Annotated in this window: 37 protein-coding genes and 1 pseudogene (1 of these 38 running past the window's edge); 16 read left to right on the top strand and 22 right to left on the bottom strand. The window is 62.3% G+C overall.

Annotation, left to right across the window (positions count from 1 at the left end; translation table 11 throughout):
• From ABDX79_RS09855 to ABDX79_RS09830, 6 genes and pseudogenes are all read right to left on the bottom strand, one after another.
• Window positions 1-153 (bottom strand): annotated as a pseudogene (locus ABDX79_RS09855) (5-aminolevulinate synthase); the annotation flags it as partial.
• Window positions 154-221: 68 nt separating this feature from the next.
• Window positions 222-1,463 (bottom strand): geranylgeranyl diphosphate reductase, encoded by a 1,242-nt coding sequence (locus tag ABDX79_RS09850; RefSeq protein ID WP_346220108.1) that lies wholly within the window; start codon window positions 1,461-1,463, stop codon window positions 222-224.
• A complete protein-coding gene (locus ABDX79_RS09845; RefSeq protein ID WP_346220107.1) occupies window positions 1,460-2,845 on the bottom strand; it encodes a BCD family MFS transporter in 1,386 nt (461 codons plus the stop codon). The genes ABDX79_RS09850 and ABDX79_RS09845 overlap by 4 nt, the downstream gene beginning before the upstream one ends.
• Window positions 2,845-3,762 (bottom strand): chlorophyll synthase ChlG, encoded by a 918-nt coding sequence (chlG, locus tag ABDX79_RS09840; RefSeq protein WP_346220106.1) that lies wholly within the window; start codon window positions 3,760-3,762, stop codon window positions 2,845-2,847. Before chlG ends, ABDX79_RS09845 begins: the two co-directional genes overlap by 1 nt.
• Before the next feature lie 108 nt (window positions 3,763-3,870).
• On the bottom strand, window positions 3,871-5,295 hold the full coding sequence (ppsR, locus tag ABDX79_RS09835) for a transcriptional regulator PpsR (RefSeq protein WP_346220105.1): 1,425 nt from the start codon (window positions 5,293-5,295) through the stop codon (window positions 3,871-3,873).
• A gap of 43 nt (window positions 5,296-5,338) precedes the next feature.
• Complete coding sequence (locus ABDX79_RS09830; RefSeq protein WP_346220104.1) at window positions 5,339-6,292, bottom strand: cobalamin B12-binding domain-containing protein; 954 nt, start codon at window positions 6,290-6,292, stop codon at window positions 5,339-5,341.
• Window positions 6,293-6,636: 344 nt separating this feature from the next.
• On the opposite strand from ABDX79_RS09830, the gene bchF reads away from it, so the two are divergent.
• The 13 genes from bchF (at window position 6,637) to puhE (ending at window position 22,287) form a co-directional block, all read left to right on the top strand.
• A complete protein-coding gene (gene bchF / locus ABDX79_RS09825; RefSeq protein WP_346220103.1) occupies window positions 6,637-7,200 on the top strand; it encodes a 2-vinyl bacteriochlorophyllide hydratase in 564 nt (187 codons plus the stop codon).
• A complete protein-coding gene (locus tag ABDX79_RS09820; protein WP_346220102.1) occupies window positions 7,197-8,507 on the top strand; it encodes a ferredoxin:protochlorophyllide reductase (ATP-dependent) subunit N in 1,311 nt (436 codons plus the stop codon). The genes bchF and ABDX79_RS09820 overlap by 4 nt, the downstream gene beginning before the upstream one ends.
• Window positions 8,508-8,521: 14 nt before the next feature.
• Window positions 8,522-10,093, top strand: coding sequence for a ferredoxin:protochlorophyllide reductase (ATP-dependent) subunit B (bchB, locus tag ABDX79_RS09815; RefSeq protein WP_346220101.1), 1,572 nt, complete (start codon window positions 8,522-8,524; stop codon window positions 10,091-10,093).
• On the top strand, window positions 10,065-13,835 hold the full coding sequence (locus ABDX79_RS09810) for a magnesium chelatase subunit H (protein ID WP_346220100.1): 3,771 nt from the start codon (window positions 10,065-10,067) through the stop codon (window positions 13,833-13,835). The genes bchB and ABDX79_RS09810 overlap by 29 nt, the downstream gene beginning before the upstream one ends.
• Window positions 13,835-14,746 carry a ferredoxin:protochlorophyllide reductase (ATP-dependent) iron-sulfur ATP-binding protein gene (bchL, locus tag ABDX79_RS09805; RefSeq protein WP_346220099.1) on the top strand — a complete coding sequence of 304 codons (912 nt, stop codon included), beginning with the start codon at window positions 13,835-13,837 and terminating at the stop codon, window positions 14,744-14,746. The genes ABDX79_RS09810 and bchL overlap by 1 nt, the downstream gene beginning before the upstream one ends.
• 7 nt (window positions 14,747-14,753) lie before the next feature.
• The gene (bchM, locus tag ABDX79_RS09800) at window positions 14,754-15,458 is read left to right on the top strand and encodes a magnesium protoporphyrin IX methyltransferase (protein ID WP_346220098.1); all 705 of its coding nucleotides are present in this window, start codon (window positions 14,754-14,756) and stop codon (window positions 15,456-15,458) included.
• Window positions 15,455-16,921, top strand: coding sequence for a BCD family MFS transporter (locus ABDX79_RS09795; protein ID WP_346220097.1), 1,467 nt, complete (start codon window positions 15,455-15,457; stop codon window positions 16,919-16,921). Before bchM ends, ABDX79_RS09795 begins: the two co-directional genes overlap by 4 nt.
• 18 nt (window positions 16,922-16,939) lie before the next feature.
• Window positions 16,940-17,713 carry a photosynthetic reaction center subunit H gene (gene puhA, locus ABDX79_RS09790; RefSeq protein ID WP_346220096.1) on the top strand — a complete coding sequence of 258 codons (774 nt, stop codon included), beginning with the start codon at window positions 16,940-16,942 and terminating at the stop codon, window positions 17,711-17,713.
• The gene (gene puhB, locus ABDX79_RS09785; RefSeq protein WP_346220095.1) at window positions 17,710-18,372 is read left to right on the top strand and encodes a photosynthetic complex putative assembly protein PuhB; all 663 of its coding nucleotides are present in this window, start codon (window positions 17,710-17,712) and stop codon (window positions 18,370-18,372) included. Before puhA ends, puhB begins: the two co-directional genes overlap by 4 nt.
• Window positions 18,369-18,866, top strand: a complete 498-nt coding sequence (puhC, locus tag ABDX79_RS09780) for a photosynthetic complex assembly protein PuhC (RefSeq protein ID WP_346220094.1) — start codon at window positions 18,369-18,371, stop codon at window positions 18,864-18,866. The genes puhB and puhC overlap by 4 nt, the downstream gene beginning before the upstream one ends.
• A complete protein-coding gene (locus ABDX79_RS09775; protein WP_346220093.1) occupies window positions 18,866-19,168 on the top strand; it encodes a hypothetical protein in 303 nt (100 codons plus the stop codon). The genes puhC and ABDX79_RS09775 overlap by 1 nt, the downstream gene beginning before the upstream one ends.
• Window positions 19,165-20,253: a magnesium-protoporphyrin IX monomethyl ester (oxidative) cyclase gene (acsF, locus tag ABDX79_RS09770; RefSeq protein ID WP_346220092.1), complete on the top strand. Its 1,089-nt coding sequence runs from the start codon at window positions 19,165-19,167 to the stop codon at window positions 20,251-20,253. Before ABDX79_RS09775 ends, acsF begins: the two co-directional genes overlap by 4 nt.
• A 159-nt stretch (window positions 20,254-20,412) precedes the next feature.
• Window positions 20,413-22,287 (top strand): putative photosynthetic complex assembly protein PuhE, encoded by a 1,875-nt coding sequence (puhE, locus tag ABDX79_RS09765; RefSeq protein WP_346220091.1) that lies wholly within the window; start codon window positions 20,413-20,415, stop codon window positions 22,285-22,287.
• 549 nt (window positions 22,288-22,836) lie between these two features.
• Here the strand turns inward: puhE and ABDX79_RS09760 are convergent.
• The 12 genes from ABDX79_RS09760 to ABDX79_RS09705 all read right to left on the bottom strand — a co-directional run bounded on the left by ABDX79_RS09760 (window position 22,837) and on the right by ABDX79_RS09705 (window position 35,418).
• On the bottom strand, window positions 22,837-24,225 hold the full coding sequence (locus tag ABDX79_RS09760; protein WP_346220090.1) for a TrkH family potassium uptake protein: 1,389 nt from the start codon (window positions 24,223-24,225) through the stop codon (window positions 22,837-22,839).
• Window positions 24,226-24,735: 510 nt separating this feature from the next.
• Window positions 24,736-26,496, bottom strand: coding sequence for a photosynthetic reaction center cytochrome PufC (pufC, locus tag ABDX79_RS09755; RefSeq protein ID WP_346220089.1), 1,761 nt, complete (start codon window positions 26,494-26,496; stop codon window positions 24,736-24,738).
• On the bottom strand, window positions 26,493-27,476 hold the full coding sequence (pufM, locus tag ABDX79_RS09750; protein WP_346220088.1) for a photosynthetic reaction center subunit M: 984 nt from the start codon (window positions 27,474-27,476) through the stop codon (window positions 26,493-26,495). The genes pufC and pufM overlap by 4 nt, the downstream gene beginning before the upstream one ends.
• Before the next feature lie 11 nt (window positions 27,477-27,487).
• A complete protein-coding gene (gene pufL, locus ABDX79_RS09745) occupies window positions 27,488-28,327 on the bottom strand; it encodes a photosynthetic reaction center subunit L (protein ID WP_346220087.1) in 840 nt (279 codons plus the stop codon).
• Window positions 28,328-28,420: 93 nt separating this feature from the next.
• Window positions 28,421-28,612: a light-harvesting antenna LH1, alpha subunit gene (gene pufA / locus ABDX79_RS09740; protein WP_346220086.1), complete on the bottom strand. Its 192-nt coding sequence runs from the start codon at window positions 28,610-28,612 to the stop codon at window positions 28,421-28,423.
• 14 nt (window positions 28,613-28,626) lie between these two features.
• Window positions 28,627-28,851, bottom strand: coding sequence for a light-harvesting antenna LH1, beta subunit (gene pufB / locus ABDX79_RS09735; RefSeq protein WP_346220085.1), 225 nt, complete (start codon window positions 28,849-28,851; stop codon window positions 28,627-28,629).
• 80 nt (window positions 28,852-28,931) lie between these two features.
• Window positions 28,932-29,159, bottom strand: a complete 228-nt coding sequence (locus ABDX79_RS09730; RefSeq protein ID WP_346220084.1) for a hypothetical protein — start codon at window positions 29,157-29,159, stop codon at window positions 28,932-28,934.
• A gap of 52 nt (window positions 29,160-29,211) precedes the next feature.
• Window positions 29,212-30,657 carry a chlorophyllide a reductase subunit Z gene (gene bchZ, locus ABDX79_RS09725; RefSeq protein ID WP_346220083.1) on the bottom strand — a complete coding sequence of 482 codons (1,446 nt, stop codon included), beginning with the start codon at window positions 30,655-30,657 and terminating at the stop codon, window positions 29,212-29,214.
• Window positions 30,657-32,255: a chlorophyllide a reductase subunit Y gene (gene bchY / locus ABDX79_RS09720; protein WP_346220082.1), complete on the bottom strand. Its 1,599-nt coding sequence runs from the start codon at window positions 32,253-32,255 to the stop codon at window positions 30,657-30,659. The genes bchZ and bchY overlap by 1 nt, the downstream gene beginning before the upstream one ends.
• A gap of 7 nt (window positions 32,256-32,262) precedes the next feature.
• Window positions 32,263-33,279, bottom strand: coding sequence for a chlorophyllide a reductase iron protein subunit X (locus ABDX79_RS09715; protein ID WP_463671144.1), 1,017 nt, complete (start codon window positions 33,277-33,279; stop codon window positions 32,263-32,265).
• Window positions 33,276-34,214, bottom strand: a complete 939-nt coding sequence (bchC, locus tag ABDX79_RS09710) for a chlorophyll synthesis pathway protein BchC (RefSeq protein WP_346220081.1) — start codon at window positions 34,212-34,214, stop codon at window positions 33,276-33,278. Before bchC ends, ABDX79_RS09715 begins: the two co-directional genes overlap by 4 nt.
• Before the next feature lie 82 nt (window positions 34,215-34,296).
• The gene (locus ABDX79_RS09705) at window positions 34,297-35,418 is read right to left on the bottom strand and encodes a methyltransferase (RefSeq protein WP_346220080.1); all 1,122 of its coding nucleotides are present in this window, start codon (window positions 35,416-35,418) and stop codon (window positions 34,297-34,299) included.
• Between the two features lie 122 nt (window positions 35,419-35,540).
• Between ABDX79_RS09705 and crtD the strand changes: the two genes are divergently transcribed.
• The 3 genes from crtD to ABDX79_RS09690 all read left to right on the top strand — a co-directional run bounded on the left by crtD (window position 35,541) and on the right by ABDX79_RS09690 (window position 40,809).
• Complete coding sequence (gene crtD / locus ABDX79_RS09700) at window positions 35,541-37,103, top strand: 1-hydroxycarotenoid 3,4-desaturase CrtD (protein WP_346220079.1); 1,563 nt, start codon at window positions 35,541-35,543, stop codon at window positions 37,101-37,103.
• Window positions 37,076-37,936, top strand: a complete 861-nt coding sequence (locus tag ABDX79_RS09695; RefSeq protein ID WP_346220122.1) for a carotenoid 1,2-hydratase — start codon at window positions 37,076-37,078, stop codon at window positions 37,934-37,936. The genes crtD and ABDX79_RS09695 overlap by 28 nt, the downstream gene beginning before the upstream one ends.
• A 473-nt stretch (window positions 37,937-38,409) precedes the next feature.
• On the top strand, window positions 38,410-40,809 hold the full coding sequence (locus ABDX79_RS09690; RefSeq protein ID WP_346220078.1) for a bifunctional diguanylate cyclase/phosphodiesterase: 2,400 nt from the start codon (window positions 38,410-38,412) through the stop codon (window positions 40,807-40,809).
• A 58-nt stretch (window positions 40,810-40,867) separates the two neighbouring features.
• Here ABDX79_RS09690 and ABDX79_RS09685 read toward each other — a convergent pair whose 3' ends face one another.
• From ABDX79_RS09685 to bchI, 4 genes are all read right to left on the bottom strand, one after another.
• Window positions 40,868-41,377 carry a lysozyme inhibitor LprI family protein gene (locus ABDX79_RS09685; RefSeq protein ID WP_346220077.1) on the bottom strand — a complete coding sequence of 170 codons (510 nt, stop codon included), beginning with the start codon at window positions 41,375-41,377 and terminating at the stop codon, window positions 40,868-40,870.
• A gap of 149 nt (window positions 41,378-41,526) precedes the next feature.
• Complete coding sequence (gene bchO, locus ABDX79_RS09680; RefSeq protein ID WP_346220076.1) at window positions 41,527-42,399, bottom strand: alpha/beta fold hydrolase BchO; 873 nt, start codon at window positions 42,397-42,399, stop codon at window positions 41,527-41,529.
• Complete coding sequence (locus ABDX79_RS09675) at window positions 42,396-44,159, bottom strand: VWA domain-containing protein (RefSeq protein ID WP_346220075.1); 1,764 nt, start codon at window positions 44,157-44,159, stop codon at window positions 42,396-42,398. The genes bchO and ABDX79_RS09675 overlap by 4 nt, the downstream gene beginning before the upstream one ends.
• Window positions 44,159-44,907 carry the 3' portion of a magnesium chelatase ATPase subunit I gene (bchI, locus tag ABDX79_RS09670; RefSeq protein ID WP_346220074.1) on the bottom strand. Its footprint extends 277 nt past the window's final position, so 749 of the gene's 1,026 nt are visible here — the last part of the coding sequence; its start codon lies off the right edge, out of view; its stop codon occupies window positions 44,159-44,161. The genes ABDX79_RS09675 and bchI overlap by 1 nt, the downstream gene beginning before the upstream one ends.

The following is a 44,907-nucleotide window of genomic DNA, read 5'->3' as shown; positions in this document are numbered from 1 at the left end:
ACCCTCGTTACGCCAGATCGCCTGCGGAAAGCGGCCCGCGATCCGTTCCAGATCGGCAAACACCCGGTAGCGCTTTTCGGCGTGAAGGGCCTCGATCGCTTGCGAAAAATGGCGAGCGTAATCAACCGGAAGGGCGACGGGCTCGTAGCCCATCGGGCAATTCGTCTTTGCGGCGTTCGAGGTCTTGCCGTGGAGAGCGGCTTCCTTGGTCCAGTCGTACATTATGCCGTTCTCCATCCGAGATAGTGTCCTAGATTTTGCCAGAGGATCCGCGCATGCGCCGTCGGGCTCGCCTTCGACATCTTCTTGTGCATGTACGACTCCCATGTCAGTCGCTGAACGTCCGGGTCGCGGCAGATCGAAACGAACCTTTCCCGCAGCCAGTCGGACCGATACCACACAGTCTGGAGCAATTCCAAAACAAGAAAAATCTTGCCGTGATCGCCCATGAACTGCTTGCGTGCCTTGGCGAGCTCGAGAGCGTCGCCCGTGGTCAGAAACGCGATGCCGGCATCCGCGACCATGCGGGCGCTCTCCATCGCGTAATAGATGCCCTCGCCAGAAGCCGGAGCGACGACGCCCGCGGCATCGCCCGCAACGATGACGTTGTGACCATCATCCCAGCGTTTCATGGGCTTGAGAGGGATCGGAGCGCCTTCGCGGCGAACGGTCGCGGCGCCGCCGTAGCCTGACGCTTCCCTGAGATCACCGACCGCCTTGCGCAAGCCGTAGCCCTTTTTCGCCGTGCCGGTGCCGATGCTGACGGTCTCGCCATGGGGGAAGACCCAGCCATAGAAGTCCGGCGAAATCGCGCCCTGATAGAAGACGTCGCAGCGATCGGCGCGACCTGCGGCCGATTCCGATGAGCATCCCTTCGCTTCGACGATTTCGTGATAGGCAAAGACCGACTTCGGCTGTTTCTGGTCTGGAAGCGCTTGCTTGGCGACCGAAGAGCGCGCTCCGTCGGCTCCGATCACGAGCCGGGCGGCGAGCGTCCGCGTCTCGCCGGACTTTGCCTTGATCCGGATCTGGCGATCGTCGCCTGAAGCGGGTTCGAGCTGGTCGAACATGGCGGTGATCCGGACGACGCCTTTCATGGCGGCACGTTCGCGCAGCCATTCGTCGAATTCTTCGCGGTCGACCATGCCGACATAACCGCCATCGATGGGCATATCGACGGTCTTGCCCGATGGAGCGATCATGCGGGCCGAGGAGATCGCAGCCTTCAGGAGATGCTGCGGGATCGCGAAATCCTGAATGAGGCGAGGGGGGATCGCGCCGCCACAGGGCTTGATCCGGCCGCCCCGTTCGATGAGCGCGGTCAGATAGCCCGCCTCCGCGAGGCGCAGCGCGGCGGTGGAGCCTGCCGGTCCGCCGCCGATGACGATGGCATCAAACCGCTGCGGGGTGCCGGCTTCATCCGTCGCCGACGGCGTCGCAGCGATTTCGGCGTTTGCGGTCATGCCGTCACTCCCGAGAAACTGTTGGAAACAGGTCGTTGATGGTCGCCGAAGCCCGAGCGGTCCCCGACGCAGCGCCAGGCGAGAAGGGCCGAGACGACGAAGCCCACTCCTTCGACGAGAAAGACGCTGCCATAGGCATGTGCGTTGGACCCGGTGAAATGGAGGGTCAGATCGACGAGGGCCGTGCCTGCAAACCCGCCGAGCGCGAAGGCGATCGCCTGGGCGGCGCCCCAAAGCCCCATACGGATGCCATGGCGCGGGCTCTCGTCAGAGCCGCTCCCGTCAGAGCCGCTCCCCGAAGCGAGCCCCATCATTGAGCCGATGGCGGCAACGGCGAAGAGCCCGTTGAAGAAGCCGAGCGTTGCGACCGTCGCAACCAGCGGAAAATCGCCGCCAGCGCGCGACGCCGTGAAAAGCGCCGCAAAGGCGAGGGCGGAGCCGAGGCAACCCGTCACGCACAGAACCCGAAGGAGGCCGGGATGCTTCCTGGCGAAAAGAACGCCTGCGACCGCGACTGCGATCATGCCGATGAAAGTGCCGCCATGCTGCATGCCGGCAAGCTGGGTCGTCTCACCCGGCGACATCGAGAAGATGAGACCTGCGAACGGCTCCAGCACGAGATCCTGGGCGCTATAGGCCAGCATTGAAATGAAGACGAAGAGCGTGAAACGCCGCGTCGCGCTTTCCTGCCAGACATCCTTGAGGGTCGCCGAAAACGCGCCTCCAGCGGATTTAGCCGTCTCGGATGGCGATGGCGCCTGCATGGTCCGTTCGATGCCAAGCGTTGCCAGACTTCCGATGGTGAGCGCCAGGCCCGCGACGATGGTGGTGACCAGGACAAGGCGACCGGCGGAGAACGGATCGAGAAAGCTTCCGGCAATCCCGGCGGTCAGTGCGAAACCGGCGATCATCAGCGTCCACATCAAGGTGGCGGCAGGACCGCGCCGATGGGGCGCGACACCGGCTGCGACAAGCGCCAGAAGGTTTGTGCCGGAGGCACCAACCCCCATGCCGATGAGGAGAAAGGCGAAGGTCGCAAGCGAAAGACCCGTCAGTCGGTCGGAGCCCGCGAGCCCGGTGGCGATCGACGCGAGAACCGTCCCGAGAGCGAGAACGGCGAGACCGCCGACGATCCATAAGGTGCGGCTTTTGCCGCGATCGGCGCCGTGACCGAAGCGGGGGCGCAGCATCTGCACGGCGTAATGAAGGGCGACAAGGGCGCCCGGGATCATAGCGGCAAGGCCAAGCTCGACGACCATGATGCGGTTCATGGTCGAGGTCGTCAGAACCACCATCGCGCCGATGGCGGTCTGGACCAGTGCCAGCCGAATGATCTGCGGCCAGGTGAAGCCGGCCATCTGATGGGAGGTCCGGGCGCGCATCACGACACACCGAGTGCAACAGCGGCGACCATCATGCCGAGTACGTAGAGCCCCGTGCCGGTCGCGTTGTAGCGGATGGCCTCGGCTTGCGGATCGGAGAGGAACCGGCGCATCAGCGCGAACTGGCCGAGGAGAAGCGCGGAAACGAGAACCGCCGCAACTGTGTAACCCCAGACGGCGAGGCATCCAATGACCGCGATCTGTGCGCCGGCCATGACGACACATGCGATCCAGCTGGCGGCGGTGACGCCGTAGCGGGCGGGCAGCGTGCGGATGCCGAAGCGCAGATCCCCCTCAATCGACTTGAAGTCGTTGAGAGTCATGATGCCGTGAGCGCCGAGGGAATAGAGAAGAGCAAGAACGAGCGTCTCGGTGGACGGCATGCCTTGCGCGACGAGCGCAGCGCCGGTCACCCAGGCGAGCCCCTCATAGGAGATCGCGACGCTCGCATTGCCATACCAGCCGTTCTTTTTGAGGCGCAGCGGCGGTGCGCTGTAGGCCCAGGAAAATGCGCAGCCGACCGCTGCCGCGATGAAGACGATCGGGCCAAGGAAGGAGGCCAGCAGAAGTGAGGCGGCCGTCCAGAGGATCGCGATGGCAAGGCCGGATCGGCCGGGCAGACGGCCTGAGGGAATGGGGCGATGGGGCTCGTTGATCGCATCGACATGACGATCGAACCAGTCGTTGACCGCCTGGCTCGCGCCGCACAGCATCGGGCCGGCGAGAACGAGGCCGAGAAGCACGTCGCGAATGACAAGGAGATGGTTGCTGTCGGGTCCAAGGGTCCCGATGGCGGAAATGCCGCCGCAGGCAAAGGCCCAGACAGGAGCGAACCAGGTGACCGGCTTCAGGACCGCGAGAAGGGCCGATGCCTGAATGCGAGGTTCTGGAGTGAGTGGGGCGACCGTTCGGCTCATGTCGACGATGCTAGGTCGATTCAAGCCTGTGTGTCAACTAAACTTGACACGTTCTAAACTCAAAATGCGTTCGCCCGCACAAAACCTGCCCGGTCGGGCGCTTCACGGCTAGCCCGCTTCGCTGATGATCCCGAACCGGCGCAGTTTCGTATAAAGTGCTTGACGGCTGATCCCGAGAAGCTCGGCAGCCGAGGCGCGGTTGTTGCCGGTCAATTCGAGTGCGGCTTCGATGCAGAGCCGCTCGATGATGTCCGTCGTGTCCCTCACGATATCGCGAAGTGGCATCTGGCCGACGAGGCCGATCATATCGTTAGCCGGGCGCATTTCAGTTTTGCCGGAATGCGGGAGGGACGTGACGCCGCGCTCGCTACGGCGGATGGCGAGCCCGTAGAACCGGTCGCCGTCGACCTCGATCGCCGTTCCGCCGATTTCCACGGGGATCGTCGAACCATAGGTCTGGGTTACGGATGTCGTGAGCGTGCGGACCATACCCTGATTGTCGATCGCGTTCTTCAGGACACGCAATTCGACACCGCGCTGGCCGATCCGGTCAAACTGGTGCTGGCCCTTGAGCTGGGAATGTTCGGCGACCTGGACGAGGTCGAGATAGCTCTGATTGGCCGACACCACGCGCATCTCGTCATCAAGGATGACGAGGGCATCGGGTGTCGCTGCGCCAAGGCCTGCGAACAATCGGGTGGCAAGATCGTCCGAATGAGAATTGGTGTTGGCCGTCTCCGGCTGAATCTGAACCGAGAGGCGGGAATGCCCCAGATGGCGGAAGAAGTGTAAAGCGACCGAGACAGGGGAGCGGTCCTCGTCGCGGCGACGAAGCGTCCCGTGTTCGCTTTTCCCGGATGAAAAGGCCTGGCCGATCAGGCGGTCGAGCTCGATAAGCGTATCGGGTGCGAAGTGATCTTCGAGATTTGTGCCGACGGGATCATTGTCACACAGCTTTTTGCGCGCATTGCCATTCGCTTCGATGATGATCCGATTGCGAGGATCGACGATCAGGTGAAGCTGTATGCTGGTCTCGAAGAGCGCACGGTAATGGGCCTCGACGTTCCGGACCTGCTCGAACTCGTGATCGTAGGCAAGCTGGGCGGAGATCAGCCGCTGTTGGAGATCCGCAGCTGCCCGGAGGTCTCGGCCAAGCGCGATCTGTCCGCTTCCGGAGCTCAGCTGCAACATGATGTAGCTGACCGGCAGATCGCGAGAATTCGGTATCGGATGATTGATCTCGCGCCGCGTTTCCGATTGACCCGCGCCGTCGGCCAGCAACCGCTTCGCCTTGATCTGGCATTCACTTGTGACTGTCTCGACGAAGGGGCGACCGATCCATTTGCTGTAGACTTCCGGCGGGCAGACGTCCTGTCGCATCGCGACGTCGACCACCGTTCCCGTCTCGTCGATCAGCAGCGCGAGATCCGCAGTTGCCGTGACGAGCGACGCAATAAGCCCCGGGTCCAGATCTGCGAATGTGCGACCCGGATTGGAGAATGCCCGGCCGCCGTCAGCGAAATTTACTCCCATGGCATACCGGTCCGGTTGCGTGGTTCAGCGAAAGCGTAGGCTCTCAATTTTCGGGCTCGAATCGGCCAACAATTGCGTCAATTGCACTGTGACTGTTAGTCACGACCAAATCGGCGCCAAAGGTACTTAGCGATTCGTCGCCTTCATGCAAGGCCCATCCGCCAATCATTATTCTAATCGACCGATTGCGACTCGCATTCCGAATCTCCGCGATCAGACCTTTCAAGCTTGGCAAGGTTCTGTCGCTGTTACAGGAAAGTCCGACGGCGGCATAGTCATGGGTCCGGACCTGATCGCACAACGCGCGCGATGTTGCGTCCAGCAGCGCCTCTGCTTGATAGCCTTCCGCGACCAGCAGGCTGGAGAGAACAGCAGCGCCGAAAACATGCTGTTCCCCAGGGGTTGGCGCAACGAGAAAGCGCGGCGCATTGTGCCGTAGGTTGGCGGCAAGTGTCTTGGCGGTGAAATTCGAGACGGCGGTCTGCATCAGGCCGATCTTGAGGGTCACCTCCGCAAAGCTCATGCGGTCGTCTGCCCAGGCTGCGCCGATTTCGTTGGCCACTGGAACGACGACATCCTCGATCAGGGCGCGTATGGGAACCGCTTTTTCGTGAAGATCGTTCAGAAAGGCTTCCTGGGCCGATGGTTGGCCGGACAGCACGAGCCGCAAGAGCTGATTGACCGCGCCATGGGCGACGATGGCCCGCGTGCGGTCCCCGGCGGGCGCGCGATCAGGTGCCTCGGCACGTTTCCCCAGGCGCTGGGCATAAAGCCGCGGTATGACCGCCTGCCGGACGGCATCCTCAAGGCTTCCGCTCGAACCGTTTCGATCGTGGTTTTCAGCACGAAGGCCGGCGAAATGAAGTGATTGTCGCGAGCAATCCTGTTCGGCCTTAACGCCGGCTTCACTCGTGTCAATGTGGGCTGACACGTCCGATTGCTCGTGCTCTTCTCTGTCTGGCTGGGAAAACTGAGCACCATTGGCTAGGTATGCCATAGCGTTCCTCCCGCTTTGAAGATGACGACGAACTATCTGACATATGCGCGATCCAGCATGTCAGATAGTGAACCTGCTCGCGTCGTATTGCCGGCCAAGGCCCTATGGCGCAAAATCAATCTGGGCTGGTGTCCCTTGCCTGAGATGTTCTCCAACCCTTAGCAGCCCAGCTTCCTCCGATGCCAATGACCACTCGCATGATCCTTGCCCATTCTTAGAATTCTTTCAACCTGGCGACAGCATTTTTCCTTTCGGTGCAAACAGTCGGGCGTGTCTGGCGTCGCGCTTTCATGAGTGTAAAGTTCACTTGACAGTTCCCGTTACCCGGGTTCACACTGTTTGTCATGTCGAGCTTAAACACCAACGCATTGCGTGCAGACGGCGACGCCCAGGACCACGGGGCGCGGCGGAGCGGAGTTCATGCCGGGCTTTACACGCCTGAGGAGCGTGTGCGCCGTGATGCGACACGCTGGACGCTCGTTCAGGGGCTTCTGGCGCCCTTCCAGTTTATTGTCTTCCTGGTCTCGCTGGGTCTCGTTCTTAGAGCGATGATCACGGGGGAGGGGCATGGCATCGCCATGGCTTCCGTCGTTCTTAAGACTGTCGTTCTCTACACGATCATGATTACCGGCTCGATCTGGGAAAAGGTCGTGTTCGGAAAATGGTTGTTCGCGCCCGCCTTCTTCTGGGAGGACGTGGTGTCGATGGGCGTCATCGCGCTGCACACGGCCTATGTCGTGATGGCTCTTGCGGGTCTCGGATCTCCGGTCCAGCAGCTGAGTATCGCGCTCGTCGCCTACGCGGCCTACGTGATCAACGCAGCGCAATTCCTGATCAAGCTCAGGGCGGCGCGGCTGCAGGCCGAGCGTGCCGATGATCTTGCCGCAGTCGGCGGGGTGCCGGCATGACGGGTTCGGTGTCTCTTCTTCCCGAGCGAAAAGCCGCAACGCCTACGCTTCCCTCGTCCGGTTGCTCTGAGCCGCGCGTCCTGCGTGAGCGCGGGCAGCACGAGGTGTTTTGCGGGCTCACCGGCATCGTCTGGATGCACCGCAAGATCCAGGACGCATTCTTCCTGGTCGTCGGGTCGCGCACCTGCGCCCATCTCATGCAGTCGGCTGCGGGCGTGATGATCTTCGCCGAGCCTCGCTTCGGCACGGCTGTTATGGAAGAGCGTGATCTTGCCGGCATGGCGGATGCGAACGAGGAACTGGACAAGGTGGTCGCCCGGCTCCTCGATCGTCGGCCGGACATCAAGATGCTGTTCCTCGTCGGTTCCTGCCCTTCCGAGGTCATCAAGCTCGATCTCTCCAAGGCCGCCTCGCGCCTGTCGAAGACCTATTCGCCGGATGTGCGGGTTCTGAACTACACCGGATCCGGTATCGAGACGACGTTCACCGAGGGTGAAGATCGCTGCCTCGCGGCGCTGGTCCCGGAGCTGCCTCAGTCGACAAGCGGGGAAGCGGAGCTTCTCGTCGTTGGCGCGCTGGCCGATGTGGTGGAAGATCAGTTCACCCGCATGTTCAAGGCGATGGGGCTGGAGCGTGTCAGCTTCCTGCCGCCGCGCAAGTCGAGTGAACTGCCGGCGGTCGGTCCGAACACGAAGATGTTGCTCGCCCAACCCTTCCTCACGGAAACGGCACGCGAGCTTGCAGAGCGCGGCGCAGTGCATATTCCAGCGCCGTTCCCGCTCGGCGCGGAGGGCACCACCGCCTGGTTGAAGGCGGCGGCGGATGTCTTCGGCATCGATCCGATGGTGTTTCGCTCTGCGACGGCGGCTGCCGAGGCGCGGGCATCGCACGCGTTGAAGCCGTTCCGTGACGCGCTTCAGGGTAAGCGCATTTTCTTCATGCCGGATTCCCAGCTGGAAATTCCGTTGGCGCGCATGTTGTCGCGCGAGCTCGGCATGGAGCCGATCGAGGTCGGTACGCCCTTCATCCACAAGGCGCATCTTGCCGGTGAGCTGCCGCTTCTCCCAGAGGGTACCGCGCTCTCGGAAGGGCAGGACGTCGATCGGCAGCTCGACCGGGTGCGAGCCGAAAAGCCGGATCTGACGGTCTGCGGCCTCGGCCTCGCCAATCCGTTGGAGGCCGAGGGCCTCACCACGAAATGGTCGATCGAACTCCTGTTCACGCCGATCCAGGGTTACGACCAGGCGAGCGATCTGGCGAACCTGTTTGCGCGGCCCTTCGACCGCCGCACACGACTTCGGGTCTGAGAGAGGGGTTCGGGATGCAGCTCACCGTCTGGACATATGAAGGCCCGCCCCATGTGGGTGCGATGCGTGTGGCAACGGCCATGACGGACGTGCATTACGTGCTTCACGCGCCGCAGGGCGACACCTACGCCGATCTGCTCTTCACGATGATCGAGCGGCGCGATAAGCGTCCGCCGGTAACCTATACGACCTTCAAGGCCCGTGATCTGGGCAGCGATACCGCCGAGCTTTTCAAGTCGACCTTGATCTCGGCGCATGATCGCTTCAAGCCAGCCGCAATGCTGGTCGGCGCCTCCTGCACGGGCGAGCTCATTCAGGATGATCCGGCGGGTCTCGCCAAGGCGGCGAACCTTCCCTGTCCGGTGGTGCCGCTGGAATTACCGTCCTATCAGCGCAAGGAAAACTGGGGCGCCGGCGAGACCTTCTACCAGATCGTCCGCCATCTTTCCGGCGAGCGCGCCGGTGAGACTGAACGGCCCGATAATGCGCGGCCCCGTTGCAATATTCTCGGCGCGACGGCGCTGGGCTTTCGACATCGCGACGACGTGGCTGAAATTCGCAAGCTGCTCGGTGTGAACGGCATCGACGTGAATGTCGTTGCGCCGCTCGATGCGAGCGCCGCCGATATTGGCCGGCTGAAGGATGCGGACTTCAACGTCGTTCTTTATCCGGAAATCGCCGAACAGGCCGCCCGCCTTCTGAAGAAGAATTTCGGCCAGCCCTTCACGACGGTCGTTCCGATCGGCGTCAACGCGACCCGGGAATTCGTGACGGAAGTGCGTCAGCTGGCGAAACTCGATCCTGTCGATGACACCACTGGCGCGTCGCGTCTGCCCTGGTTCTCGCGCTCGGTCGACTCGAATTATCTGACAGGCAAGCGGGTCTTCGTCTTCGGCGATGCGACCCATGCCATCGCGGCGGCGCGTGTCGCATCAGAAGAATTCGGCTTCGAGGTCGTCGGTCTCGGCACCTACAGCCGCGAGTTCGCCCGCGGTATCCGTGAGGCGGCGAAGCTCTATGGCGTCGAACCGCTGATCACCGACGACTATCTCGACGTCGAACAGGCGATCTCCGAGGCGGAGCCGGAACTTGTGCTCGGCACGCAGATGGAGCGGCATATCGCCAAGCGCCTCGGTATCGGCTGCGCGGTGATTTCCGCGCCCGTCCATGTGCAGGACTATCCGGCTCGCTACTCGCCGCAGATGGGTTTCGAGGGCGCAAACGTCCTCTGGGACTCGTGGGTCCATCCGCTGGTCATGGGGCTGGAGGAGCATCTGCTCGGCATGTTCCGGGAAGATTTCGAATTCTCTGACGACGCGCTTCCCTCCCATCTCGGTCCCGGACACCGGGTTGCTCCCCAGACTGCGGATGCGATCCGCGTGCCCGAAACCGGCAAGGCCGACGATGGCGAGGCTGCATCCGCGACGGGCATCTGGGCCTCCGAGGCGGAAGCCGAGCTTAAGAAAATCCCCTTCTTCGTGCGTGGAAAGGCGCGGCGAAACACCGAGAAATTCGCATCGGACCGCGGTCTGAGCGAGATCACCGTGGAGACGCTCTATGACGCCAAAGCCCACTTTGCGCGCTAACGGCGCATCCGGAGCCGCCAACGGGCGCAGAGGCCCGCGCATCGCCATCATCACGCTCGATGGCCATATGGGCGGTGCCGTGGCAAGCGCCCGGGATGCGCTATCCGCGGACATTCCCGATCTCGAGATTGGCTTTCATGCCGCGACGGACTTCGACCGTGACCCGGCGACCGTGGATGCTTGCATCCGCGATATCGATCGGGCCGACATCATTTTTGCTTCCATGCTCTTCATGGAGCCGCATATTCTTCCGATCCTGCCTGCGCTGGAAAAGCGACGCGCGGACTGCTCGGCCTTTTTCGGCATTCTGTCAGCCGGCGAGGTCGTCAAGCTGACGCGGGCTGGCAAGCTCGACATGAGCAAGGAAGCGGGCGGCGTGCTCGGCCTTCTCAAGCGGCTGAAAGGTGAGAGCAAGAAGGGCAACAAGCCGGCCTCCGGTGCCCGGCAGATGACAATGCTGCGGCGTCTGCCCAAGATCCTGCGCTATATTCCCGGAACGGCGCAGGACCTGCGCGCCTATTTCCTGGTTCTGCAATATTGGCTCGGCGGATCGAGCGACAATCTGGCGAACCTGATTCGCTTCCTCGTCGTTCGCTATGGGCCGGATGCCAAGGCGGGCAAACATGGTCAATCCGCGCCGGAGCCGATCGAATATCCCGACACCGGGCTTTATCACCCGCGCATGCGTGGCCGGATCGCGACACGGCTGGAAAGCCTGCCGAGCCGGGGCGAGGGGCGGACCGGCACGGTCGGCGTCCTCATCATGCGCTCCTATGTGCTTGCCGGTGATACCGCCCATTATGACGGTGTGATCGGGGCGCTCGAGGCCAAGGGGCTGAAAGTAGTTCCGGCCTTTGCGAGCGGCCTCGATTCGCGGCCTGCCATCGATGCCTATTTCAAGACGGAAGACGGCAAGCCGACCATCGATGCGCTCGTATCGCTCACCGGTTTCTCTCTGGTCGGTGGCCCTGCCTATAACGATGCAAGCGCTGCGAAGACCGCGATGCGCGAACTCGACGTGCCTCTGATCGCGGGCCAGGCCGTGGAATTTCAGTCGCTTGAAGAGTGGCAGGCCTCCGATACGGGACTTTCCCCCGTCGAGGCGACGATGATGGTCGCGATCCCGGAAATCGACGGCGCGATCGGGGCGAACGTCTTCGGGGGACGCTCATCGCTTTCGCTTCCGACCGGCCACCGTGCGATGGCGTCCGAGCCCAAGCGGGCCGAAATTCTGGCAAGCCGCGCCGCCAAGCTCGTCGCGCTGCGACGCAGGGCGAAGGCCGAGCGGACGCTCGCGATCACCATTTTCAACTTTCCTCCCAATGCCGGAAGCGTCGGGACGGCGGCCTATCTCTCCGTCTTCGAATCGCTCTTCAATACGCTCAAAAACCTGAAGGCTGACGGCTATTCGGTTGATGTGCCGGAGAGCGTCGACGTGCTTCGCGAGGCGATCCTGAAGGGGAACGCCGAGAGCTCGGGCACTCCGGTGAATGTCTTTGCGAAGATCCCGACCGACGATCACCTTCGGCGCGAAAAGCATCTGGCCGAGATCGAGGCCCAGTGGGGGCCGGCTCCCGGCAAGCATCAGACGGATGGGGCCAATCTCTTCGTCTATGGGCAGCGCTTCGGCAATGTCTTCGTTGGCGTCCAGCCTGCCTTCGGTTACGAGGGCGATCCGATGCGGCTCCTTTTCGAGCGTGGTTTTGCGCCAACCCATGCGTTCTCTGCCTATTATCGCTGGCTGCGCGAAGACCTGAAGGCCGATGCGGTGCTCCATTTCGGCACCCATGGCGCGCTGGAGTTCATGCCCGGCAAACAGGTGGGTCTCGGAGAAACCTGCTGGCCGGATCGGTTGATCGGTGATCTGCCCAACGTCAACCTCTACGCCGCGAACAATCCATCGGAAGGCGCACTCGCCAAGCGCCGCGCCAATGCCGTCCTCGTGTCGCATCTGACGCCGCCTCTGGCCGAGGCGGGCCTTTACAAGGGGTTGGTCGATCTCAAATCGTCCCTCGACCGGTTGCGGTCGCTGGAGCCGGATGCGGTGTCCGAGCGCTCCGACCTGATGGCGCTCATCGGTGATCAGGCCGCCATGCTGGATCTCGAATTCGACGTGGGCGCGGCCTGCGTTTCAAAGCTTTCGGCCGCTCTTCTCGAACTCGAAGCGACGCTGATTCCAAGCGGCCTGCATGTCATCGGTAAGCCCGTATCGCGCAACGACCGCGCCGGTTGGCTTAAGGCGGTCGCCGAAGCCCAGTTCGGTGCGCCGATCGCGCTCGAGACGGCGGAATCCATCGCGGAAGGAAATGCCGAGGCGGCGCTCCTTGGCGAAGCAGCTTATCGCGATCTTGTGACGCTTGACGTCGAGAAGGCGAAAGAGGCCGTTCGCACGCTCGGGCAGCTTTCGCGAGATCTGGCCGTCGATCATGAAACACCGGCGCTGCTCAGGGCCTTGGACGGACGCTATATCGAGCCGGTTCCTGGCGGCGATATCCTGCGCAATCCGGCGATCGTTCCGACGGGCCGCAACGTGCACGGCTTCGATCCCTTCCGCATTCCAAGCGCTTTCGCGGTTATGGAAGGCCGGCGCCAGGCAGACCGGCTGCTGGAACGCCATGCGGCCGGTGGCGGCACGCTGCCCGAGACAGTCGCACTGGTTCTCTGGGGCACGGACAATCTCAAGACCGAGGGCGTTTCCCTCGCCCAGGCACTGGCTCTGATCGGCGCGGTGCCGCGCTTCGACGGCTATGGCCGGCTCGCCGGAGCCACGCTCGTGCCTCTGGAAGAGCTGGGCCGCCCGCGTATCGATGCCTTGGTCACGCTGTCCGGCATCTTCCGCGACCTCTTGCCCCTTCAGTCGAAGCTCATCGCGGAAGCGGCCTATCTCGCGGCGACCGCCGACGAGCCGGACGCCATGAACTTCGTCGCCAAGCACGCCCGTGCCCACATGGCGGAAGAGGGCTGCGATCTGGAAACCGCTGCCTTGCGGGTCTTCGCCAATGCCGACGGGGCTTACGGTTCGAACGTCAACCTGATGATCGATGGTGGTGCCTGGGAGCAGGAAGGCGAGCTTGCAAACGCCTATACCCGGCGCAAGTGCTTCGCGATCGACAGAAAGGGGCGTTCAAGCGAGCAGAAAAAGCTCCTGACCTCGGCCTTCAAGACCGTCGATCTCACCTATCAGAATCTGGAATCGGTGGAGCTCGGCGTCACGACGATCGACCATTATTTCGACACGCTCGGCGGGGTCAGTCGTGCGGTGTCCGAAGTGCGGGGCAAGTCCGTTCCGGTCTATATCGGCGACGACACCCGCGGCAAGGGAACGGTGCGGACACTCGAAGAGCAGGTGGCTCTGGAGACCCGCACCCGGGCCCTCAACCCGAAATGGATCGAGGGCATGCTCGCCCACGGTTATGAGGGTGTGCGCCAGATCGAGGCGCATCTCACCAACACGCTCGGCTGGTCTGCGACGACGGGGCAGGTAAGCCCCTGGGTCTACAAGCGCTTTGCCGAGACATTCGTGCTCGACGAAACAATGCGCGAGCGCCTTGCCGAGCTGAACCCGACTGCCTCGGCCCGTATGGCGGAACGCCTGATCGAGGCCGACGAACGGCAATACTGGCGTCCGAGCGATGCCGAACGTGAAGCGCTGCTCGATGCCAGCGCCGATCTCGAAGACCGGCTGGAGGGCATTCTGCCCCAGCAGGCAACCAAACCCAAAAACGAAATGGAGGCCGCGTAATGAGCTCCCTGAAGACGACGCTGCCGCTGCCGAAAACTGTCTATCGCCGTGAGGATGGCGAGGGCAGCGTTCAGGTGAAGATGAACACCGGGCCGAAGATCGACGGGGCGAAGGTGTTCGCGATCTACGGCAAGGGCGGAATCGGCAAGTCGACGACCTCGTCGAACCTGTCCGTAGCCTTTTCAAAGCTCGGTCTGCGGGTGCTGCAGATCGGCTGCGATCCCAAGCACGACTCGACCTTCACGCTCACCAAACGGCTGCAGCCGACGGTGATCGATATCCTCGAAACCGTCGACTTCCATGCCGAGGAGCTGCGACCCGAGGACTTCGTCTTCGAGGGCTATAACGGCGTCATGTGCGTCGAGGCGGGCGGCCCGCCGGCAGGCACCGGCTGCGGTGGCTATGTGGTTGGTCAGACCGTGAAGCTTCTGAAGGAGCATCATCTTCTGGAAGACACCGATGTGGTGATCTTCGATGTCCTCGGCGATGTCGTCTGCGGCGGCTTCGCGGCTCCGCTCCAACACGCCGACAGGGCCCTCGTTGTCACGGCCAACGACTTCGATTCGATCTTCGCGATGAATCGGATCGTCGCCGCGATCCAGGCCAAGGCGAAGAACTACGATGTCCGCCTCGGCGGTGTCATCGCGAACCGCTCGGCCGGCACCGACGAGATCGATCGGTTCGCAGCCCATACCGGCCTCAACCGGCTGGCCCATTTCCCCGATCTCGACGCCATTCGCCGTTCGCGGCTGAAGAAGTCGACGCTCTTCGAAATGGAACCATCGCCGGAGCTGGAAGCGGTTCAGAACGAATATCTGCGCCTTGCCGCCGCGCTCTACGCGGGCACGGAGCCGAACGAGGCAAAGAGCATGAAGGACCGGGAGATCTTCGATTTCCTCGGTTTCGAATAGGACGCCCATGAGTGAGGTCATGACATACGAGCGCCGGCGCTCCGAGATTGAAACCTATTTCGATCGCACCGCCGCCGATACCTGGAAGAAGCTCACCTCGACCGCACCGGTCGGTCGGATCCGCGCGAGCGTCCGTCGGGGCCGGGACGATATGCGGGCGACGCTTCTGTCCTACCTGCCGAACGACCTATCGGGCCTTAAGCTGCTCGATGCAGGCTGCGGGACGGGCGCGCTCGCGATGGAAGCTGCGCGGCGCGGCGCGGACGTTGTCGCGGTGGATCTTTCGCCGACGCTCACGGCCCATGCGCAGGAGCTTGCGAACGCCGAAGGCCTCGGAAGCCGTATCCGCTTCGTTGCCGGCGACATGCTGGCCGACGACTTCGGCCGCTTCGACCATGTCGTGATGATGGACTCGCTTATCCATTACGAGCCGTCCGACGCGGTGATGACCCTCGCCAGACTGGCCGAGCGCACGGACCGGTCCCTCGTCATCACTTTCGCACCGAAGACACCGTTACTGGCGGTCATGCACAAGGTCGGCAAGCTTTTTCCGCGCGGCGATCGTTCGCCGGCGATCGTGCCGATCTCTGAGAAGCGCTTCGCCTCGATGGTTCAAGGCGCGCCTGCGCTGTCGCGCTTCGAAATCGGACGTGGACGCCGCATCGACACCGGATTCTACAAGAGCCACGCGCTGGAGCTGAGGCGCAAATGAAAACGACGGGCGCAGACAAGGCCAAACTGAAATCCGAGCGCCTCGCGGCGTGGCGGGCCATCATGCCGTTCTCCGATATCGGCACGAACGAGCTTCCGCTTTCGCGGCTTCTGCGTCTCTCGCTCTTTCAGGTTTCCGTCGGGATCACGCTGGTGATTCTTGGCGGAACGCTGAACCGTGTCATGGCGATCGAGCTCGGTATTCCGCTCTCGCTGGTTGCCGTCGCGCTGGCGCTTCCGCTGCTTCTCGCGCCTGCGCGCGCTCTGATCGGCTTCAAGTCCGACAATCGCCGCTCCTTCATGGGATGGCTGCGCACGCCCTATATCTGGACCGGCGCGATGACCCAGTTCGCCGGCCTCGCGATCATGCCGTTTGCGCTTTTCATCGTTTCCGAGGGCAAGCCGGACGGCCTTCTGATCGGCCAATGTGCTATGCTTCTCGCCTTCTTCCTGGTCGGGCTCGGCGTCCATGTCGTCCAGACGGCCGGCCTCGCGCTTGCCTGCGATCTTGCGACCGACGAGAAGCGGCCGCGCATCGTCGCGATGCTCTACACCATGCTTCTGGTCGGCATGCTGGGTGGCGCGCTGGTCATCGGCCAGATCCTGAAGGACTTCTCGTATATGGGCCTCGTGCAGGTGCTGCAGGGCTCAGCCGTCGTCACCATTCTGATGACCACGGTCGCGATCTGGCAGCAGGAGCCGCGCCGCCGCAATCTCGCGCCAACCCGGGAAGCCAAGGAGAACGGTCCCCGATTTATTTCCGTTGTCCGCTCGCTCCTGGCCGGGCAGCCGGACCTGAAGCGCCTCCTCTGCGCGCTCGCAATCGGGACGGCGGCATTCGGGATGCAGGATGTGCTGCTCGAGCCTTACGGCGGTGATGTCTTCGGCATGGGAGTGGGCTCGACGACGCTCCTGACGGCGATCTTTGCGTCCGGCAGCCTTATCGGCTTCTTCTTCGCGGCAAGGCTTCATTCGAAATGGAATGCCAATCCGAACGTCGTCGCAGCAATTGGCCTCATGGGCGGCATTCCGGCCTTTTCCATCGTCGTGCTTGCCGGCGCTCTCGGATCGGTCGCGATGTTCTCGGCCGGCGTATTCGCCATCGGCCTCGGTAGCGGGCTCTTCTCAGTCTCTATGCTCGTCGCGGTGATGGAGCGGATTGGCCATGCGCGCCTTGGTAGTGGTCTCGTTCTCGGTATCTGGGGCGCGGTCCAGGCGATTGCGCTCGGGCTCGCTGTGTTTTCCGGCGCTGCGGTGCGCGATCAGGTTGCAGCACTTGCCCATGCCGGCGTCCTCGGCGAGGCCTTTCAGGGGCCGGCCGCGGCCTATGGTGTCGTCTACCATCTCGAAATCGGACTTCTGTTCATGGGGCTCATGGTCCTTGGGCCGCTGGTTCGTCCACAAATTCTGGAGCCCCGTGCGGCTCGGTCCGAGCGCTTCGGACTTCCCGACCTTCCGAATTGAACTGAGGAGACTGAGATCATGCCAACTGGAGCCTTTACCGAGCAACTCGACCTGCCCTTGCTGCTCGTCATCGCCTTTTTCCTCTTCTTCCTGGGGCTGGTTTACTATCTGCGTTCGGAAGACAAGCGCGAAGGCTACCCCCTGGTGTCCGATCGGACACGTGGCACGGCCAACCGCGTCTCGGTGGTCGGGTTCCCGCCTCTGCCGAAGCAGAAGTCGTTTCTCCTGCAGGATGGCAACGTTCATTACGCGCCCCATGCTGACAACGAGCGCGAGCTCAATGTACGCAATGCCTACAACATTCCGGGCTCGCCGATCATGCCGCTTGGTGATCCGCTGCTCGACGGCGTCGGTCCGGCGTCCTACGCGCTCAAGCAGGACAAGCCGTTCCGGACGATGGATGGCGAACTGACGCTTGCTCCGCTGCGCACGAAAACAGATTATCATCTGGAAGACTCCGGGCCGAACCTCATCGGCATGCCGGTCTATGCGGCCGATGGCGATCCGGTGGGAACGGTTCGTGACCTCTGGGTCAACGACATCGAATACTTCATCCGCTACGTCGAGGTCGACATGCCCGGGAAAGAGGGCACCGTTCTCGTGCCCTTCGCCTTCGCCGATACGCACAAGGGCCGCATGAAGTTCGGCATGCTCAGCCGGGAGCAGCTTCTCGCCGTCCCGACGCTCGGGAATGCCGAGTACATCACGGCTCGGGAGGAAGATCGGCTCAACGGTTACTTCGCTGGCGGCACGCTATATTCCAAGAACGGCGCACAGGCACCTTTCCTATGAAACACGTTGAACTCGAAGAGACCGTCGACCTCAAAGCCGAAATCAAGGCGGAGGAACTGCCCGATGGTGAGCGCATCCTGTGGCAGGGCAAGCCCGACTGGTGGCGTTTCGCCGTGAGCGCGTTTCGCCTCAAATGGATTTCGGCCTATTTCCTGGTGCTGGCCCTATGGCGGCTGGGGTCGGTTCACAACGATACCGGCTCTTGGGCCATGGCATTTGCCGACACATTGCCGATGTTGGCGTCCTTCTCCATCGTGGGCGCCATCCTGATGGGGCTGGCGGGTTTCTATGCCCGCACGACAGGTTTCCTGGTCACCGATCGGCGGGTGGTGATGCGTTATGGCGTCGCATTGCCCTCGCAGCTCAATATCCCGCTGAAGGATATCGAGGCAGCAGGACTGCGCGTGTACAAGGACGGCACCGGCGACATTCCGTTGGTGCTGCCGAAGAAGTCAAGACCGTTCTACTTCCAGATCTGGCCTTTCGCTCGCCCCATGAAGTTCCGCGCTGCCGAACCGATGCTGAGAGCGATCCCCGAAGCCGAGATGGTTGCGCAGACGCTGTCGCGGGCGCTCGCCAAGACCGGCGGCACGGCGACCTATGAGGATCATGCGCAAAAGGCATCCGACAAAGTGGGCGAGGGGGCCCTGGCGGCGTGAGTGAAGGTCTGAAGAGCGTCGACGGAAAGAAGCTGCGTTTCTATCCGACCCCTGAGCGTCCGATCCCGCTTGCGATCCTTGTCGGCGCAGGTCTTCTGGCGCTCACGACCGTCGGTGCAGGTCTTGCCAGCAACCGAACCGGGGTCGGTGCCTTTGCGACACCTCAGATGATGACGGTCGCGTCGAGGCAATTGGCACTCGACGAGAGTGATCCGACGGTTGCTGTCGTTTCCGACGCCGTCACCGGAGAAACCCTTCTGTCCCTTCCCACGGAAGCGGGAGGATTTGCCGTCGAGTCCTTGCGAAATCTCAAGCGTTACCGCACAATCCGTGGTGTGCCCGACAAGGGTGCTTATGTGCTCGCGCTGAAAGCCGATGGCCGACTGGTCGTCGAGGACCCGCTGACGAGCCGACAGGTGGAGTTGCGGGCGTTCGGTGCGGAAAACACTGAGGTGTTCGCGCAATTCCTGAATTGGGAGGACGCGGAAAGCTGATGTTGCGAACACTCTTCGGCGGAGCGGAGGAAACCGTGGATTGCACGGTGGAGATCTCCAACACCTTCGAGAGCCTGCATGCCCATGTCCGGTTTGACGGCGGGGTCACGGTGGAGCCCGGCGACGAGGTGATCGTCCATGGCAGCCCCATCGCGGTGCCCTACGGCGACGAAGCGGAATTCCGGCGCACGGCGACGATCCGTCGGGCGGGTTGGTTCGAGCGCACCTGGACGCGGATGACCGGCGACTTCGAATTCATGGAACTCTGCGAATTCTCATTTTCTGAAAAGGCAACACTATGAACGCTCCGGCCAGGGTAGACGCTGCGCGGCCCTTCAAGGGCGACATCAACGAGACGACGAAACAGGCGCAGGAGGATACGCTCCTCTCGCCGCGTTTCTACACGACCGATTTCGACAAGCTCGACAAGGTGGATGTCTCCAGCGTCCGTCCCCAGTGGGACAGGATGATCGCGGAGCTGAAGTCCGACCCCAATCGTGGCCATTTTAAACGCGACGAGAACTGGGACAAGATCGACCTCAACGATCTGCCTGAGGGGCTGCGCAAGGAATTCGTCGATTTCCTCGTTTCGTCACTGACGGCCGAATTTTCCGGCTGCGTTCTCTACAAGGAGATGAAGCGACGCGGGACCAATCCCGATATCTGCGAACTCTTCTCCTATATGAGCCGGGACGAGGCGCGGCACGCCGGCTTCATCAACGACGCGCTCAAGGAATTCGGAATTGGCGTCAATCTCGGTTTCCTGACGAAGGAGAAGAAGTACACCTTCTTCCAGCCGAAGTTCATCTATTACGCGACCTATCTTTCCGAGAAGATCGGCTACGCCCGTTACATCACGATCTATCGGCATCTGGAGCGCAATCCCGACAAGCGCTTCCATCCGATTTTCAAGTGGTTCGAGAAGTGGTGCAATGACGAGTTCCGCCATGGCGAGGCCTTCGCGCTTCTGATGCGCGCCGACGACCGTGTGCTGAAGGGCCACAACAAACTCTGGATCAAGTTCTTCCTGCTTGCGGTCTTCGCGACGATGTATGTGCGCGACCATGCACGGCCGGAATTCCACAAGGCCTTCGCCATCGATCCGTCCGAATACGGAATGAAGGTGTTCCGGGTCACGACGGAGATTTCCAAGCAGGTCTTCCCGCTCTCGCTCGACATCGACAATCCGAAGTTCAAGGCGAGACTCGACCGGTTGCTGGTCGCGAGCCGCATGATCGATGAAGGCCGCAAGGCCGGCGGCCTTTCCGGCAAACTGAAGATGCTGCGTGGACGTTCGATGGCCGCTTCGACCTTTGCCAGCCTCTACGCGATGCGCACGATCCCGAACGCTATTCCCGAGGACGGGACCCTTGTCCCGGCTTACTGAGCCGCTCTTTGCTAAAGCGAAATGCGAAAGGTCCGGATCGACATTTCGCTCGAAGCCTTTGTTTTGACGCGGGATGTGATCCGAAAGGTCAGGCGACCTTTCCACATCGCGCTCTAGCGACCCGGACGACAGAACGCATTTCAAGCGAAAGGCCATCCCATGATCGAATATGTCCTACCGGCCCTCTTCGCGCTTGTCGTCTGGTGGGCCTCGACCGTCGCCATCATCTGGCTGGACGGCCTGCCGCAGAAGACGTTCAAATATTCCATGATCGGCGCGACGGTGGTCTTCGCGCTGTCGCTGTGGGGCCTCGAATGGTCTTCGCACGACACGTCGGTCACCGGGGCCTATTATGCGTTCACCTTTGGGCTTCTGGCCTGGGGGTGGCAGGAGATGAGCTTCTACATGGGCTATGTCACCGGCCCCCGGAAGCAGCCTTGCCCGGAGAATTGCCGCGGCTGGCCGCATTTCGTCCATGCGGTGCAGACGAGCCTCTGGCATGAGCTGGCGATCATCGCTGCGGCTGTCGTTGTGGTCTCGCTGACCTGGGGCGCGCCGAACCAGATCGGCATGTGGACCTTCATGGTGCTGTGGTGGATGCATCAGAGCGCCAAGCTCAACGTCTTCTTCGGGGTGCGGAACCTGAACGAGGAATTCCTGCCGGAGCATCTCGAGTTTCTGAAGGGCTTTCTCAACAAGCGTTCGATGAACCTGCTGTTCCCGTTCTCGGTGACGATTTCCACCATCATCACCGTGCTACTCTTCGCATGGGCCTTCGCAGATGGTGCGAGCCAGTTCGAAATGGCGGGCTACACCTTCCTCGGCGTGCTGATGGCACTGGCAATCCTCGAACACTGGATGCTCGTGCTGCCGATGCCGTCCGGGGCGATCTGGGCGCCGGGCCTGAAGTCGCGCGGCGAGCGAAAGCCATTTGCGGTCGATATCGTGGTCGGCTTTCTCGGTGCCGGAAAGACGACCACGCTCCGGCGTATGCTGAGCGAGGCAAACCCGGCTGAAAAGACGGTCGTGCTCGTCAATGATTTCGGCGAGCTCGGCATCGACGGCTCGCTTCTTTCCGGGCAGGGCGCCGATGTGGTGGAGCTGCCGAATGGCTGCATCTGCTGTTCCCTGCGCAAGGACCTCGCAGCCCAATTGCGCGAGGTGGTCGCAAACATGGCCCCCGACAGGGTGCTGATCGAGCCGTCGGGTGTTGCCGATGTGGCATCCCTTCTCCAAGTGCTGGCCGCTCCTGAAATCGCCACGAATGTGAAGGCGACCAAACTGTTCACGGTGATCGACGCGGGAGCGTTCCTGGCCGATTACGCGCGAATGCCGGACTATTTCGACGTGCAGGCACGGATCGCTCCGGTGTTCATTCTGAACAAGATCGATCTCGTCTCTGAAAGCGAGCTTTCAGCGGTCCGTGAAACGCTGATCGCTCTCAATCCGAAGGCGCGGATCCTGCCGGCACGCTATGGCGCGGTCGAGGAAGAACTCGTTCCGAGCCAGGCGATCTATGTGCATGCAGCACGAGATGCGGCGCTCGATTCCGGTGAGGATCATCACGCACATGCGGGGCACGCCCATGGCCGTGGCCACGCACACGACCATCATGCGCATGAGGATGCGCATGGGCACGACCATGATCATAGACATGATCATGGACACCACCATCCGGAGCCCGGACTTGGTCTCGGTTCGTGGAGCCGGTCACTGACCCGGCCCATCGCCACCGATGAGCTCTCGGCACGACTTCATCAGGTCGCGCGCGGTGATATGGGCCGTGTCGATCGGATGAAGGGTATTGCCAAGTCCGGCGACGGCTGGTTGCGGTTCGACATTGCCGGCGGCCGCGTGTCCATGTCGGTGCATATTCCGCAGAAAAACGAGTCCGCGAGAGCGCTGGCGATCGGTAAGGACCTGAACGTTTCCAAGCTTGATCGCCTGTTCGAAGTGACGGCAGCCGAAGTTTCAGGTGAAGCCAAAGAGCAGCCGAAAAGCGGTTTCGGCGGTGAGCCTGCATTTGCGGTCTAGAATTCAGCTTTCAATTTGACGTTGCCCTGAGAGCATACGATCCGATTTCGGTATTGGTTCGTATGCTCCAGCATATCGGCGTCGCATCGGGTTTATTCGGACAGCGGCTCCCACTTTTCGGGTCGATGCTCTTGGTTGAGACTGGGTCCCGGGAGCACATTCTCGGCTCTCGATAGACTCTGATCGCCAATCCGATGAGTGGTGTCCACGTTTACGGCAGAACCCACTGTCCTCTCTCCGGCGCGGCACCACCAGACATCCGGTCCGAAATCCCCGCGATCGCATCCCGTCGCGGGATTTCAACCTTGATCGAGCATCGCTTGTGAACGTCCCGTTTATCGTGGATCTCGCCGGGGCGCGATCGGCGCAACTGTCTCGTAATGTCTTCCGAAAGCATTACCGGCGCTGCCTTCATGGGCGACCAACAAATGGTCGGCGGCTCCGATGGTCGGAATGCGAGGGTCATGGCGTTTTGATGCCCCGGTCTGCGCGAGACCTGCCTCCCCCTTGCCGTGCCAACAGCGGGAGGCCACAAGAGGCGCACCGTCTCTACATTGCAAGGTCGTTGTCGCTTTCTTCTTCCCGCGTTTCATCCGGCACGGCGATCGCGAGGCCGAACGTCAAGACGCCGACCCGACCGATAATCATGAGAGCGATGATCGTCAGCTTGCCAATCTCCGAGAGATTGCTGGTCGCTCCCATCGATAGCCCTACGGTGCCGAGTGCGGAGATCGCCTCGAATGCCATGGCGTTGAAGGCTATGCCCGTCTCGGTCAGAAACAGAATAAACAGAGCGACGGAGATGCAGGCAAGATAGCAGACGAGGGTCGTGCCCGCGAGATGCAGTTGCGTATCCGTGACGCGGCGCTTGAAGAAGCGAATGCTGTCCCGGCCTTTCAGCGTGGAGCGAGCGAGGCCCACGAGAGCGGCGAAGGAGGTGGTCTTCATGCCACCCCCGGTTCCCGATGGCGAGGCACCGATCATCATCAGAATGAGGAGCACCATCACAACAGCGTTCGAGATGTCGCCGATCGGGATGGTGTTGAACCCCACCGTTGTCGATGCGCTCATCGCCTGGAAAAAGGCGGCCAGCAGTCGATCGGCAGGAGGCAGGGCTTGAAGGGTCGGTTCGGCGAGGAAAATCAGCAACGTCCCGAGGCTGATCAGGATTGCGGTCATGCGAAAGATGACCTTGCTCGTGAAGCCGAAATGGGTCGAGCGGCCGATAAATCGCCGGGCTGCGTCCGCGACGATGATGAACCCCATCGCGCCGAAAATGCTCAGGACCGAAATGACCATGTTGATGGCGAAATCGTTCGAAAATCCCTCGAAGCTGTCCGAGTAAAGCGAAAAGCCCGCCGTGGAGAACGCCGATATCGAATGAAAGACCGCGCTCCAGAAGGGCTCTTCAACGTTCTGTGCTGCGAGAAGCGGGTAAAGGGAGGCGGCTCCCACGATCTCCGTCGCAAATGTAAAAAACACGACGGAGCGGAGGAAAAAGGCTGGTGACATATTCGCTGGTAGTGCGAACGCTGTGCGTGTCGTCTTTTCCTGCGTGTCGCTGAGCTGCGCCTGGATTGCAAGGAAGGCGAAGGAACTCATCGTCATGTAGCCGAGCCCACCGAACTGGATGAGCAGGAGGATAACCAGTTCGCCGAAGAAAGTGTAATGCGTGCCGGTGTCGACCGAGGTCAGACCGGTCGTTGACACGGCCGAGACGGCCATGAAGAGATTGTCCAAGACGGACACCGGTTCGCCTTCGTGCGACCAGGGAAGGCATAACAGGATCCAGCCGACGGACATGTAGAAAAGATAGCCAAGCATTAGAAGCTTGGCGGGGCCTGCCCGCTTGCGGGAGATGTCTGCGGTGGTTTCCTGGCCTTTTTTGATTTGTCGCAGCGATTCGATCGCCTGTTCGACGCTCAGCGGAACACGCATGATACTCTTCGTCCCATCCCAGTCTTTGAAAGAAGATAAAGGGCAGGAGACGTTTGGAAAGCGGGATGACGCCGCAATTCGATGGGACCAATTCCATTTTCAGTTGAAGAGGTCGCCTGGCTGCGCCCGGACTGCGCTCGGATGTCCATGGATATGCCGGAATTCACGATCCGTGGCCGCTTTTTGCGTCGCCGCTCTAAAGATATTCCCGATAGGTTTGTCGCGCTGCGCCAGCATGCTCTCATCCCACCGTACAAATGATTTGACCCTTGGGCCAATTCGCGCCTGACGCACAGCTCAGGCTTCCATCGGTCTTATACCGGCGGACCTTTGAAACCATCGGTTTCATGGGTCGTCGGCAGCCCGAGCGGCGTTTGAGCCGTTTGCCGGGCGTGGATTGACCCAACGGGTCAATTCATTCGTCCGGCGGTATTACGTCTGCGCAAAAAGAAATCCCCCGAGCTGTTCGCTCGGGGGATCAGGGCTTCTACTCAGGTTTGTCGTTCCTGGTCAGTTCGTCGAGCGGGGCACGATCACGATCGAAGGGCGTGAGCTGCCTCCGGATTGTCCGCTCGATGGGCTGGAGGCTTCGGAGCCGTTGCTGGCATCCTCTGATCCGCCACTGCCGGAAGCCTCGCTACCCGAAGACTGATTGCCTTCGGAGGCTTTGGCGTCCCCGGAACCGGCGTCCGAAGACGACTGGCCGGGGTCCATGGCGGTGCTACCCTCGTTTTCAGGCGTTTGAGTGGATTCGCCTTGGACGCCAGTCTTACCAGGGGACGATTGGTCGCCACCTTCGCTCGGCATTCCGGTGCCGGGATCGCCTGCGGAAGGTGCGTCGTCCTGCGTGTCGCTCTCCTGCATGGAGGTGCTGGGACGGAGCTGTTGCGGGTCAGACCCACTGGGGGCATCGACGCCGGTCGGGAATTCACCGGGAGGCGATGCTTCGCCAGGCGTTTCGGGCGGCAAGGCCTCCGTTGTATTGTCGATAGCGGATGGTTCTTCACCCTTCTGCGGATCCTGCTGGGACTTATACTCGACGCCCTCCCCATTGCCCTGTCCGCCATCCGGAGCCACCGATTGCTCGATAGCCGTTTCGCTGACTGGAGCGGGCTGCGGCTGCGGCTGGGTTTGGGTATCGGACCCAGTCTGGGCGACCGGAATCGCCTTGCCAAGAAGGATCGCCTCTTTCGGCGAAGGGTCCGGCACTTTGCCGTCTTCGGAGAGGCCGGCTGTGAAGGAGTGCATCAGCTCGTAGCCCTGAAGAGGCTGAGGTTCGCCGCGATGGCAGGTGCCGCAATGGACCTTGGCCGGATCACCGAGCGGGCCGAGACGTTCCGGCGGGAAGACGTCCTTGAGCGGCTCGATGTATTCGACGTTAATCTGACGGGACATGCGAATGCCCCAATAGGCGATCCAGCGGAATGGCGTCGACTGGGACCAGTCCCAGAAGGCGCGGGAGTTGTGGCAGTAGGTGCAGTTGACGCCGAGGGCGTTCGACTGCTGCATCATGAAAAGGTAGAGGTTCTCGGCGGTCTGCTCGAGCGCCACTTCCGCCTTGCCCGATGTGCTCACCAAAGGATCACGCGACTGGATGTTTGCCGTAGCCGGATCCTTCCCGAGGTATTTGGCATAAGGCACGGAGGGAAAGAACTGACGGATGGTCTTTGCTTCCAGATACCAAGGCCGCGGCTTACCCAGGAACTGGCTGCCGTCCGGCTCCTTCTGATCGTACCAGCTCTGCGCTGGCACGTTCTGGCCGCGATGGCAGGTGTAACAGGTGACGCCCGCAGGCGCGACGTGTTCCGGCCAGTTGGTGTTGATGTTACGGGTCATTTCAAGCATCTGGCGAGCGACGACCTTGGTGTAGACACTGTCCGAAGCAAAGCCTTCCTCGACATTGTGACAGTATTCGCAGCCCTGATCCGGCGATACCCACTCGGTGATCGCAAGCATCAGGCGAGTGAACTCGCCTTCGCTGAGATCTCCGAGCACTTCGACGTTTTCATAGGCTTCACTCGCCTTCAGTTCGCCCTCATAAGGCTCCGCCGGCGGCGGAGCCTCGGGGAGAAGCTCGTCGGGCTTTCTGTCCCCGTCCCTGAACTGGACCATCTCGATCGCTGCCGGCCCGGTCTCTTCCGCATCGATAGGCGGAAGCACCCAGGGCGGAACGGTGAGGACAATGATACCGGCGGCTAGGGCGAAGACGCCCAGGATTATGGGTGCGACGCGATGTTTGGGCGCCGCGCGTTTCTTGCGTTCGTTGCTCATTGTCCTGCCCCCGGAATAGCACCGCTGGGAATCGGGAAGTCGGGATAGACCGATGGGTAGGTCGGCGCGATTCCGTGCTTGACGCCCCACAGATACCAGTTGTCGACGACCGTTCCTGTGAGGAGGACGCCGATCGCGCCGCAGAAGGTCGTCAGGACAGCGAACCACCATGCCCAGCGGTGAATGGATTCATACGAGGCGTTGAAGCCCATGGTCCAGCGCCAGAAGAGGCCAGCACGTTCCGCTGCAGTGCCGCGATCGACGATTTCTTCCGCCTCACGCTCGCCACCGAAGCGAGACACCGCGAGAATGGTCGCGCCGTGCATCGCAAAGAGCATCGTCGAGCCGTAGAGGAAGACGATCGAAAGCATGTGGAACGGATTGTAGTACCAGTTGCCGTAAAGCACCGAGACCGACGCGGTCCAGTTCAGATGCGTGATCAGGCCAAAAGGCACCGCTTCCGACCAGGAACCCATCAGAATGGGACGGAAAAGACCGAGCGAAAGATAGAGGAAGATCGCCGAGGCGAAGGCCCAGCTCGTATGGGTGCCCATGCCGAGCGCCCGCGCCCTCGTATAGCTGCGGACCCACCAGAGGAGGATGGAGGTCGTCAGGAAGAAGCCGGCCAGGATCCACCAGCCGCCATCGCCGAGCGGAACGAGCGGATTGAGCCCGTATTTGGCCGGCGGCGGATCGAGGGAGAGGAAGGGAAGGTTGCGCACAAAGGCGTAAGGGTCCCAGCCAACCGAGGCCCACATGTTGAGGCCGATGATCTCGATGGCGATGAAGCCGAAGGCAAGCGAGAGCGCGCCGGACCAGCCGAGATAGAGCGGTCCAAGCTGCGGATCGCCGATCTTGCCGAGCCAGTAGCTAAAAGCATTCACCTGGATTCGCGGCACGTCGCTCTTCGGCAGAGAGACGCCTGGATCGAAGGGACCGCGAACCTGGGAGCGAAAATATATGGAGGAATAGTAGGCCATGGTTCACCCCCTCAGTAGGAAATGTTGCCGATAGCGGCAGGCGTTTGGAGGAAGAAGTCGAAGAAATACGGCCAGCCGCGATCCATGAACGGACCAGAAATGATGATGCAGATCGCGCTCCAGAACCCGGCGTTCAACGCAAAGAACAGTCCCAGCCGGTGGATGCCGTAAGGCCCTACGGAATAGGCGATGTAATCGCGGAAATAGGCGTTCTCGGTTTCGCCATACTTGACCGGTTCGCCCTTTGGCGGATTGACCGCACCAAGGATGACGCCTGCGTGAAGGCCGAGGAACATCGTCGTGGTGAAGAAGAACGTCACCGCAAGCATGTGCGCCGGGTTGTAGTGGAAGTGCAGGAACTGGTAGCCGACGTTCGAAACCCAGTCGAGATGGCTCATGATGCCGTAGGGAAAGCCGTGGCCCCAGGCCCCGAGAAGCAGGGGACGGATGACGACGAGCGAAACATAGGCGAAGACTGCGGTCGCATAAGCGATTGGAACGTGCCAGCCGATACCGAGCTTTCGGCAAATTTCGATCTCGCGCAAAGCCCAGGAGCTGAAGGCACCGACGGCGCAGATCGAGACGATCTGCCAGATGCCGCCCTCGTCGAGAGGGGCGAGACCAAGGCCGTATTTTATGGATGGCGGGTTGACCGAGAAGGCGAAGATGTTCGTCTCTGTGCCCTGACTGATATCGTAAAAGATCAGGAGAGAACCAAGGAGTGCGAAGAAGATCGCAGTGACGCCGAAAAAGCCGACGTAAAAGGGGCCAACCCAGAAATCGAACAAGTCGCCGCCGACGAGTGTTCCGCCACGTACCCTGTATTTTCGTTCAAATGACAGCATCGCCATGGCTGCTGACTCCCTCAAGCGGTGACATGCTTATTGGTTGAAAACCGGGGCCGACGGGGCGTCGTCGCCCCCGGTGAGATCAGCAGTCCGTCGTCAGACGATCTTGTGATCGAGGACGAGCGAACTCGACTGCTGTGCGCCGCTTTCAGCGGAGGGGTTCGCCAGCCAGTTGTAGCGGGCGGTGGACAGCAGGATGAAGTGGATGAGAAGAGCCAACACCAGAAGGAAGGTGAAGAGCCCGATCAGCGCGCGACGCGGATCGAAAAGTAACCAGATCTGACCCATAGGATTCGCCTCCGTTAGGTAAACATCGACAGCAGCGGATGAGCGATATCGAGGCTCGCCGCAACTTCAGGGGTCTGGAGCCACGGGCGCCAGATCCAGACGAGGATGTGGGCGATCACGGCAACCAAGGTGAAACCGGCGAAGGACTTCAGGAAGAGCGAGTTGAACTCGTTTGCTTCTCTTTCGGTCAGACCGGTGAGCGTGCCCGCGTCAGACGCGGTACTGGATGTATTGGACATTACCTTTCTCCGTTGTTTCGGATGCCTTCACGTCGCCACGTCCAACACAAAGACCTGGCGATGGAAGCTGGTCACGAGCGTCAGCGCATGAATGCGAAGGGCAGCACCGAGTGCGCCGTCTGGCGCGCGTCGGAGAGGACCGCGAAAAAGCGGCCACGCTCGAAGGGAAGCGGCCTCAGGGAGGCCGGCAGAAGGCGCGACAGGAGGGCTACCGCGAGAAAAAGCGGAAAGCTGAGGGCGTAGATCAGCCGATATTCACGCCGCTCCGACGAAAAAAGCGAAGGTGCTTGTCGGGTTGTCAGGCTCATCGGATATCCTCCTTGGCTGGTTGGTGATCGAGACGGGAAGGGGAGAGGCGGATCATCCGGCAGTCTCCTCTTCGCCGAGAATGGACGGGTCGAGATGTTTCAGCTCGACGGCGATGGCATCTTCGGCGAGCGCCCGGCGCTCGGCATCGTCGCGCCAGCGCTTGGCAGCCGAAATACGGGTGAGGATCGGCTCATTCGCCATCGCCCGCTCAAGGGCGGCGGAGGCTGCGCGCGACCAGCCGACACTCGATTTTTCCCGTGCGGGCGTAGCCGGTATCGCGTCCATTTCCGTGCCGAGCGGCAGGATGAAGAAGAGCGCGTCGAACAGGGAGTTGCAGACCTCCTGAACGAGATAGGTTGCGCCCGCATAGCCCATGAAGGGTGTGCCGGTGGCCCGCCGGATCGCGGCGCCCGGGAAGGAGGCCGGAATGAATGCGGATCGTCCGCCGGATTCGGCGAGGTACATGCGCTCGTTGTAGCTGCCGAAGATAATCAGGGGTTTCGTGTCCCTGATCTTCGCGCGGACCTCGTCGTTGAGTGTCTTTGCGCCGGCCTTGCGGGGAACGGCGAATTTGCAGGGCAGGCCCATCTCGTCTTCGAGGAACAGGCGAATACCACGGGCATGGGTTTCGTTGGCGACGATGCCGAAGCTCGCGGTGCCGAAGAAATCCTGGGTGACCGAGCGCCAGAGATCCCACAGGGGCTTGATCGTGGTGTGCTTCTCGCGCTCGATGAAGGGCTCGGGATCGAGGCCCGTCAGTTCGCCGAGCTTGCGCAGGAACGCGGTCGTCGAATGGAGGCCGATCGGCGCCTGGAGGTAGGGCTTTTCCAGGGTCTCGCAGAGCTGGCGGCCGAACTCCCGGTACATGCAGACATTGACGTCCGCATCGTCGAGTTTCGCCGTATCCTTCAGATGGCTGCCGAGCGGATAGACGAGATTGACCTCGGCTCCGATGCCTTCGACGAGACGGCGGATTTCGGCGAGATCGGACGGCATGTTGAACATGCCATAGGCCGCACCGACGATGTTGACCTTGGGCCTGGCGTCCGCCGCCTTCTCTTTGGTCCTGCGCTTCTTCGGCCCGTATTCGGTGTAGAGCCATTTCAACGCACGGTCCGCCGCCTGCCACTGATCCTCGTCGATCGTGCGCGGCAGAAAGCGCTTGAGATTGGTGCCTTCCGGCGTCACGCCGCCGCCGATCATCTCGGCGATCGAGCCGGTCACGACGACCGAAGGCTGCTTCGGATCGAGAACGGCATGGGCACGCTTCATGGCGCCCTCGGTGCCGGTCTGGCCGAGATTTTCTTCCGCAAGACCCGTGACGACGATCGGGAGCTCGTGCGGCGGGAGGGCGTCGGTGTAGTGGAGGACCGAGGTGACGGGCAGATTCTCGCAGCCCACCGGGCCGTCGATGACGACCTGCAAACCCTTGATGGCGGTAAAGACGTAGACGGCGCCCCAGTAGCCGCCAGCGCGATCGTGGTCGAGGACCAGCATCAGATGCCTCCCTCGCTGGATGCCACGCTGTCGGGAACGGCATCGAATTTCGACTTGGCGCGGATCGGCACGTCGTCGCGGCGAGAGACGGGCTTCTTCTTTTCGGGGGCGGTTGGCCAGACGCCGGAATTGTCGCCCGAGCCGACGCCTTCGAAGAAAGCCTTCATCGTATCGAAGCGGGCTTTCGAGCCAATGGCCGTGTTGATGACCTCGGCGAGAGAGCCGGCTCCCGCCGGACCCATCAGCGGACGGGCCGAAATGAGATTGGTGAAGTAGAGAGACGGTGTCCCGCTCTCCTTTGCCTTCTGGACGACCGGGGTCGTGCCGATGGCGAGATCGGGCTTGAACTCCTCGAAGGCCGCAAGATCGTCTTCCAGGGAGGCCCGGAACTTGACGTGAACGCCCTTGGCCTCGAGCCATTCGCGATCGTGATCGGACCATTTGGTGCGCGGGCAGGCGGTGCCGACATAGCGCAGGTCCGCGCCGCTCTCGACGAGGAGGCGCGCGACCAGCAGTTCGGAGCCCTCGTAGCCCGACAGCGTGATGCGTCCGTCGATCTTCGAGCCAGCAAGCGCTCCCTTGATCGCGGGGAGGATTGCGTTCTGGGCTGCCGCGATTCTGCTCGCCGGAACCGAGGCCGCATCGCCGATGCGAGCCAGCCAGTCAGCCGTGCCCTCGGCACCCACCGGTGCCGATCCCACGACCGGTCGGCCCGCCGTCTGAAATTCTCTGACAGAGGACGTATAGAACGGGTGGATCGCGGCCACGGCCGCACAATCCAGCGCGCCGTAGAGTTCGCGCCATTCGCGGGTCGGAACGACCGGACCGGCGGCAAGACCCATGGGCTCCAGAAGCTGGCCGATAATCATCGGATCGGCCGGGAACATCTCGCCGAGAAGTGCGATTTCCGGCTTGTCTGTCCCAGCGCGGTTCGGCCTTGAAACAGGGCCGGCCTCGGCTTCCTCGCGAGCACGCTTCAGCATGGCGCCGGCGAGAATGTCCTTTGCCTCGGCATGGGTCGGAACACCGAAGCCCGGAACGTCGATGCCGATGATCCGAACGCCGTCGATCGTCTCCGGCAACAGGCGCAGGGGCACGCCGGATGCGGTCGGAACGCACAGATTGGTGACGACGATCGCGTCATAGAGTTCGGGGTCCGCGAGCTCATGGACCGCGTCGCGTATATCCTCGAACAGCTTGCCGGTGACGAGCGTTTCGGACGAAAACGGAACGTAGCCGACGGTGCGGCGGGCACCGTAGAAATGCGAGGTGAAGGTGAGGCCGTAGACGCAGCAGGCCGAGCCCGACAGGACCGTTGCCGTGCGCCGCATACGCAGCCCGACGCGGAGCGAGCCGAAAGCCGGGCACATGGATTGCGGCTGGTCGTGGGGACCTGTCGGGTAGTCCTTGGCGTACTGGTCGAGCGCCTCGCTTGCGCCAGCCTTCTTCGCTGCCGCAAGCAGTTCGGACTTGCCGGCGTGACATCCCGCGTCGCCGTCCTTGGCCTGCTTGACGGATCCGGTGGACACCGGTTCGAGGGAGGACCCGGTGGTGCCGGGGCTTTCATCTCTCGAAAAATCTCTGGGTTCGAAATCCATTACGACCTCACGCGTTGTCGTATACGACTTCGAGGGTGGGCTTCGGCGTGATCGGCCGGCCCATCATGTCCTCCTGGCTCGCAGGCTGGAGGACAAAGTCGCGTCCCGTTTCCTCGTCGTCGAAAAGGCCGAGGAGGCCGTCTGCATCGAGCGGGGTCGGGTGAAGGGGCGGCGCGTCTGCGACGCCTGCGGCAAGCTCCTCGAACAGGGAGGCCCATTGGCCGCCGGGCCTGCCGACGATCTGGTAGTTCGCACTCTTCTTGCGGATGTCTTCGTCGGCGGGGATGGCGGAGAGAACAGGGATGCCGACGGCTTTGGCGAAAGCGGCGGCTTCACCCGTGCCATCGTCCTTGTTCACGACCATGCCGGCAACGCCCACATTGCCGCCGAGCTTGCGGAAATACTCCACCGCCGAGCAAACATTGTTCGCGACGTAGAGGGACTGAAGGTCGTTGGAGCCGACGACGATGACCTTCTGGCACATGTCGCGGGCAATCGGCAGGCCGAAGCCGCCGCAGACGACGTCCCCTAAGAAGTCGAGAAGGACGTAGTCGAAGCCCCAGTCGTGGAAGCCCAGCTTTTCGAGAAGCTCGAAGCCGTGGATGATGCCGCGTCCGCCGCAGCCGCGTCCGACTTCAGGACCGCCAAGCTCCATGGCGAAGACGCCATCGCGCTTAAAGCAGACGTCGGAGATGTCGACCTCTTCGCCGGCGGCCTTTTTCTTTGACGATGTCTCGATGATGGTCGGGCAGGCCTTGCCGCCGAACAGCAGCGAGGTGGTATCGGATTTGGGGTCGCAACCGATGAGAAGGACACGCTTGCCCTGCTGGGCGAGCATGTAGGACAGGTTCGCGAGGGTGAACGACTTGCCGATGCCGCCCTTGCCGTAGATCGCGATGATCTGGGTTTCCTTGGTGACCGGGCCGGAGGCCGGCGTGTCGACGGGTTCGTGTGCTTCGGCCCGGAGGGCGGAATGCATCTCGTCCTGACCCGATTTTGCTTCGGTTCTTGCGAGTGCGCTCATGCGCTAGTCCCCCATTCGATGATCATTTTCAGGCAATCGGCGTCTTCGAACGCCGTACGATAAGCGTCGGCGGCGCCACCCGGCCGAGCTGTGTGTGTGACGAGACCGGCGAGCGAGAGCGCCTTGCCGGCGACCATCCCAACGACCGCATCCATGTCCGTCTTTGCCCATTCCGCTGCGATCCGGATCGTCGTTTCGCGCATGAAGGCTGGCGGGAAGGCAAAGGCGAGGGGCTGCTTATAGAAGCCCGCGAGAACGATCTCGCTTCCTTTGCCGGAGCGTGAGACGAGGCTGTCGATGATGCCGGAATCGCCACTGACATCGATGATCGATGCATAGTCGCGACGGTCGTCGTCAGCGGGATCGACAACGTCGTAGCCAAGGGCACCATGATGGCGACCCGGATTGGTTTCCCATACGGTTGGGGTCCCGCCTTTTGCCGCCGCGATGCGGGCCGCGAGCCGGCCAAGGACACCGTGGCCGACGATCAGATCCGGAAGCGCGCTTCCGGCCATGACAGCATGATGGGCGGTGGCGGCAAGGGCGAGAAGCGTCGTCTCGACGCCGAACCCTTCCGGTACCGGCACCAGCTTCTCCGACCTGGCGACGAGATGGCTGGCCTGGGCTCCGAACAGCCCGTGGGCGTCGGTGAAACCGTGCGAGCCGGGAACGAAGACGCGGGTTCCGACGGCGGGCCCGTCCTTCGCCTCGGTGGAGATGATCCGCCCGATGGCTTCGTAACCTGGAACGAGGGGATAGCCCATGCCGGGAAAAGCCGGCATTTCGCCGGAAAAGAGCAGGCGCTCGGTTCCGGTTGAAATTCCTGACGCTTCGACCTCGATCAGCGCTTCGCCATGCTCGACAGGCTTGAGCCCGGTCGCCGCCAGGGCGATGGCTTTCGGCTGTTCGAATATGATGGCGGTGGTCTGACGCATTTCGAAATGGTTCCCTTCGAGATGTGTCAAGTTAACTGGACAGTTGCAAATGTCAATCGCGTAAGACACGTGGGTCGCTGCCTCACCCCGCAATTGCGGACATGGCGGATGTCGCAATGGGCATGCCCGTGGGAAGGCTCCGGATACGATTGAAGCCAGTCTTTTCCAGCATTTGCGCCAATTCCCGCGGCGTACGCGGCCGGCCGGTTCCCATGCTGTGTAAGTAGATATTGAAATAGGCGTCTCCGATGCGCGATCGGGCGCGTTCGTCGGCCATCGGTTCGGAGACGAGGAGGGTGCCCCGCACAGGGCGCAGGGCTTCGAAGATTCGCTTCAGCAGGGCGGACACGACCTCGTCGTCGTGATCGTGGAGAATGCGAACCAGCGTGATCAGATCGCATTCCGCAGGGATCTGCGCCTTGAGGAAGTCGCCGCCGTGGACGGTGAATCGATTTACATCCGGCCGTGTCTGAAGGGTTCGTCTTGCCAGATCAGCCACGGTCTCGCGGTCGAGGAGGTGCAGCTCGGCGGATGTGTTTCGGGCGGCGATATGGGTGAGAAAGCGACCGCTGCCGCCGCCGATGTCGAGGATGCGGGTATAGGGTGAGACGTCGAACACCCGGAGGGTTTCGGACGCGACGAGATCCTGGCTCGCGGTCATGAGTTGCGTGTAGCGCTCGGTCTCTGCGGTTGGTTTATCCTGATCGCCGCTCGCATAATCCCAAAGCTTTGCGAGCTCTCCGGCCCCGCGTTTTTCCAGAGCTTTCAGCGGATCGGCGAGATCGGCATAAAGGGCATCATGATGGCGAACCATCGCGGCAACACCCGGATTGGCTATGAGAGCGGCGCCTTGCGGGCCCAGCATGAAGCGCCCGTCCGGCAGCTTGTCGACCAGATCGAGAGAAGCGGACGCGGCGAGAAGGCGGCGCGTGGCGTCCTCCGGAAGGCCGATCTCTTGCGCTGTCTCGGCAGGCGTTGCGGGCCCCTTTGCCAGATACTCGAAGAGCCCGGCGCGGACGCCAGCTGCAAGAACCTGTGAATAGATGAAGCCGGCTGTGAGATCGAAGAGCTTCTGGGCCGAGCGGCGGGCGAAAAAGCGGCCGATCCCGAAACGCAAGGCATATTTGTGAAATCTCGGATCGAGCAGGACGCGGTTGCGGCGTTCCCGCCACCTGACGGCAAAGGGCTCTTTCGATCCGTTCAATTCAGGCCTCCGTTTTCGGTCGAGGTCACGGCCGGATGATGCCGGCCCGAATTGAATTGGACATGCGGGCATCAAAGTGTCAAATTAAGTTGACACTTTGCGCGACCTCTCGGGAATCCTTCATGGATGTCGTCATCATTGGAGCTGGAATAGGCGGTTTGACCGCAGCGGCGCGGCTCGCTGGCGGTGGCTTCAATGTGACGTTGTGCGAGCGTGCAGATCAAGCAGGCGGCAAGATGCGCCGCGTGGCGGTCGCCGGCAGCGAGATCGATGCCGGGCCGACGGTTTTCACCAAGCGACATGTCTTCGATGCGTTGTTCGCCGATTGCGGCGAGCGGCTGGACGATCACCTTGAGGTCGTCCCGTCCGAAACGATCGCGCGGCATGTGTTCGCCGATGGCTCACGGCTCGATCTCCACGTCGATCTCAAGCGTTCGGTCGCGGCGGTGGAGGCTTTCGCCGGCAAGGGGGCTGCGCGGGAATTCCAGAGTTTCATGGCGCGCTCGAACGATGTGCTCGAACTGCTCGATCCGATCTTCATGAGCGTGGAGCGGCCGGACAGCCCGCTCGATCTGACCGTGCGGGCCGGCCTGAAGGGCGCTTTGCGGATCGCAAAGCTTGGCGCGAACAAAAGCGTATGGGACGTTCTGACGAAGGAGTTCTCCGACCCGCGGCTGCGCCATCTTTTCGCGCGCTATACCACTTATGTTGGCTCTTCGCCCTTTGAGGCGCCGTCGACCCTGCGGCTGATCGCGGCGGTCGAGGCGCAAGGGGTCTGGCGTGTTGCAGGCGGCATGTCGCGCCTCGCCGAAGCGGTGGAGGGCCTGGCGAGGCGAAGCGGTGCTTCGTTCCGCTATGGGGCGGAAGTCTCTGACATTCTGACCGAGAACGGACACGCAACCGGCGTGCGGCTTGCCTCTGGCGAAGTGATCGCGGCCGATCTGGTCGTGGTGAACGCCGATGCCGAGGCATTGGCGCGTGGATTGTTCGGGGCGGACGTCGCCCAGGCTTTCGGCAAGGCGGCGACGCCGCGCGAGCGTTCGCTCTCGGCGCTCGGGATTGCTGTGAAAGCCAAAGTGTCCGGCTTTCCGCTTTCCCATCACACGGTTTTCTTCGCTCCCGATCCGATGCGCGAGTTCAGCGAGATTTTCAAAGAGCGCCGGCTGCCAACCGAGCCCAACGTCTATGTCTGCGCCGAAGATCGCGACGACAGCGCCGCGTCTCCGAACGGCCCCGAGCGGCTCTTTCTCATCGTCAACGCGCCGGCACTCGGCGACGATATCCAGGAATTCGATCGAAGGGAGGTCGAGAGATGCAAGAACGCGGCTTTGGCCAGGCTCCGGGCCTCGGGTTTGACGCTCGATTTGGAGGGGGGAGGGATCAGCCTTTCGACGCCCTCGGAGTACTCGGATCTCTTTCCGGGGACGGGCGGAGCGCTTTACGGGCAGGTCTCTCATGGGTCGACCGCGTCGTTCCAGAGGCCCGCCGCGCGCTCGAAGATTCCGGGCCTTTATCTTTGCGGCGGGAGCGCCCATCCGGGCGCGGGCGTGCCGATGGCCTCGCTCTCGGGAACCCTCGCGGTCAAGGCCATCATGAAGGACCTCGCTTCGATCAGCCGGTCGGGCCGGGCGGCTATGCCTGGTGGTATTGCGACGCGATCTCGGACGACGGCGCCTATGGCCTGACGATCATCGGCTTCGTCGGCAGCGTCTTCTCTCCATATTACAAGATCACCGGGCGCGGCCGGCCTGAAAACCACGTCTCGATCAACTGCGCCCTTTATGGACGCGGTGCGCGGCGCTGGGCGATGACCGAGCGCGGTGAAAAGGATCTGACGCGCGATGCCTCCGTGCTCTCCGTGGGGCCAAGCGCGATGGAGTGGGACGGCGACTGCCTGACTGTGACCATCGACGAGATCACGCCGCTGATTCCCAAGCGTGTGCGTGGCACGGTACGGCTCTATCCGGAAGCGCTGCAGCACAACCCGATGCCGCTCGACAGGGGCGGTAACCATTGCTGGTGGCCGATCGCGCCCTGCGCACGGGTGGAAGCCGAGTTTTCCGACCCGGATCTGTCCTGGCGTGGCAATGGCTATCTCGATTTCAACACCGGGGCCGAGCCGCTGGAGGACCGGTTTTCCCGCTGGAACTGGAGCCGCGCCTGTGTGCCTGGCGGTGCGGCGGTGCTTTACGACCTCATCGAGCGGGATGGCGGTGAGCTGACCCTTGCGATCAAGTTCGACCCCAAGGCGGATGTGACGGATTTCGAACCACCGGTTCTGAGGAAGCTGCAGACGAGCTTTTGGCAGATGAAGCGGACGACGCGCACCGAAGCACCGGACGACACGAGGGTGAAAAAGACGCTGGAGGACTCGCCCTTCTATGCGCGGTCTCTGGTGGAGACCAAACTGTTCGGCGAGCGAACCGTCGCAATGCACGAAAGCCTCGATCTCGACCGGTTTCGCAATCCGGTGGTGCAGACGATGCTGCCCTACAAGATGCCGAGGCGGTTCTGGTGAGGAAGAGAATGCGCTCTCGGCAAATTCGCGGATTTGGCTTGAGCCGGAACGCCCATCAACCCTCCAAGCGATGAAAGACAGCCGGCCACGAACCGTGTTGGCGGCGGGTGGTTAACCCGCCTCTCTGCCGTTCGCCGGCCAGGACAGGCCCCGGCGATCGGATCGTCGGGACCGACCATGGTGGCACCCTAGCCGAATCGTGACGAGCAATTTTTGGGACCCATCCAGCAAATTTAGAAATTTCAAATAGTTGACATGCCGCGCCGGGTTCTCGGGACGGAGCCCGGGAGTTGATTGTTTCATGGCTCTTTCCTGAATCAATTCAGTATCGCGAGAATGCTATTCACGACGGCGTCGGTCGGCTGAGGTTAGCTATGCAGTAACATATCGCATATTACGGTTGTGACCTGGCCTATCGAATCCTGATCGGTAGCTCGCCTTTTCTTCCTGCGGAATGGACGGATGATGCGGAAATGATGGTGGTCGTTGGATGCATCGTCGAGCTGCACAATCCGTGGCTCGTCTCGCTCGCCGCAGCCATCTGTGTATTCGGCTCCTGGGCGATGGTCCGATTGCTGCTGCGGGCGGCAAACTCGCCGCTTCTGGAGCGAAGCGCCTGGATCGTCCTGACCGCCTTCGTTGCCGGAATCTCGATCTGGTCTGTCCACTTCATCGCAATGCTGGGTTACGAGCCGGGACTGCCGATCGGGTTCGATCCGGTGCTGACGCTCGTGTCGTTGATCGTCGTTGTGGTCGGATCCGGGACGGGCTTCCTGATCGCCGCAGCGAGGCTCCCGTCAGCGCCCGCGATCGGCGGCGTCGTGGTAGGGTTGTCGACGGCTGTAATGCATTACACAGGCATGCTTGCCTACCGCGTACCGGGTATCGTCAGCTGGGACGAAACCTATCTTCTTGTTTCCATCATCTTGGCCTGCGCGCTGTCCGCTCTGGCGATGCACGTCTTGCTGCGAGGTCAACGGTGGAAGGTGCATGCTCACAGCGCAATCTTTTTCTTCTTTCTTGCCATCTTCGGTCTGCACTTCACGGGAATGACGGCCTTTCAGGTCGAGCCCTTGCTCGTGGATGGTTCCTATTCCAACCCGCAGGCTATCTACGCCCTTGCCCTTGCGGTCGCTTCCGTCGGCCTCATGGTCATCGGCGGCGGCTTTGCCAGCAGTTTTATCTATACGAAAGTGCGAGCGACCGCTGCGGATGCGCTCGCCAACATGTCGAACGGTCTCACGGTCCTCTCGGCGAACGGCACGGTAACCCTCGTCAACGATCGGGTGGGACAGCTTTTCCAACTCAAGCCAGGTGAGCTGAAGGTCGGCATGGAGTTGGAGCACTATATCGCGATGATCGGCCGACGCGCCGGATGGAATGGTGAACGGATCGAGCGGGTCATCGCCAATCACCGAGCCTGGATGAACGGGTGCGAGGTGATGCGCGTCGAACATAATTTCGACGATGGCACGGTCCTGAGCATCGCGTGCCAGCCCGTGGCGCGCGGCGGCGCAATCCTCACCTACGAGGACGTGACGGAAGCGCGCAACAGCCAGAAAACGATTGCCCATATGGCGTTCCACGACGCGCTGACCGGGCTGAAGAATCGGCGCATGTTCGCCGAGACGGTGGACGAACTTGTCCTGCATGGCAGCGCTGCACTGCTGATGATCGATCTCGACCGGTTCAAAGCCGTCAATGACCGGATGGGCCACCCAGTGGGCGACGAACTCCTGCGGCAGGTCGCAAGCCGCCTGGAAATCCTTCTTCAGCCGAACGAGATGGCCTTTCGCCTGGGCGGCGACGAACTGGCCGTTCTCACGAACAGGTCCACGAAGCGCGCATCGGCTCTGGCGCACGATATCATCGCCGCGATCGCGCACCCGTTCGAAATCGAGTCCCACTCGATCAGGATCGGCTGCAGCATCGGAATTGTTCAGGCCTTGGCCGGCAACGATGCCTCGGACCTCCAGCGCAAGGCCGATCTTGCCCTTTACAGCGCGAAGAACGCGGGCCGGAACCGCGTCGAGCTCTATGAGGAGGGCATGCTTGAGGAAGTGGTGCTCAAGTGCAGCCTCGAGGAGGATCTGGCCGATGCGATCTCCAACAACCAGTTCGAGCTCTGGTACCAGCCCCTGTACAGCCTTCCGGGCCGAAAGCTGACCGGCTTTGAGGCTCTTATCCGCTGGCGCCATCCCGAGCGTGGTCTCATTCCACCAAACGAGTTCATTCCGCTTGCTGAAAATAGCGGTCTGATCACCGCCATCGGATCCTGGGTGATCGACACCGCCTGCCGGCAAGCCGCTCTCTGGCCCGACGATATCTATCTCTCGGTGAACGTATCCGCCGTGCAGCTCCAGTCGGCTTCGCTGGCGATGCAGATCCGGCAGGCGCTGGACAGGTATTGCGTTCGCGCCTCGCGCATCGAGATAGAGATCACCGAAACGGCGATCGTGGAAAACAGCGAGCAGACCGCGCTGGCTTTGGTCGGGCTACGCGCAATCGGTGTCAGGATCGCCATGGACGATTTCGGGACCGGTTATTCGTCGCTCGTCCACCTGCATGAGTTTGAAATCGATCGCGTCAAGATCGACCGCAGCTTCGTTGCCGTCTCCGGTGAGGACGCAGGGGCAGCAGCGATCGTTCGCGCGGTGGTATCGATGGCGCGTGAACTCGGCATCGACACAACCGCCGAAGGCATCGAGACCGAAGCGCAGTTGCAGAACCTCCTCGATCTCGGCTGTGGCACGGCGCAGGGCTATCTGTTGGGGCGTCCACTCGAGATTGGCGTGGCGGACGCTCTCGTGAAAGAGTGGAAGGAAACGGCCGGGCTATCGAGCGCCGTGCAACATCAATGGCACACTGGCTGAGGCGGGGTGTGGCGTGCACCGCTCACCACGTTGCCGGACGCCGTCTCTCACTGTCCGGTCAGAAGTTCTCGTTGCCAGCCAGAGCCAAGGCCCGCTCCGCGGTGAGGCGATTGAGGCAGGAAGCCGTTTCCGGAAGACGGATGGTGCCGTCCTTGTTGAGTTCGAAGATGCGATCGCATTCGGCGTCCCGGAACGCGACCCAGGCGCGTTGGGCAGCGCGCAGGGTTTTTGCGGCTTCGCTGGTGGTGGAGTCCCATTCGGCGCGGTCTTTGTCGAGCTCTTTCGCGTCTGTCATACGGGCCTGATAGCGCTCGTTGAGGATCGCGTCCCATGCATCGGACTCCTCGGTGAGGCAGTCGGTCATCCCGTAAGTCGTCTGACCGTCAGGGCTTTTCATGCAGGCGTCGGAATAGGCGCCGATGCATTCGCGCTGGTCTGTTTCGGCAAATCGGGTAAGGCATGCGTCGATCGCGGCCTTTGCCTTGTTCGACGCCGACGCGGTTTCGGCGCCGGCACTGGATGCGAATAGGGTCGACGCGACCGACAGGGCGACGATCAGACGAAGCATGATGAGATCCCTCCAGAGCCCAGGCCGAATACGCCGGGACGAGAGGCTATATCGAGGGTGACTTCCAAGCCTTGTCAACTGATGGTGATGAGCGCCGGTATGCTTTATTTCGGCGCGGGCGCCGTGCGCCCCGATGGCGTTCGGCTTCGTTAAGGGGTCGGCCGCTCGTCCGCCCATTCGAGGATGACATTCGCGATCCGGTTCGGTGCCTCTTCGTGAGCGAGATGGCCGAGACCGTTCAGGATGCGGACCTCGCCACGTTCGACACGGGACGCGACGCGCTCGCTGACGTTGGTGGGGATTGCCTTGTCCCGGTCACCTGCAACGAGAAGAAGCGGCGTCTTCAGCTCGTCGAGCCGGGCGGCGAAGCGGTCGAGATCCCAATGGCTCATCATTGACAAGGTGCCGGCAACGTGACGACGATCCTGAAACAGGCGGGCGTAGAGGGACTTTCCCTCCGGGCTCAGAACGGAGCCCGTTCCGTCGAGAAGTCCGGAAACCGCCTGTTCGCTTTTTGCCCGATAGGCGAAGAAGCGTGGAACGATGGGGTTGCGGTAGACCACTTTCGCGATTTTCGGAAAGAGGCGACCGGCAAGACCCGGAAAGGGCAGAAGCGCGCCATTCAGCGAGACGATGCGGTTTGGCGAGAGGCGACCGTCCAGGGCCATCTCGATGCCGATGACCGCGCCGGCCGAGTGGCCGACGACGATTTCGGGCTTGATCAAGAGCTTCTGCAGAAGCTCGGCATGCATCGAGGCCATGGTCTGCAGGTTGAGGGACCGCGAGGGCCTGTCGGAGAAGCCGAGGCCTGGGCAATCGGCCATGACGACCTGATGCGTCTCGGCGAGGATCGGCGCGAGACCGCGGAAGGAGTGTGTCGAGGCGCCCGTGCCGTGAATGAGCATGATGGCCGGGCCTTCGCCCATGATCTGGACATGCCATTTTATGCCAGCGGCGGAGACCGACCGGCTGTATTCGCTGAGGGGCCAGTCGGCCGGGGGACATCCACCGCTGGTTCTCATGGCCGGACTTTCTTGGTTGGATCGGAGGCGACGGCATCGGCAAGGGTCGTCGCATCTCCATTCGGGAGCGCGAGATAGCGTCCGCCGAGCATCTCCGCGAACTCGCGGGCATGGGGGCCGGGGCGGAGCGAAAAGTCGATGACAAGGCTGGCAAATCCCTGGGCGCGAAGGTGACCGGCCTGCGCCCGGACATCATCTTTGGCGGCTGAACGGCCGGCCATCCCGTCGATACCGATATTGGCCTTGCCGTCGGTCAGGAAGACGATGAGGGGCGTGCGCTCCTGTCGTTCGGACTGGCGGGCGAGATCGGCCGCGAGTGCGATGCCTGAGGCGAGGGGCGTGCCGCCGCCGGCCTTCAGGCCGGCGAGGGCACGGCGGGCACGGGTCAGCGATTTGGTCTCCGGCAGAAGCGTTTCGGCACCGGTGCCGCGAAAGGCAACCATCGCGACGCGGTCCCGCCGGCGATAGCATTCGGCCAGAATGCGCTCGATCGCGCCCTTGGCTTCGGATAACCGTGCAAGGGCGGCGGAGCCGGACGCATCGACGACGAAGATCGTCGCGGTTTCCCGCCTGGCCTGAAGGCGGCGAATGCGGATATCGCTCGGCATCAGGATGACGGGGCGATCCGTGAGGCGCGCGAAGCGCTGCCGGCGAAAACGCTGCCAGGGTAGGGCGGCCGTCAGGGTGGCGGAGATGTCGAGCGGGCCGCGATCTGGATTGCCAGCCCGGCTGCCAAGCGGCCGGCCGCGTGCGCCACCGGATTTGGCGGCAGCGCCCCTGCGAGCGGTCCTGCCGGCGCCACGCTGGTTCCCGACCATTGCCGAGAGCTGTTTCAGGAGATCGAGCGGAAGGGCGACATCCTCAGACCGAACCTCTGTGTCCGGTTCGCCGTCGGGGGAGGTATCCTGATCATCTTTGGATTCATCCGGCCTGTCTTGCTCCGATGGGTCGTCGGGCTCTTGCGGCGGCGTATCGTCGTTCGAGGCGCCGGGATGATCGTCGCTCTCGTTCTCGCTTTCCTGCTCAGGCGACTGCTCATCGAAGCTCGGGGCCTGCCGTGCCCGGGGTGCCAGAACGAGGCGGCATGCGAGGAGCACATGCTCGTCCGCAATGTCCTGGGCACCGTCCATCGCAGCACAAGCGCGGGCGGTGTCGAGCGCGAGGAGCGGTGCCCTCAGACTTGGAATGGCAAAGGCGGATGCCGCCTCGCACAGGGTCGCGATCGCGCGCTCGGAAACGGTGACCGCACGTGTATCAAGCCGCTCGGCCGGAGCGCTCATGCCAATCTCGATGGCGAGATCATCGTCTTCGGTGTCGGGCCGGGACAGATCCAGCCACAGCCCAAGCCGGTCGGAGAGTGCGTCGGGAAGGGTCTCGTCGCCAATCCCTTCGTCGAAGGCGAGGACCGGCCGCGCGGTATCGAGATCGGCGAGGAGCTGGGCCGCCTCGGCCGCGCCATAGCGATCCGTGCCGGTAAGGATCAGCGGGCAGGTCTCTTCGCCGGAGGGCGGTTCGTCCCGAAAGCCCGCGAGGGCGGACACGCTAGAGCGCTGCGAGGAAAGCTGCCGGATGTCCCGCTGGGCGAGGTATCTGGCGCCGGACCAGGGGCCCGATCGACGAAGTTCGGCAAGAAAGGCATCGCGAAGAGGCCCTGGTTGGCTTCGAAGAACGATGCCGATCTCCGGGCGTGCATTGAGGACTGCGATCGCCGCCCGGTGCAAGGGCGACAGGCGTGCGCGTTCCCTGAACCGATCGTCCATCAAGCCGCATCGAGCTCGGCAAGAGCGCGTTCGATGCGGACGTCGGAGCCGGTTTCCTCCAGCGGGTTGCGGCGCAGGCGATGGGACAGCGCGAAGGGCGCGAGTTCGGCAAGGTGCTGGAAGCTGACCTGCGTCTCGCCTTCGAGGCTCGCGAGCGCGCGTGCGGCGCGAACGAGCGTGAGCTCGGCGCGCAGGCCATCCGTCTGAAGCGAGATGCAGAGCTGGGCGGCCTGTTCGAGGATGCGATCGGAGACCGTGACGTGCGGCAGATGCCGGCGGGCGTCCTGAAGCTTATGGCGCAGCGTGTCCTCGGCTTCGGCGCTCTCTGCGAGAAACGCTGCGGGGTTGCGCTCGAACCGGTCGCGCGCCTTCACCACGGCAATGCGCGTCTTGACGTCCTGCGGGGTGGTGACGGTGACCGACAGGCCGAACCGGTCGAGAAGTTGTGGGCGAAGTTCGCCTTCTTCCGGATTGCCGCTGCCAATGAGGACGAATTGCGCGGGATGGCGGACGCTCAGCCCCTCGCGCTCGACGACGTTCTCGCCCGAGGCGGCGACATCGAGGAGAAGATCGACCAGATGATCTTCAAGGAGGTTGATCTCATCGATATAGAGAAAGCCGCGATTGGCCTTGGCAAGAAGACCCGGCTCGAAGCGTCGCTCGCCGGTGAGGAGCGCGTGCTCGAGATCGAGACCGCCGACGATGCGATCTTCCGACGAGCCGAGCGGCAGATCGACGACAGGAACGG

The sequence above is a fragment of the Fulvimarina fulva genome (genome assembly GCF_039652615.1).
Classification (GTDB): Bacteria; Pseudomonadota; Alphaproteobacteria; order Rhizobiales; family Rhizobiaceae; genus Fulvimarina.
The sequence above is the reverse complement of the archived record's forward strand: the minus strand, read 5'-3'. Positions and strand labels throughout refer to the sequence as shown.

Bases quoted from the DNA above. Each gene is read 5' to 3' on its own strand.
- bchB (WP_346220101.1), top strand. From the start codon at position 8,522: ATGCAGCTCACCGTCTGGACATATGAAGGCCCGCCCCATGTGGGTGCG.
- ABDX79_RS09760 (WP_346220090.1), bottom strand. From the start codon at position 24,225: ATGCGTGTTCCGCTGAGCGTCGAACAGGCGATCGAATCGCTGCGACAA.
- bchM (WP_346220098.1), top strand. From the start codon at position 14,754: ATGAGTGAGGTCATGACATACGAGCGCCGGCGCTCCGAGATTGAAACC.
- pufM (WP_346220088.1), bottom strand. From the start codon at position 27,476: ATGGCCTACTATTCCTCCATATATTTTCGCTCCCAGGTTCGCGGTCCC.
- ABDX79_RS09810 (WP_346220100.1), top strand. From the start codon at position 10,065: ATGACGCCAAAGCCCACTTTGCGCGCTAACGGCGCATCCGGAGCCGCC.
- ABDX79_RS09795 (WP_346220097.1), top strand. From the start codon at position 15,455: ATGAAAACGACGGGCGCAGACAAGGCCAAACTGAAATCCGAGCGCCTC.
- acsF (WP_346220092.1), top strand. From the start codon at position 19,165: ATGAACGCTCCGGCCAGGGTAGACGCTGCGCGGCCCTTCAAGGGCGAC.
- ABDX79_RS09685 (WP_346220077.1), bottom strand. From the start codon at position 41,377: ATGCTTCGTCTGATCGTCGCCCTGTCGGTCGCGTCGACCCTATTCGCA.
- pufA (WP_346220086.1), bottom strand. From the start codon at position 28,612: ATGGGTCAGATCTGGTTACTTTTCGATCCGCGTCGCGCGCTGATCGGG.
- bchY (WP_346220082.1), bottom strand. From the start codon at position 32,255: ATGGATTTCGAACCCAGAGATTTTTCGAGAGATGAAAGCCCCGGCACC.
- bchZ (WP_346220083.1), bottom strand. From the start codon at position 30,657: ATGCTGGTCCTCGACCACGATCGCGCTGGCGGCTACTGGGGCGCCGTC.
- ABDX79_RS09675 (WP_346220075.1), bottom strand. From the start codon at position 44,159: ATGGACGATCGGTTCAGGGAACGCGCACGCCTGTCGCCCTTGCACCGG.
- bchF (WP_346220103.1), top strand. From the start codon at position 6,637: ATGTCGAGCTTAAACACCAACGCATTGCGTGCAGACGGCGACGCCCAG.
- chlG (WP_346220106.1), bottom strand. From the start codon at position 3,762: ATGAGCCGAACGGTCGCCCCACTCACTCCAGAACCTCGCATTCAGGCA.
- ABDX79_RS09715 (WP_463671144.1), bottom strand. From the start codon at position 33,279: ATGAGCGCACTCGCAAGAACCGAAGCAAAATCGGGTCAGGACGAGATG.
- crtD (WP_346220079.1), top strand. From the start codon at position 35,541: ATGGATGTCGTCATCATTGGAGCTGGAATAGGCGGTTTGACCGCAGCG.
- ABDX79_RS09775 (WP_346220093.1), top strand. From the start codon at position 18,866: ATGTTGCGAACACTCTTCGGCGGAGCGGAGGAAACCGTGGATTGCACG.
- ppsR (WP_346220105.1), bottom strand. From the start codon at position 5,295: ATGGGAGTAAATTTCGCTGACGGCGGCCGGGCATTCTCCAATCCGGGT.
- ABDX79_RS09850 (WP_346220108.1), bottom strand. From the start codon at position 1,463: ATGACCGCAAACGCCGAAATCGCTGCGACGCCGTCGGCGACGGATGAA.
- pufB (WP_346220085.1), bottom strand. From the start codon at position 28,851: ATGTCCAATACATCCAGTACCGCGTCTGACGCGGGCACGCTCACCGGT.
- ABDX79_RS09845 (WP_346220107.1), bottom strand. From the start codon at position 2,845: ATGCGCGCCCGGACCTCCCATCAGATGGCCGGCTTCACCTGGCCGCAG.
- pufL (WP_346220087.1), bottom strand. From the start codon at position 28,327: ATGGCGATGCTGTCATTTGAACGAAAATACAGGGTACGTGGCGGAACA.
- ABDX79_RS09730 (WP_346220084.1), bottom strand. From the start codon at position 29,159: ATGAGCCTGACAACCCGACAAGCACCTTCGCTTTTTTCGTCGGAGCGG.
- puhA (WP_346220096.1), top strand. From the start codon at position 16,940: ATGCCAACTGGAGCCTTTACCGAGCAACTCGACCTGCCCTTGCTGCTC.
- ABDX79_RS09830 (WP_346220104.1), bottom strand. From the start codon at position 6,292: ATGGCATACCTAGCCAATGGTGCTCAGTTTTCCCAGCCAGACAGAGAA.
- pufC (WP_346220089.1), bottom strand. From the start codon at position 26,496: ATGAGCAACGAACGCAAGAAACGCGCGGCGCCCAAACATCGCGTCGCA.
- ABDX79_RS09690 (WP_346220078.1), top strand. From the start codon at position 38,410: ATGATGGTGGTCGTTGGATGCATCGTCGAGCTGCACAATCCGTGGCTC.
- puhE (WP_346220091.1), top strand. From the start codon at position 20,413: ATGATCGAATATGTCCTACCGGCCCTCTTCGCGCTTGTCGTCTGGTGG.
- puhB (WP_346220095.1), top strand. From the start codon at position 17,710: ATGAAACACGTTGAACTCGAAGAGACCGTCGACCTCAAAGCCGAAATC.
- bchO (WP_346220076.1), bottom strand. From the start codon at position 42,399: ATGAGAACCAGCGGTGGATGTCCCCCGGCCGACTGGCCCCTCAGCGAA.
- ABDX79_RS09820 (WP_346220102.1), top strand. From the start codon at position 7,197: ATGACGGGTTCGGTGTCTCTTCTTCCCGAGCGAAAAGCCGCAACGCCT.
- bchC (WP_346220081.1), bottom strand. From the start codon at position 34,214: ATGCGTCAGACCACCGCCATCATATTCGAACAGCCGAAAGCCATCGCC.
- bchL (WP_346220099.1), top strand. From the start codon at position 13,835: ATGAGCTCCCTGAAGACGACGCTGCCGCTGCCGAAAACTGTCTATCGC.